Origin of the sequence: Streptomyces sp. 147326, assembly GCF_045000215.1 — a bacterium.
Classification (GTDB): Bacteria; Actinomycetota; Actinomycetes; order Streptomycetales; family Streptomycetaceae; genus Streptomyces.
Genome location: NZ_CP134201.1, coordinates 8681210 through 8738880, shown reverse-complemented (window position 1 = coordinate 8738880; position 57671 = coordinate 8681210). Strand labels below are relative to the sequence as shown.

Below are 57671 nucleotides of genomic sequence, written 5' to 3'. Positions count from 1 at the left end.
ACGCCTTAGGGAGCAGACATGCCTGGACCGTCCAGGGGCAGTTCGGCGCTTGCGCCCGTCGCCATCACCGGCATGGGTGTGGTCACCCCCGGCGGGTGCACCCCGGACGAGCTGTGGGACACGCTGTGGGCCGGCCGGTCCACCGCCGCCGAGCTCACCCACTTCGACCTCAGCCGCCACCGGGTACGGATCGGCTGCCGTGTCCGCGGTCTGGAGGGCCTGGCCGGGCTCGTCCCGGCCAAGGAGGCCCGCCGGATGGACCCCTTCGCGCACTACGGGACGGCCGCGGCGCTCGCCGCGCACCGCGATGCGGGATCTCCCACCGCCGAGGCCGGGCGCACCGCGATCGTCGTGGGCAACGCGGTGGGCGGCCGGGCCACCAGCGACCTGGAGTCCGCCCACTACACCGAGGGCGGCCCGGTCCGGGTCAATCCGCTGATGCCGCTGATGACCATGCCCAATGCGGCCGCCGCGCACATCGCCATCCGGCTCGGCTGGAGCGGGCCCGCCCTCACCGTCGCCAACACCTGTGCCAGCGGCGCCGACGCGATCGGGCACGCCCTGATGCTGCTGCAGACCGGCCGCGCCGATCTCGTCATCGCCGGCGGTGCGGAGCACACCCTCACCCCGGTCACCCTGGCCGGGTTCGGCAACCTCAACGCGGTCTCGTTGCGCAACGAGGACCCGGAACACGCCTCGCGCCCCTTCGACAAGGACCGCGACGGGTTCGTGATGGGTGAGGGCGCGGGGTTCGTCGTCCTGGAACGGCTGCAGGACGCGCGGGCGCGCGGGGCCAGGACGTACGGCCTGGTCGCCGGGTACGCCGCCACCGCCGACGCCCACCACCTCGCGATGCCGCTGCCCGACGGCGCGGGGGCGGCGGCCGCGATGGCCGGCGCCATCGCCGACGCCGGCCTCGACCCGTGCGACATCGTCCACGTCAACGCCCACGGCACCTCGACCCCGCACAACGACCGGTCCGAGGCCGCCGCCCTCACCAAGGTGTTCGGCACCGCCCAGCCGCCCGTCACCGCACCCAAGTCGGTCATCGGGCACCTGATCGGCGCCGCCGGAGCCGTGGAACTCATCGCGACCGTGCAGGCCATGCGGCACTGCGAGGTACCGCCCACCGCCAACCACGAACAGCTGGAGCCAGGAATGGACATCGACGTCGTGCACGGCACACCCCGTGCCGTGCGGCCGGGACCCGCCATCACGAACTCCTTCGGGTTCGGCGGCCACAACTCCTCCGTGGTGGTGACGCCGGTATGACGCTGCTGTCCCTGCCCTCCCCCGTCCGTACGCTCACCGTCACCGAAGGCGAGATCACCGACTACCGCGGCGCCGCCCGGCGGGGGCTGCCCACCGCCCGGCCCGGCCAGGCCTCGCCCGTGCACACCTTCGTCCTGGCCCACGCGGTGGCCGAGCAGACCGTCGCCGCGCTGACCGCCGCCGAGCCCGGCCCGGTCTCGGTGGTCCACCTCGGCCAGGACATCCGCACCGTGCGGCCGGTGCGGCCGGGCGAGCAGGTGACCGTACGCCTTCAGGTGGCCGGCATCCGCAAGGAGCCGCGCGGCGCCCGCATCGCGCTGCGGGTCCACCTCGCCGGCGAGGACGGCCCCGAGCCGTTCGCGGAACTGACGATCTCCGCCCTGCTGGTGGGTGCGACGCTGCTGGAGCCCTTCGGTGACATCGGCGGCGGTCCGGCCGCCCCCGCCCCGGCCGGGGCGGGAGAGCCGCAGAGCGTCGTGCACGCGCTGACCACCGACTGGATCACCGCCTACGCCCATGCGTCCGGCGACCTCAACCCCATCCACCTCGACGCGGACGCGGCCCGCGGGGCCGGTTTCGACACCGTCATCGCGCACGGCATGAGCGTGGTCGCCCTCGCCGTGGAGGAGGCCGTGGACCGCTTCGCGGACGGCGACGCCGCCCGGGTGCGCGGCCTGGGCTGCCGCTTCTCGGCCCCGGTGCCCCCCGGTATCGGGCTGGAGATCCTCCTGCAGCCCGATGCCGAGGCGCGCGTCGTCCGCTTCACCTGCAAGACGCCCCGGGGCGCGGCCGTGAAGTCGGGCTGGATCGAGCTCGCCCGGCCGGCGCCGCAGGAAGGAGAGGAGCAGCGATGACGACCCCCGCCCCGCCGGCCACCGCGACCGCTGCGGCTGTCGAACTCGGGCTCCTGGGAGGGTTCCTGACCCAGGTCCGTGACCGCCCCCGCGCCACCGCCCTCGTCTTCAATGGCGAGGAGACCAGCTACCGCGAGCTGTACGAGCTCGCCGGCCGTGAACGCGACCGCCTCGCGCTCCTGGAGCTGGCCCCCGGCGTTCCGGTCGGTGTCCTCGCCGACAAGTCCCCCGCCGCCGTGGCCCTCGTCCTGGGCTGTCTGCTGGCCCGCCGGCCGCTGCTGCTGCCGTCCCCGGCCCTCGCCGACACCCTCCTGGCCGATCTGTTCGCCCAGGCCGGCTGTGCCCGTGTGCTGGCCCCCGGCGGCCTGCCGGCCAGGGTGGCGCCCAACCCGGACGTGGCGGCCCAGCCGCTGCCGGCCGGGGAGGCCGCGGAGGTGGCCCTCATGCTCACCACCTCCGGCTCCACCAGCCTGCCCAAGATCGTCCCGCTGGGCCTGGACGCCGTGGACCGCTTCACCCGCTGGGCCGGCAACGCCTTCCGGATCGGGCCCGGCCGCACCGTCCTCAACTACGCCCCCCTCAACTTCGACCTCTGCCTCCTCGACGTGTGGACGACCCTCGCCCGCGGCGGGCGCGTGATCCTGGTCGACCCGGCGCTGGCCGCCCACGGACGCCACCTGCGCGACCTGGTCCTGCGCCACGACGTCCACGTCGTGCAGGCCGTCCCGATGGCCTTCGGACTCCTCCAGGACGCGGCCGACAAGACCGGCGACACCTTCCCCGGCGTCGAGCACGTCATGTTCACCGGCGACGCCATCCCCGACCGCACCTTCGCCGCCCTGCCCGCCCTCTTCCCCAAGGCCCGCATCCACAACATCTACGGCTGCACGGAGACCAACGACAGCTTCGTCCACGAGGTCGACACCTCTGCCGCCGCCTTCCCGCCCGTCCCCATCGGCCGCCCGCTGCCGGGCGTGGCGGCCCTGATCCTGGACCCCGGCACCCGGGCGCTCGTCGAAGGGCCCGGCAGCGGAGAGCTGTTCGTCTCCACGCCCTTCCAGACCCGCGGCTACCTCGACCGGACCCGGCACGCCGACAAGTTCACCGCCCATCCGCTGGGCCTGGACGAGAGGCGCTGGTTCCGCACCGGCGACCTCGTACGGCGCGACGCGGCCGGCCTTCTGCACCTGACCGGACGCACCGACTTCCAGGTCAAGGTCCGCGGAGTCGCCGTCAACACGGCCGAGATCGAACGGGTCCTGCAGGAACACCCCGCCGTGCTGGAGGCGGGCGTCGCGGCCCTGCCCGATCCGATCGCCGGCAAGAGGCTCGTCGCCGCCGTCCACCGCGCCCCCGGCGCCACCCTGACCGGCCTGCAACTGCGCACGCACTGCGCCCGGCACCTGCCCAGGGCCGCGGTCCCCCACCAGCTCACCGTGACCGACACCCCGCTGCCCAAGACCGCCACCGGAAAGGTCGACCGCAAGGCACTCGACCGGCTCGACCGGCCCCACTCCCCCACAGCCACAGCCACACCCGCACCTGCCACGACACCCGTCGCCACACCTCTCGCCGAAGGAATCCCGTCATGAGCAACATCGACACCATCAAGAACTTCGTCATCACCGAGTTCCTCCCGGGCACCGCGGCCGCCGAACTCGCCGCCGACCACGACCTGCTCAACGACGGGGTCATCGACAGCCTGGGCGTCCTCAAGCTGATCGCCTGGGTCGAGGACCGCTTCGAGCTCGCCATCGGCGACGCCGACCTGGACCCCAACAACTTCCGCAGCGTCGAGGCGATCGACACCTTCATCGCGGAGGCCCGCCGCACGGCGGCCGCCTAGAACCACCCACCACCACCCCGACGACAGACGAGACGGAGAGCGACCGTGCACGACGCACTCACCGGCCTGCTGGAGCAGCGGGCCCCGGTCGGCCGGGAGACCTGGCGGTCCTGGTGGGACCAGCTCGGCGAGGGCCGGCTGGACAAGCCCGAGGTCGTCGCCCTGCTGGCCTCCCTGACCAGCCGGCTCCCGGACCACCAGACCCTGCGCCACCTGCTGGACTCGCTCGCCGAGCGCCGGCCGGCCGCGGCGGCGGGCACCTCCTGGGAGGGCACCGTCAACGTCGTCGGCACCGGCGGCGGGCCCAGGACCTTCAACATCTCCACCGCCTCCGCCTTCGTCGCCGCGGCCGCGGGGGTCAAGGTCGTCAAGACCGGGTCCAGGGCCTACACCAGCTCGCTGGGCTCCGTCGACCTGCTGGAACGGCTCGGTGTCCGTCTCACCTCCTCCTACGCCCAGACCGAGGACACCCTCGCCGCCCACGGGATCGCCTTCGCCGGACCCTTCGTCTACCCGGCGCAGCTGACCCGGCTGGCGCGGACGGTGGCCCCGTACCCGATGAAGCCCTTCGGGCGGTTCCTGAACGCGCTGGGCCCCTTCCTCGCCGACCTGCCCGTGACCGCCCAGGTCACCGGGGTTTCGGCGGCCGCCCCCCTGGACACCCTGCGCCGGCTCGCCGCGACCACGACGGCCCGCCGGATCTGGCTGACCGCGAACGACACCGGCGCGGACGAGCTGCTGCCCTTCGCCACCAACACCGTCCACGGGGAACACTCGCCGGCCCGGGTCATCCGGCCGGGCGAACTCACCCCGGGCGACGGCTCCTTCGCGGACCTGCGGCCGGCTCCCGACGCCGGCGCGGCCGCAGGTCACTTCCTGTCCGTCCTGGCCGGCACGGCCGGCCGGGTGGCCACCCACACGGTCTGCCTGGGCGCGGCCGCCCTGGTGGTGGCCTCCGGCGTCCGCCGGGACTGGCCCTCCGCGGTCGCCCTCGCCGAGGGCGCGGTCCGCTCCGGCGAGGCCCACGGCCTCGCACGGCGCCTCGCGGCGCCGGCCCTGCGCACACCGGCGGTGGCCCGTGCCTAGGCCTGCGGCGCTGACCGGGCACACCCCGGCCACGGCCGAAACCAAGGGCCCGGCACCGGCGGCGCCGGCCGCGGAGCGGGCGGGGACCGGAGCGGCCCCGACCCCGGCGGTCCGTTGTGCCCAGGCGTCGCCGGCCGGCGGCCCCGCACCGTTCTTTGCGACCCGGCGGCCCGGCGGTACCCCCGGGCTGGCCCTGTTCCTCAACGCGGGCGACCCGCCGCTGCCCCTGCTGCGGGACCTGGTCCTGATGCTCGACGAGGAGGGCGTGGACTGTCTGGAACTGGCCGTCCCGTTCCCCGACTCGGTCACCGACGGCCCCCTGGTGCGGCGCTCCGCGCGCAGGGCGCTGGAGGGCGGCGGCGCCGGCCTGGACGACGTACTCGCCTTCATCGCCGGCGTACGGCCGCACCTGGCGCACCTGCGGATCGCCCTGCTCGCCGACTGGAGCCACTCCCTCAAGCACCGTGACCTCGCGGCCGTCACCCGCGAGATCGCCTCGGCGGGCGCGGACGGACTCCTCGTCCACGCGCTGCCCCCGCGGCTGCGCGAGGCGCACCTGGAATCGGCGCGGGCGGCCGGGCTGCCGGTCGTCACCACCTGCTACGCCAGCAGCCCGGCCGGCACCCGGGCGCAGGCCGCCGCCTGTGCCTCCGCCTACCTGTATCTCGTCGCCCACTACGGACGCAGCGGGACCGCACCGGCCGCCGGCCATGCCGCGCTGGCGCAGACCGTCACCGGCCTGCGGGCGCACACGACGTCCCCGATAGCCGTCGGCTTCGGGGTCAGCACACGGCAGGACGTGGAAGCCGTCGGGGCCGCCGGTGCCGACGCCGCGATCATCGGCTCGGCCGCGGTGGCCGCCGTGGAGCGGGCGCAGGAGGGCGGCCGGGATGTGACCGGCGCCTTCCGCGAGTTCGTCCGCTCGGTCCTGCCCGAAGTGCCGCACTGACCTTCCCTACCAGCGGAAGCGGGCTCCACCCCTCACCAGCACCATCCGTGCACCACCTCACACCAGGAGACTGCCATGATCGTTCGCGACATCGAGTCCGTGAAGACCGTCGAGTGGGGCAACGGCCTCAGCCGCCGCTTCCTCCTCGCCGAGGACGGCCTGGGCTACTCGCTCACCGACACCACCGTCCTCGCCGGCACCAAGTCCCGCCTGGAGTACGTCAACCACCTGGAAGCCTGCTACTGCATCGAGGGCTCCGGCGAGGTCATCGAGCTCGACGGCACCTCGCACGAGATCGTCCCGGGCCGGATGTACGCCCTGGACCAGCACGACGCCCACTTCCTCGTCGCCAGCCCGCACGAGGACCTGCGTCTGGTCTGCGTGTTCTCGCCGGCCCTGCGCGGCGACGAGGCCCACAGCCTCGACGCCCACAGCTCCTCCGCCTACTGAGGCGCGCAGCGCGCGCACCGCTCCTCCGAACCGTCAGCCGAATCAAAAAGGGGTCCCTCGTGATCCGTTGGAACGCCGACCAGGCAGATCTGCGCGAAGGCCTGGAGCGGTGGGGAGACGCACTCAGCGCAGACCACATCGAACTCGACGAGCAGTCCGCCTTCTCGCAGGACAAGTGGAAGCTCGTGCAGAAGACCGGGATTCTGTCACTGCCCTTCGACGAGGACCACGGAGGTCTCGGGCAGTCGCTACTGACCACCATGTACGTGCTGGAAGGCCTCGGCGAGTTCAACCGTGACTCGGGCCTGAGCTTCTCGGTCACCACGTCCATCTGCTCCACCGGGATCCCGATCCAGCAGTTCGGCACCGTGGAGCAGAAGGAGCGCTACCTGCCCCGGATCTGCTCCGGGGAGGCGATCGGCGCCCACGCCATCACCGAGGCCGAGGGCGGCTCGGACGCCATGGCGATGACCACCCGGGCCGTGCGTGACGGGGACGACTTCGTCATCAACGGCAGCAAGGCCTTCGTCAGCAACGGGCCGGTCGCGGACGTGATCGTGGTCTACGCCCGCACCCATCCGGACGGCGGCCCGCTGGGGACCACCGCGTTCCTGGTGGACCGCGACACCCCGGGGGTGAGCGCCGGCAAGCCCGTCAAGAAGATGGGGTTGCGGACCTCTCCGCTGAGCGAGCTGTTCTTCGACGATGTACGGGTGCCCAGGAGCGCGGTGCTGGGCAGGGTCGGAGGCGGGTTCCTCGTCCTGGACCACGTGATGAAACGGGAGATCCTCTTCTCCTTCATCGTCAACGTGGGCGAGATGCAGCACCGGCTGGAGCGGTGTGTCGACTACGCGAAGACGCGCAAGTCCTTCGGGAAGGCGATCGGTTCGTACCAGACGATCGCCAACAAGATCGTCGACACGAAGATCCAGCTGGAGACCGCCCGCAAGTGGCTCTACGACACCGGGGAGAAGCTGGAGGCGGGCGAGAACGTCACCGTGGACCTGGCCATCGCCAAACTCGTCACCAGCGAGAGCAACCTGGCCACCAGCATCACCGCCGTGCAGATCTTCGGCGGCCACGGCTACATGTCGGAGTTCGGCTTGGAGCAGGACGTGCGCAACGCGCTGGGCGGCACGATCTACTCGGGGACGAACGAGATCCAGTACAACCGCATCGCCTCGATGCTGGGACTGGGCAAGTGAGCACCATGCGCCCGCTGTCCCGGACGCTGCTGAAGGTCTGCGGGGCCACCGGGCCCCGCGACATCGAGGCGGCGGCGGCCGCCGGGGCGGACTGCGTCGGGCTCTGGCACGGCGTACCCGGCGGCCCGTCGGAACTCGGCCTGGACGGGCTCGCCGCCCTTGTGGCGGCGGCCCGGCCGGCCGGGCTCCTGCCGGTCCTGGTGACGTTCCTGGCCGACCCGGGCGAGCTGGCCCAGATCGTGCGGCGCACCCATGTCGCCTGGGTCCAGCTCCACGCCTACCAGCCGCCGGCCGTCGTGAGGGCGCTGCGCGAGGCACTGCCCGCGGAGGTCGGCCTCGTCAAGGTGCTCCACGTGGACGAGGCGGGCGGCTGTGTGGAACGCCCGCTGATCGGTGCGTACGAACGGGCCGGCACCGACCTGTTCCTCCTGGACACGGCCACCGGGGACGGCCGGATCGGCAGTACCGGCGCCGCCCTCGACCCGGGGTGCCTCACCGCTCTGCTGCCCCGGCTCACCCGTCCCTTCCTCCTGGCCGGCGGTCTGACCGCGGCAGGCCGCCCCGCCTACGAGGACGTGGTGCGCCATAGCGGATTCCGCGGCATCGACGTGGACACGGCGGCGCGCGAGAGGGCGACGGGCCGCTTCGGCGTCCCGGAGATCGCCGCCCTGGCCCGCGCCTGGCGCACCCCCGCCCCCCACACCGCCCTCCCCACCGGCACCGCCGGCACCGGCGTCCCCGCCGTCGCCGGCGTCGCCGGCCATCCCCGACTGGAGCTTTCGCGATGACGAAGCAGAACCGGAACGGCTTCCCTTTTCTCGAGGCCCTCCTGGCCTCTCCCACCCCCGTGGTGATGGAGGTGAAACGGCGCGACGCCCACGGCTACGACATGCTCGGCGGCCGGACCCCCGCCGCGATCGTGGGGGCGTACGAAACGGCGGGCGCCCCGTGCATCTCGGTGGTGACGGGCCGCTGGTTCGGCGGCTCGCCCGCGCTGCTGCGGGACGTGGCCGCCCTGACCGGCCTTCCGCTCCTGCAGAAGGACTTCATCACCAGGAAGGACCAGATCCGCACGGCGAAGGAGTTCGGCGCCTCGGCGGTGCTGCTGACGGCGGCGCTCCTCCCGGCGTCGGGCATGCGGACCCTGGTGACGGAGTGCCTGCTGGCCGGGCTCACCCCGTTCGTGGAAATCACCACGGAAGCCGAACTCGAAACGGTCCACCATCCCCAGGAGTGTGTGATCGCGGTCAACAACAAGGACATCAAGACCCGCGAGCGGGGCGCCGGCGACCTGGGCCGCTCCCTCGGCCTGCTCCCGGCGCTGCGCGCGGCAGGCGTGGCCTGCCCGGTGAGCGCGAGCGGCATCGACGGGCCGGCGAGCGCCGCCCGTCTCCTGGACGCCGGCTTCGGCGGGCTGCTGGTGGGCACCTCGCTGCTGCGCACGGGATCCCCCGTCGAGTGGGTGGACGCGATGGCGGGTGCCCGGAAGGGACTGGCCCTGCGATGAACTTGCTGACGGGCGGCGCACGCCCCTGCACGCTGAACGCCGCGGGCATCCCCCTGTCGGGGCTCCTGGCACTGCCCGCGGGCCGCCAGGTCCGCTCCACGATCCTGGCCATCCACGGCCGGGGCATGCGGGCGGCGTACTGGAACTCCCTCATCCCCCTCGCCACCGGCCTGGGCCACGCGGTCCTGGCCCTGGACCGGCCGGGCTACGGCGACTCGGCGGACCTGCTGGCCGAAGGCCAGAGCCTGGCCGGCCAGGCCGAAACCCTCCACGCGGCCCTCAAGGAACACGCGGCCGCGCACACCATCGGCGCCGGCGTCTTCCTCCTGGGCCACTCCGACGGCGGCAAGGTGGCCCTCCACACGGCGGCCACCGACGGCGCCGTCCCCCTCCTGGGCCTGGACGCCTCCGGCGTCGGCTACCGCTACGACCCGCAGGCCCTGCACTTCCCCTCCACCCTCGGCGGCGGCGCCTCCAAACTCAACTGGGGCCCCCTGAACCTCTACCCGCGCGGCACCTTCCAGGCCAGCCGCACGCTGCTGGCCCCCACCCCGGCGCGCGAGTGCGCCGAGACCGTCCGCTGGCCGGGCCAGTACGAGGAGCTGGCCCCCCGCGTCCGTGTCCCCGTCCGCCTCACCTTCGCGGAGCACGAGGCCTGGTGGGACCTGGACCATTCCACCCTCGCCTCGATGTCATCCCTCCTGACCGCCGCCCCCCGGGTGAGCGTGGAACACCTGTCCGCGGCGGGCCACAACATCAGCCTCGGCCACGCGGCCACCGCCTACCACCTGCGCGTCCTGGCCTTCCTGGAGGACTGCCTGCGGACCTGACCCCCGCCGCCCCGCCGCCCCCACCGCCGCCACCGCCGCCACCGCCCCCGCCGCCCCGCCGCCCCGCGGCCCGTGCGGCCCCCGCGGCCTCGTGCATGGTCCCGTACGCCGTCCGGCCGCGCCCCCTTTTCGCAGGGGCGCGGCCGGACGGTCATCACGTGGGCCAGGCGGTCAGGCGGCCACCACCCGGCTCACCAGCTGGTCGCGGATCCGGGCCGGGAGCGCCGGCGCGAACCGCTGCAGGTAGTGGTCCAGGTGGGAGTCGTCGCTCACCAGGAAGGGGAGGTCGAAGACCAGGAGCTTGCGGACCGCCAGCAGCGGCAGCGGGGCGCGCAGCGGGCGGAAGGCCTCGTTGTAGAGGCCCGGTTCCTCGCAGACCGGGTGGAACTGCCCGATCATCAGCCCCTCCGCGACGAACTCGTCCTTCGCCTTGCGCTGGAGTTCGTCCAGCTCCACCGAGTCCGTCGCATCGAAGCCGGGCAGGACCAGCAGGATGGTGAGGAGTTCGCGGTCTTCAGGCGACAAGGGCTCGGAGAGGGCCGCGTGGCGGGTGCGCAGCGAGTCGACGGCCATGGCCAGGTCCTCGCATCCGGCGGACGGCAGGGCCAGGTGGAACAGGTCCTTGCGCAGCGAGGGCTGGGTGTAGGGGCAGACCGGTCCGGTGCGGCCCAGCTCGGGGTGGCTGGAGACGAGGAAGTCCCGGCTCCACGTGAGGACTTGGAGCAGCGGTCCGATGGATTGGGGCGGTACCTCGCCGCGGGCGACCTGGCCGGTGGTCCAGGACTGGATCAGGTCGTCTCCCCTCATCGGGGGTTCCTCCACATCGGTCGCAGTACGGGGCCGCCGCCGGGCAGGGCGATGTCGGTGCCCAGGCGGCCGAAGCCGGCGCGGCGGGTTGCGGCTTCGCCGCCCGGTGAGCTGGCCTCGGTGTAGGCGCCGACGCCGTCGGCGTCGGCGCGGGCGGTGATCTGGGCGAGGAGGCGGGACATCAGGCCGGCCTGCTGGCGGCCGGGGCGGACGGCGCCGAAGGAGGCGTAGTAGTGCGGGGTGTGCGGGTGGCGTTCGGCCTGGAGGCGGGCGATGGTGCGCAGCGCGTGGGTGTGCTCGCCCAGCGCCTGGGCGAAGGCGGCGTCCAGCGCCGCCTCGTCCGCCTCGGCACCGGGCGGCAGGAACAGCAGCACCGCGTCGCCGTCGGGCGTGGTGAGGATCCCGTCGTGGGCGGCGGAGAGTTCGACGAAGACCTGGAAGAAGCCGGGGAGCAGCTCGGTGCGCAGCTGCTCGTCGGGGATCATCCAGCGGGTCAGCGCGTCGTCGTGGAAGGCGGCGGCGAGCAGGGCGGACAGGTGGGTTGCGGACGGCGGGTTGGGCCGGGGCAAGGCGGTCGGGCCGGGCGCGTTCGGGGACAAGGCGAGGACCTCCGGTGGGAAGGACGAGAAAAGGGGGACGAGGGCCGGGACGGACGGGACGGGAGAGGGAGGCGGAAGGGGGTTGGGGGGTGGGGCTGTTGGCGGTCAGGGGGCCGTGCGGGTGTGTGCGGCCAGTTCCTCCACGCGGGCGTGCAGGGTCGGCAGGTAGTGCTCGGACTCCGGTTTGATCAGGACGCTGCGGATCACCCGGGACGCGTCCGCGTCCCGCTGCACGTGGGGGTGGCGGCGCAGGAAGGCGTCGGCGTCCGCGCGCAGCACGCTCAGGAACACGGGGTCCGCCTCCGCCGTCATGCCCTCGCGCAGCAGCCGGTCGCAGGCCGCGTCGATGGTGGACAGGGACGGGCGGGCGCAGGCGGGGAAGTAGGTGACGATGTCGAGGTCCGGGCGCTGGTAGAGCTCCAGTTCCCCGGAGGCGGTCAGCAGGTCGGCCCAGCGCAGTGCGGCCCGGCGGTTCGCGGTGAGGATGCGTCCGAAGCCGTCCGGTGTGAGCGGCAGCAGTTGCAGGGTCAGCCACAGGGCGGCGGCGGCCGCGCCCGCCCGTGAGCATTCCAGGCTGATCTCGCCCAGGTGGAGGTCCGCGTCGGTGAAGTAGGTGTACGGCGAGTCGTGGGCGAAGTGCCGGCCGGCCCGCGGGTCGGGGAAGAGGACGGCGCCGCAGCCGTAGGGCTGCAGGCCCTGCTTGTGCGGGTCCACGACCACGGAGTCGCATGCGGCGATCGCCTGCCAGGGCGCCGGGTCGATGTCGCCGGTGCCGGCCCGGCCCAGGATGGCGTAGAAGCCGCCGTAGGCCGCGTCGACGTGCACGCGTGCCCCGTAGCGGCGGGCCAGCGGGAGGACTTCGTGGACCGGGTCGACCGCTCCGAGGCCGGTGGTTCCGGTGGTGACGACGACGGTGCCGATGTGCCCGGTGCGCAGGGCGGCCTCCAGGGCCTGCAGGTCGATGCGGCCGTGTGCGTCGGTGGGGATGCGGTGGCCCTGCATGCCCAGGACGTGGCACATCCGCTCGTGGGTGTAGTGGCATTCGCCGCTGTAGGCGATGCCGCGGCCGGGGTGGAGCTGGCGGGCGACGTAGAGGGCCTCCAGGTTGGCCATGGTGCCGCTGGTGGTGAGGTGTCCTGTGTGTGCGTCGAGCCCGAACATGGCGGCGAGGCCGGCGACCGCCTCCCGTTCCATCTCGGTGGTGGCGGGTCCGCCCTCGGCGGCATGGTTGTTGGGGTTGAAGAGCATGGCGGTGAGGTAGCCGGTGACGGCCGCGGGGTGCGGCGGTTTGACCATCTGTCCGGCGTAACGCGGGTGGAAGAACGGATAGTTGTGGTCCATCCGCTTGGCGAGGCGGTCGAAGGCCTCGGTGAAGGCGTCGGGGTGGACGCGGTGCGCGTCGTGACTCTCGTAGGGGCCGAACTGCCCTCCCCACCGCTCCGCCACCGTGAGCGCGCGCGGCAGCCAGTCGCGTAAGTCGTGCAGGTCGTGCAGGTCCACGGGTGCCTCCCCCAGCGGCCGCCCGGTCCGGCGGCACGAGTCGGGCGTACGCGGTCGTACGTACGCAAGAGGAGGGTTACGAAGGCCCCGCAAGGGCTGCGCAACGCCTGACGCCCGCACACCATCTGGGCTCCAGTGATGCGCAAGCCGTATCTGGTGCACTCGCGGCGCGACAGCCACGCGGGGTACTGCCCCGCCGGCTGCCCGCAGGCACCGGCAGCCCGGCCGTCCCCGGCGCGCCCGGTGCCGCTCGCACCCGACCGTCCCCGGCGCGCCCCGGTGCCGTTCTCAGGCGTCCGCCCGCACGCACCCTTCCCAGGAGGAAAACCCCATGGTCACCAGACGCAGCTTGCTCGGCGGTGCCGTCGCCGCGACCGGCGCCGGCCTGCTCACCACCGGTGGCCTGACGCCGCTGCTCAGTGCGCGCACCGCCGAGGCCTCCGGCGCCGGCGCGGGCAGGCCGGTCACCGTCCCGCCGCCGTTCACCGTGCGGATGCCGGTGCTGCCGGTGCTGCAGCCGATATCGACGCTGGGCGGCCAGGACAGCTATGCCGTCACCGTCAAGGAAGTGGCGCGGGAGATCATCCCCGGTGTGCAGACGAAGGTGCTGACCTACGACGGCCAGTTCCCGGGGCCGGTGCTGCGGGCCCGCAGCGGGCGGAAGGTGGTGATCCGGCACCGCAACGCCCTCACCATGCCGGTCTCGGTCCACCTGCACGGCGGCAGCGTCTCACCGGAGAACGACGGCGGCCCGATGGACACCTTCGCGCCGAACACCTCGCGCACCTACACCTATCCGAACCAGCAGCCGGGCGCCGGCCTGTGGTTCCACGACCACGCGCACCACATGGAGTCCGAGCACGTCTTCCGCGGCCTGTCGGCGACGTATCTGCTCTCGGACGACACCGAGCGGTCGCTGCCGCTGCCGTCGGGTCAGTACGAGGTGCCGATCGCGCTGCGCGACGCCCGTTTCGACGAGGCCGGGCAGCTGGTCTACCAGATGGACGACGTCTTCGGGAGGACCACCATCCTCGCCAACGGCCGCCCGAGCCCGTACTTCGAGGTGGCGGCCCGCAAGTACCGTTTCCGGCTGCTGAACTCCTCCAACATGCGTTTCTTCCAGCTGCGTCTGTCGGACGGCGGCCAGATGATCCAGATCGGTACGGACGGCGGCCTGCTGGAGCGCCCCTTCCCGACGGACACCATCGGGCTGTCCCCGGCGGAGCGGGCGGATGTGGTCATCGACTTCTCGCGCTACCGGGTCGGCACGAAGATCGTCCTGGAGAACACCCTGGGGCCCGGGAGCCCCGACCAGGTGGGCAAGGTGCTGCGCTTCGACGTCGCACGGACGGCGTCCGACGCGAGCCGTGTGCCCGGCACGCTGCGCACCCTGCCGGCCATGGCGAAGGCCACGGTCGAGCGCAACATCGTCCTCAGCATGGACGAGGACGGCCGTCAGGAGCCGCAGGGGTTCATGGACGGGCAGGTGTGGGACTACCAGCGCATCGACCAGACCATCGCCCACGGCAGTTCGGAGATCTGGACGGTCACCAACGCCAACAAGATCGTCCCGCACAACTTTCACATGCACCTGGTCCAGTTCCGGGTGCTGGAGCGCAACGGGGCGCCGGTGGCGCCGGGCGAGGCGGGGCTGAAGGACACGGTCCGGCTGTTCCCCGGCGAGACGGTCAAGCTGCACGCCACCTTCGACACGTTCAAGGGGACGTACGTCTACCACTGCCACCTGCTGGACCACTCGGCGATGGGCATGATGGCCAATTTCCGTATCCGGTAGCGGCGCCCGCCGGGGGGGCGCCGCATCGAGCGGAGGTGGGGGAACCGGCCAACTCCGCTCGACGCGCCCTCAAGGACGGGCCGAGGAGCGGGCGGCAGGATCCTCGGCAACAGAACCGTGTCCGGCCGTGTCCCCCACGCCTGACCCCTGCCCGATCCGACCACCCGTCCCCACACCACCTGGAGTGAGATGTCCCGCCGTCTGTTCACCTCGGAGTCCGTGACCGAGGGACACCCCGACAAGATCGCCGACCAGATCAGCGACACGATCCTCGACGCGCTCCTCGCCGAGGACCCCGCCTCCCGGGTGGCGGTGGAGACCCTCATCACCACCGGCCTGGTGCACATAGCCGGCGAGGTCACCACGCAGGCCTACGCCCCCATCGCGCAGCTGGTGCGGGCCAAGATCCTGGAGATCGGCTACGACTCCTCGCAGAAGGGCTTCGACGGCGCCTCCTGCGGTGTGTCGGTGTCCATCGGCGCCCAGTCCCCGGACATCGCGCAGGGTGTCGACACCGCCTACGAGAGCCGGGTGGAGGGTGATGAGGACGAGCTGGACCGGCAGGGCGCCGGCGACCAGGGCCTGATGTTCGGCTACGCCTGCGACGAGACCCCCGAGCTCATGCCGCTCCCGATCCACCTCGCGCACCGGCTCTCGCGCCGGCTGTCCGAGGTCCGCAAGAACGGGACGATCCCCTACCTGCGGCCCGACGGCAAGACGCAGGTCACCATCGAGTACGACGGTGACAGGGCCGTGCGCCTGGACACCGTCGTCGTCTCGACCCAGCACGCCTGCGACATCGACCTGGAGGCCCTGCTGGCCCCGGACATCCGCGAATCGGTCGTCGAGCACACGCTGCGCCGGCTCGCCGAGGACGGCATCAAGCTGGAGACCGAGGGCTACCGGCTGCTGGTCAACCCGACCGGCCGTTTCGAGATCGGCGGCCCGATGGGCGACGCCGGCCTGACCGGCCGCAAGATCATCATCGACACGTACGGGGGGATGGCCCGCCACGGCGGCGGCGCGTTCTCCGGCAAGGACCCCTCCAAGGTCGACCGCTCCGCCGCGTACGCGATGCGCTGGGTCGCCAAGAACGTCGTCGCCGCCGGTCTCGCCTCGCGCTGCGAGGTCCAGGTCGCGTACGCGATCGGCAAGGCCGAGCCGGTGGGTCTGTTCGTGGAGACCTTCGGTACCCACACGGTGCCCACCGGCCGTATCGAGCGGGCCATCGGGGAGGTCTTCGACCTGCGTCCGGCCGCGATCATCCGCGACCTCGATCTGCTGCGGCCGATCTACGCGCAGACCGCTGCCTACGGCCACTTCGGCCGTGAACTGCCGGACTTCACCTGGGAGCGCACCGACCGCGCCGAGCTGCTGAAGGCCGCCGCCGCCTGAGCACCCCGGCCCCCGCCCGGCCCGTCCCCCACCGGCACACACACACCGCCCCGCCCCCGCCCCCGCCCCGTCAGGCCCCCCACCCCGTCTCGCCCCGTCTCGCCCCGCCCCGTCTCGCCCCGTCTCGCCCCGCCGGCATCAGACCAGTTCACAGGAGTCCACGTGCGTATCGCGGTGACCGGATCCATCGCCACAGATCACCTCATGGCCTTCCCGGGCCGGTTCGTCGACCAGCTGCTCCCCGACCAGCTGGAACACCTCTCGCTGTCGTTCCTCGTCGACACCCTCCAGGTGCGGCGGGGCGGAGTGGCGGCCAACATCGCCTTCGGCCTCGGCGGCCTCCTCCTGGACCCCCTCCTGGTGGGCGCCGTGGGCCCGGACTTCGCCGAGTACGAGGTCTGGCTCAAGGAACACGGCGTCGACACCGGCTCGGTGTACGTCTCCTGCGAGCACCAGACCGCCCGCTTCATGTGCATGACCGACCAGGACACCAACCAGATCGCCGCCTTCTACGCGGGCGCCATGGCCGAGGCCGGCCGTATCGACCTGCGCGCCGTCCACGACCGCGCGCCCCTGGATCTGGTGCTCGTCTCGCCCAACGATCCCGGTGCGATGGTCCGCCACACCGAGCAGGCCCGGGAGCTGGGCGTCGACTTCGCCGCCGACCCCTCGCAGCAGCTCGCCCGCCTCACCGGCGCCGAGGTGCGCACTCTGGTGACCGGGGCCCGCTGGCTGTTCACCAACGAGTACGAGTCCGCGCTGCTGCGGGAGCGGGCCGGGTGGAGCCGCCAGGAGGTCCTGGACCGCGTCGGGGCGTGGGTGACCACCCTGGGCGCGCAGGGCGTCCGTATCGACCGCAAGGGCGAGCCGGTCATCACCGTGGGCGCGGTGCCCGGCGTCCGCGCCGAGGACCCGACCGGTGTCGGCGACGCCTTCCGCTCCGGATTCCTGGCCGCCGTCAGCTGGGGCCTGCCGCTGGAGAGCGCCGCGCAGCTCGGCTGCGCGATGTCGGCGCTGGTCCTGGCGACGGTCGGATCCCAGGCGTACGAGATCCGGCCGGAGGCTCTGCTCGCCACCGTCCGCACGGTGTACGGGGAGCGGGCGGGCGGGCTGCTGGAGGCGAAGCTGGGGCGGCCGGCATGACGGCGGACGTGCAGGACGCGCAGATGCGGGCGGATGCGCTGCGGGAGGCGCTCGCGACGCGTGTGGTGGTCGCCGACGGGGCGATGGGAACGATGCTGCAGGCGCAGGATCCCTCGATGGAGGACTTCCAGCAGCTGGAGGGCTGCAACGAGGTTCTGAATGTCACCCGTCCGGACATCGTGCGAACGGTGCATGAGGCGTATTTCGCGGTGGGTGTGGACTGCGTCGAGACGAACACCTTCGGTACGAACTACGCGGCGCTGGCGGAGTACGACATCGCGGAGCGCAACTTCGAGCTGTCGGAGGCGGGTGCGCGGATCGCCCGCGAGGTCGCCGACGAGTTCACCGCGTCGACGGGGCAGCAGCGCTGGGTGCTGGGCTCCATGGGGCCGGGTACGAAGCTGCCGACGCTGGGGCACATCACCTACGGGCAGATCCGTGACGCCTACCAGATCAACGCCGAGGGCCTGATCACCGGCGGCGCGGATGCGCTGCTGGTGGAGACGACGCAGGACCTGCTGCAGACGAAGTCCTCGATCATCGGTGCCCGGCGGGCGATGGAGGCGCTGGGCGTCACCGTCCCGCTGATCTGCTCCGTCACCGTCGAGACCACCGGCACCATGCTGCTGGGCTCGGAGATCGGCGCGGCCCTGACGGCGCTGGAGCCGCTGGGGATCGACATGATCGGTCTGAACTGTGCGACGGGTCCTGCGGAGATGAGCGAGCACCTGCGGTATCTGGCGCGCAATGCCCGTATCCCGCTGTCCTGCATGCCCAACGCGGGTCTTCCGGTGTTGACGAAGGAGGGTGCGCACTATCCGCTGAGCGCCGCCGAGCTGGCGGACGCCCAGGAGACCTTCGTCCGCGAGTACGGGCTGTCCCTGGTGGGCGGCTGCTGCGGTACCACGCCGGAGCATCTGCGGCAGGTGGTGGAGCGGGTCCGCGGTGCGGCGGTCACCGAGCGCGCCCCGCAGCCCGAGCCGGGTGCGGCCTCGCTCTACCAGACGGTTCCCTTCCGTCAGGACACCTCGTACATGGCGATCGGTGAGCGCACCAACGCGAACGGGTCGAAGAAGTTCCGTGAGGCGATGCTGGAGGCCCGCTGGGACGACTGTGTGGAGATGGCCCGCGATCAGATCCGTGAGGGCGCGCACATGCTCGACCTGTGCGTGGACTACGTGGGCCGTGACGGTGTCGCCGACATGGAGGAGCTGGCGGGCCGTTTCGCGACCGCGTCCACGCTGCCGATCGTGCTGGACTCGACCGAGGTTCCCGTCATCCGGGCGGGTCTGGAGAAGCTCGGCGGGCGTGCGGTCATCAACTCGGTCAACTACGAGGACGGTGACGGCCCCGAGTCCCGTTTCGCGCTGGTGACCCGGTTGGCGCAGGAGCACGGTGCGGCTTTGATCGCGCTGACCATCGACGAGGAGGGGCAGGCCCGCACCGTCGGGCACAAGGTCGCCATCGCCGAACGCCTCATCGGTGATCTGACGGGGAACTGGGGGATCCGGGAGTCGGACATCCTCATCGACACCCTCACCTTCACGATCTGCACCGGGCAGGAGGAGTCCCGCAAGGACGGCATCGCCACGATCGAGGCGATCCGTGAGCTCAAGCGCCGCCACCCGGACGTCCAGACCACCCTGGGCCTGTCGAACATCTCCTTCGGCCTCAACCCGGCCGCGCGTGTCCTGCTGAACTCCGTCTTCCTCGACGAGTGTGTGAAGGCCGGCCTGGACTCGGCGATCGTCCACGCCTCGAAGATCCTGCCGATCGCCCGGTTCGACGAGGAGCAGGTCACCACCGCCCTGGATCTGATCTACGACCGGCGGGCGGGTGACTACGATCCGCTGCAGAAGCTGATGGCCCTCTTCGAGGGCGTCAACACCAAGTCGCTGAAGGCCGGCCGCGCCGAGGAGCTCCTCGCGCTGCCGCTGGACGAGCGGCTGCAGCGGCGGATCATCGACGGGGAGAAGAACGGCCTGGAAGCGGACCTCGAGGAGGCCCTGCAGACCCGCCCCGCCCTCGGCATCGTCAACGACACGCTGCTGGAGGGCATGAAGGTCGTCGGTGAGCTGTTCGGCTCCGGGCAGATGCAGCTCCCCTTCGTCCTGCAGTCCGCGGAGGTCATGAAGACGGCGGTGGCGTTCCTGGAGCCGCACATGGAGAAGACCGACGACGAGGGCAAGGGCACCATCGTGCTGGCCACCGTCCGCGGTGACGTCCACGACATCGGCAAGAACCTCGTCGACATCATCCTCACCAACAACGGCTACAACGTCGTCAACATCGGTATCAAGCAGCCGGTCTCGGCGATCCTGGAGGCCGCGCAGGAACACAAGGCCGACGTGATCGGCATGTCGGGTCTGCTGGTGAAGTCGACCGTGATCATGAAGGAGAACCTTCAGGAGCTCAACCAGCGCAAGCTGGCCACCGACTACCCCGTCATCCTCGGCGGCGCCGCCCTCACCCGCGCCTACGTCGAACAAGACCTCCACGAAATCTACGAAGGCGAAGTCCGCTACGCCCGCGACGCCTTCGAAGGCCTGCGCCTCATGGACGCCCTGATGGGAGTCAAGCGCGGTGTTCCCGGCGCCGTACTGCCGCCTTTGAAGCAGCGCCGCGTCCCCAAGCGCGACACCCCGCTCCCGGCGGCGCAGCCACAGCCCGGCGGCCGCTCCGACACCGCCGCCGACAACCCGGTGCCCGCCCCGCCGTTCTGGGGCACCCGCGTCGTCAAGGGCATCCCCCTCAAGGAGTACGCCTCCTGGCTGGACGAGAGCGCTCTGTTCAAGGGCCAGTGGGGTCTGAAGGACGCCCAGTCCATCGAGACGGACGGACGCCCGAGGCTGCGCGGCTGGCTGGAGCGCCTGCACACCGGCCAACTCCTCGAAGCAGCCGTGGTGCACGGCTACTTCCGGTGCGTCTCCAAGGGCGAGGACCTGATCGTCCTGGACGAGAACGGATCCGAGCGGACCCGTTTCACCTTCCCCCGCCAGGGCCGCGGCCGCCGGCTGTGCCTGGCGGACTTCTTCCGCTCCGAGGACAGCGGGGCAACCGACGTCGTCGGCTTCCAGATCGTCACCGTCGGCAGCCGCATCGGTGAGGAGACGGCCAGGCTGTTCGCCGCCGACGCCTACCGCGAATACATGGAGCTGCACGGCCTGTCCGTGCAGCTCGCCGAGGCCATGGCCGAGTACTGGCACGCCCGCGTCCGCAGCGAACTGGGCATCGCCGGCTCCGACCCGGGCTCCATGGACGGCATGTTCCGCACCGAGTACCAGGGCTGCCGCTACTCGCTGGGCTATCCCGCCTGCCCCGACCTGGAGGACCGGGCGAAGATCGCCGCTCTCCTGCAGCCGGAGCGGATCGGCGTCCACCTGTCGCAGGAGTTCCAGCTCCACCCGGAGCAGTCCACCGACGCGATCGTGATCCACCACCCCGAAGCGACGTACTTCAACGCACGCTGAGACCGGATGAGTTGGAAGGAGTCCGACATGCCGGCTGCCCTGGCCGCCACCACCGACCGCCCCCGCACCTCTGCCCCCGCCGCCCCTGGTGTCCGCGAGCTGCTGTCGAAGGGCCGGCGGACCTTCTCCTTCGAGTTCTTCCCGCCCAAGACCGACGCCGGGGAGCGCACCCTGTGGGCGGCGATCCGCCGCATCGAGCCGTTCGCGCCGTCCTTCGTCTCCGTCACCTACGGGGCCGGCGGCTCCTCCCGCGACCGGACCGTGGAGGTCACCAAGCGCATCGCGGCGCAGACCACCCTGCGCCCGGTCGCGCACCTGACGGCGGTGGGGCACTCGGTCGCCGAGCTGCGCCACATCATCGGCCAGTACGCCGACGCGGGCATCCGTGACGTGCTCGCCCTGCGCGGTGACCCGCCCGGCGATCCGAAGGGGCAGTGGACTCCGCATCCGCACGGGCTGACCCACGCCCACGAACTGGTCACTCTGATACGGCAGCTGGGTGACTTCACGGTAGGGGTCGCGGCGTTCCCCGAGCGGCATCCCCGCTCGCCCGGCTGGAGCCAGGACATCCGGCACTTCGCCGCCAAGTGCCGGGCCGGCGCCGACTACGCCATCACCCAGATGTTCTTCCACGCCGAGGACTACCTGCGCCTGCGCGACCGGCTCGGCGCCGTCGGCTGTCTGACACCGGTCATCCCCGAGATCATGCCGGCCACCGATTTCCGCCAGATCCGGCGCTTCGCCGAGCTCAGCGACGCCCGTTTCCCGGCCGCACTGGCCCAGCGGCTGGAGGCGGCGAAAGACGATCCGACGGCCGGCCACCGCATCGGTGTCGAGTACGCGACCGTCATGGCCGAGCGTCTGCTCGCCGAGGGTGCGCCGGGCCTGCACTACATCACCCTCAACAAGTCCACCGCGACTCTAGAGATCCATCAGAACCTGAACGTCAGCCACAGCCCAGCCACCACCACCACGGAGTAGAACCCATGGACTTCAAGGTCGCCGACCTCTCCCTCGCGGAATTCGGCCGCAAGGAGATCACCCTGGCCGAGCACGAGATGCCCGGTCTGATGTCGATCCGCCGCGAGTACGCCCCCTCACAGCCGCTGGCCGGGGCCCGCATCACCGGCTCCCTGCACATGACCGTGCAGACGGCCGTCCTGATCGAGACGCTGGTGGCGCTCGGCGCCCAGGTGCGCTGGGTGTCCTGCAACATCTACTCCACCCAGGACCACGCGGCCGCCGCCATAGCCGCCGCCGGGATCCCCGTCTTCGCCTGGAAGGGCGAAACACTCCAGGAGTACTGGTGGTGCACCGAGCAGGCCCTGACCTGGCCCGGCCACACGGGCCCCAACATGATCCTCGACGACGGCGGTGACGCCACCCTCCTGGTCCACAAGGGCGTCGAGCACCAGAAGGCGGGCACCGTCCCGGACCCGTCCACCGCGGACAACGAGGAAATGGCCCTGGTCCTTAACCTGCTGCAGAACACCTCCATCGACTGGACGGCGCTCGCATCCGGCATCCGCGGCGTGACGGAGGAGACCACCACCGGCGTCCACCGCCTCTACGAGATGCACCAGGCCGGCGCTCTGCTGTTCCCGGCGATCAACGTGAACGACGCGGTGACGAAGTCGAAGTTCGACAACAAGTACGGCTGCCGCCACTCCCTGATCGACGGCATCAACCGTGCCACCGACGTCCTCATCGGCGGCAAGACCGCCGTGGTCTTCGGCTACGGCGACGTCGGCAAGGGCTGCGCCGAATCCCTGCGCGGCCAGGGCGCCCGCGTCATCGTCACCGAGATCGACCCCATCTGCGCACTGCAGGCCGCGATGGACGGCTACCAGGTCGCCACCCTCGACGACGTCGTCGAGAGCGCGGACATCTTCATCACCACGACCGGCAACAAGGACATCATCATGGCCGCCGACATGGCCAAGATGAAGCACCAGGCCATCGTCGGCAACATCGGCCACTTCGACAACGAGATCGACATGGCCGGCCTCGCGAAGACCGACGGCATCGTCAAGGACGAGGTCAAACCGCAGGTCCACACCTGGAAGTTCCCCGACGGCAAAGTCCTCATCGTGCTGTCCGAGGGCCGTCTGCTGAACCTGGGCAACGCCACCGGCCACCCGTCCTTCGTCATGTCGAACTCCTTCGCGGACCAGACCCTGGCCCAGATCGAGCTCTTCACCAAGCCCGAGGAGTACCCGACCGACGTGTACGTGCTCCCCAAGCACCTCGACGAGAAGGTCGCCCGCCTCCACCTCGACGCCCTCGGCGTCCGCCTCACCACCCTGCGCCCCGAACAGGCCGCCTACATCGGCGTGAACGTCGACGGCCCCTACAAGCCGGACCACTACCGCTACTGACCAGCCCCTGACCATCCCCTGACCGGCCGCTGACCAGCCGCTGACCGGCCGCTGACCAGCCGCTGACCGGCGGCCGAAAAGATCGGGCCACCGGCTCTCGAGGTTCGCTCGAGAGCCGGTGGAAAGCCCATGGCCGGGTGTCCCCGGGAGTGTCACGATCGGATGTCCGTGCCGAAAGAGCAGTGCTCCCACCACCCCAGACGAGGATGTCCCATGAACCCCAACCCGGCCGGCAGCCCCCAGCATTACTCCGCCGGAGGCCCGAGCCCGTACCAGACCCAGCCCGGCCCCTACACCCCACCCCAGCCCCAGCCCCATTCCCCCGCGCCGGTGCCCGCCGGGCGCGGAAAGGCGGCCACCGCGCTCCTGCTGGTCTCCACGATCCTCATGGGATTGATGGCCGGCCTCTTCTTCGCCTTCGACGTCTCGGTCATGCCCGGTCTGGCAGCGGGCGACGAGCGCACCTACGTCACCGCGATGCAGAACTTCAACGCGGCGATCGACGGCAACGGACTCTTCGGCATGGCCTTCGTCCTGGCCCTGCTCGCCTCCGCCGCCTCCGCGATCGTCGAGTTCCGCAAGGGACGGCGCACCGTGGCGATCTGGGTCGCGGCGGCCACCGTGGCCTACTTCCTCGTCCTGATGATCACCTTCTCCGTGAACATCCCGCTCAACAATCAACTCGCCGACGCCGGTGACGCGGCGAAGCTCACCGACTTCTCGATCGTCGACAAGTTCAAGAGCACCTGGGTGACCACCAACATCATCCGCACCCTGCTGTGCACGGTGGCCCTGACGGCCCTCTCCCGTGCCCTGGTCCTCTACGGCCGCGCCACCCGCTGAACCGCGGCCCGAACCCTCCCCCCCACACACAGCACCGCGAAGTCCCCCGGCCACCGGGCCGGGGGACTTCGCGCATCCCGCCCCCGGCCGGCCGGGGGGACGGCCGGCCGGAGGACAACCAGAGGAACAACCAGACGGGACAGTCAGACGGGACAGCCAGGGGGGTGGGGTCAGCCAGGAGGGGTCAGGGGGGTCAGCCGGTCTGGCCGTGCAGGTACAGCGCCCAGGACAGGAAGCCCACAGACGCCGTGCACAGCAGGGTCCGCCACACGTTCGCACGGGACCAGGGGCCCTCGAAAGCACGCCGGACGGCTGCGGGGTCGGGGATCCGGTCGGCCGGACCGGCCTTCTCCAGCATGTTGTTGAGCGGAATGTTCACCTTGTTGGTGACACCCATCGAAACGATGTAACAGACCAGGGCCGCGATCAAAGGCACCAGCACGTCACGGCCGTCGGAGGGAATGTGCAGGGCCAGAGCCAGCGCCGTGAACAGGAACGCCCCGATGTAGCCGAGGACGAACCAGCCGTTCAGGATGGCCACGTTGATGCGCTGCATGACCTCGATGACCGTACGGTCGTCGGTGCGCTTCAGACCCGGCATCACGGAAACGGAGAAACCGTAGAAGAGGCCACTGACCAGTCCGGTGGTGAGCGTGGCGGCGATGAGCGAGGCCAGGCGTGCGGTCTCCATCGTGCGTCCCCCTGTTCGTCCGTCCGCCAAGTCTGTCGGTCATCGATTCTTCGGGAACGGGTCATCGAATCGTCAAGTCATGGGGATCATACGGGCGCGAGGGCCGGCGGCGGTGGATCGCTCCAGCCGCCTTCGAGCGGTTCTCGAGCGGCCGGCCCCCCTCACCGGGCGGGCGGCGTCCAGCCCGCGGGCAGCCCGGACTGCGACAGGAGCACGGCCAGGCCGTAGCGATCCCGGCCGAAGACGATCCGCCAGTGACCGCGGCCGAGGCCGAGGACGGTGGTCATCGCCACCGCGAAGGGCTGGGGCACACCCCTGAGACCGCCGGAGCAGACGGCCCGGACCGTGACCCGGTCCCCCCGGACGCGGGTAGCACGGACGGCGACGTGAACGCCGTCGATGAGGCTGCCGGCCCGGGCCCTCCACCCGACAACCTCCCCCCGCCCGCGGAAAGTGACGGCCACGGCCCCGTCAGTGCAGATACCGCCAGCGGTGAACAGGGCCCCCAACGCCCGGGGATCGATGCCGTTCCAGGCACACGCCCACGCCGCAACGATCCCCGCCACGTGCCGGCCGGCGCCCGAAGCACCGTGGGCAGGGCAAGAACCGGAGACCACGACGGCAGCGGCGACGGCAGCGGTAGCGGTAGCGGTGGCGGTAGCGGTGGCGGTAGCGCACAGGGCTGCGGCCGCGGTCAGCACCGTCACCCTACGGATCGGACGGAATACCATGACTTGCTGCCCCTTCAGGAGCGGGCACGCGGATGTATGACACACAGCCTCCGCCCAGGCCCTGTCCACTCACCACGCCCCACAGAACGGGCCCCTGCCCACCACTGTCCACGCCTGCCCAACAAACCCGTACCGGCCGCGCACCCTCCGCCACCGCCAAACCCGTCCCAGCCGCACAGCACAACCCCCACAACCCCGGCTTCCCCGGCTTCCCCGGCTTCCCCTGCTTCTGCGTGAACGGGTCCAGGACCACGGAGGCGGGCAGCGCCGCAGCCATGTCGCAGGCGCAGACCCCGGGCCGCACCCAGACGAACCAGTTCCCAGCGGCAACGACGGTGTACCGGCAGGCCCGACGCCCTGCCTCAACCCACGTCACCGGCATCCTCCCGGCTGCACCGGGCCGTGCTCAGCACACAGATCTGGCTGCACACAGTCGTTCCGCGGAGCCACACCCCGCACGTCGCGTCCGAGCCGAACTCGTTCCCCACGCGCACACCATCAGCCAGAGCGGCGATCACCTCCTCACCCGCGGCATACTCGGCACCGGCCCGGACCTGGCCCCGCACCAGCCTCAACGCCCCGGCCCCCCGGCCCCCGGCCCCCGGCCCCCGGCCGCCGGCCGCCGGCGACGAAACCCCCGCCCTCAACACCAGGACCCCAGCCAGCAGCAGCGGGACGAACTTCCGGGAGCGCATGAGCCGGTCGGGGAGCCGCGGCCTCCTTGACCGCCTCCAGGCCGCAGACGGCGGCCAGGCCCTCGCCCGTACGCAGGACACACGCCGTGTCCACACCGGCCTGCAGGAGGGGCCCGTGAGCGAGCCCGGCCTCAACAACCCCGCCCGCAGCGCCCGCAGCGGGCGAGGGCGAGCGAGGGCGCCGGAGCGGGGGATGACGGCCGGTGGTCAGGCCGGGGTCATCGGCAGCGGTTCGCCACCTACATCGGGGGGACACTGTTCGCGGTGGCCTTCGCCTTCCGCGGGCAGCCCGCGTGGAGGCCCGGCGTCCGGTCGGGCGTGAATGCGCACCCTGGCCGCCGCGCGCGCTGGTCGTCGGCCTGTGCGTGGCGATCGCGCTGGCCCCCATGACGCAGCGCTGGGACTGGCTGTTCCCGATCCCGGGCACCCGCAGCGGATGCGAGGGGCTCAGCAGGTACGAGGCCATCCGCACACAGGCAGCCGTCGCGGCCCCGGCCGTTACGCGACAGCGCCGCCCGGGCGTACAGCCAGGAGGCGCAAAGCCGCCGCCGAGTGCCACGACGACGCTGCGGCTGCCTCTGTACGGAGCCGGGGCGGCCCTGCGGGTGGGCGCAGGCGCCTGGTCCCCCGGCCGCAGCCGGTCAAGGAAAGACTCCGGGCAGGACTCCTCCTGGCCGAGGCCGGCAGGCACCTGGTCCCCCGCCGCAGCCAGTCAAAGAAAGAATCCGGGCGGGGCTTTTGCCTGGCCGGGGCCGGCGGGCGCAGGACGCCGGCAACCGGCCGGACGCAGACTGGCGGCCCCGGCGCAGGCTGCCGGCCGGACGCAGACTGGCGGCCCCGGCGCAGGCTGCCGGCCGGACGCTGGGCTGGCGGCCCCGGCTGGCGGCCGGCGGCCGGCTGGCGGCGGCTGGCGGCTGGCTGGCGGCGGCTGGCCGCTCTCTTCCCCGGCCCGGCCCGGCGGCGCGTCTGCGTCACCTGCCGTCTCCCACCCCCTCCCCTGCCGTCTCCTTTTGCCGGGCGGGGTCGGCGCCGGGCGGTACGGGCTGACCGCCCCGGGGGCTGCCGGCCGGCGCCGCGTCACCCGCGTCCGGGCGTGTGCCGGGGGTAGGGCGCGGCCCGTGTCCGGGGATCAGCGTGACCTCGTCGGTTACGGCGCCGAGCCGCCGCATGCCGCCTGGCGGCGGTGCCCGTGTCGCGGTCAGTCTTGTCCTGGACTACGAGGAAGGCGCAGAGCAAAGCGTTCTTGAAGGCGACCGCGGCTCGCAGGGATTCCTTCACGAGGCCGTCGGTGCGCCGCCCGTGGTGGGCGGCCGTGACCTGAACGCCGAGTCGATGTTCGCCTGGTGCGCGCGCCGGTTTCTGGCGCATCCACCGCACGCCCACCGCGCACCGCGCGCCGTGTACGCGGTAGGGCGGGCCCTTGAGCGCAACCGGCGCGGCGCGGGCGACGGGCGCCGCGGGCTGGGAGGTGGCGGGCCACGGCTGGCGCTGGATCGACTACCGCCACGTGCCCCAGGACGTCGAGCGCGCCGGCATCGCGCGTACGGTCGCCACGATCGAGCACCTCGTGGGACGCCGGCCCGTCGGCTGGTACACCGGCCGGACCAGCCCCGCCACCCGGCGCCTGGTCACCGAGGAGGGCGGTTTCCTCTACGACAGCGACGACTGCTCGGACGACCTGCCGTTCTATCTGGAGACGGGCGGCCGCCCGCACCTCGTGGTGCCGTACAGCCTGGATGCGAACGGCTTCAAGTTCCTGATCGTCCACGGCTTCACGACGGCGGACGCAATGCTCGCCTACCTCATCGACACGTTCGACACCCTCCACGCCGAGGGCGCCGGCCGGCCACGGAGGATGAGCATCAGCCTGCACTCCCGGATCATCGGCCGGCCCGGCCGTATCCGCGCCCTCGACGGCTTCCTCACCCACCTCACGCAGCGGGGCGGGGCACCGGTCACCACCCGCGAACAGATCGCACGCCACTGACTCACCACCCACCCCCACGCTGAACCCATCCGAAACCCCGAAAACCCCCCGGCAACCCAGCAGACCCGGCGACGGCCCGGCAGCCCGGCAGCTGTGCGGCCCGGGGAGCTCCGGAGGCCCAGGGGGCCGGGGAGCTCGGGGCTCCGGAGCCGGAGACCCGGCAGCTCGAGGGCCCGGCGGCCCGGCAGGTCGACAGCCCGGCCCAGCGGCCCAGCGGCCGAGCGGCCCGGCAGCTCGACAGCTCGACAGCTCGACAGCTCGACAGCCCAGGCTCGGGGACTCGCCCCGCAGCCCGGAGGGCTCGACAGCCCTGGGACCCGGAGGCTTGGGGGGCCCGGAGGGCCGGAGGGACGACGGCCCAGCGACTCGACGGCCCAGCGGCCCGGCAGCTCGACGGCCCTGCCCAGCGGTCCAGCGGCCCGGCGGCCCAGCGGCCCAGGGGCCCGGCGGCTCGACAGCCCAGGGGCCTGGGGGCTCGCCCCGAAGGCCCGGAGGGCTCGGCGGCGCCCCGGCAGCCCTGGGGGCCCGGCGGCCCTGGGGACTCGGCGGCCCGGGGGACTCGGCGGCCCGAGGGGCTCGCGGCTCGGGGGCTCGGCGGCGTGCGGGCCCGGCAGCCCGGCCGCCTTGCGGCCTGGGAGCCGGGGCTCCGGAAGTCCGAGGGGCTCGGAGGCCCGGAGGCTCCGAGACTCGGGAGGCTCGGGTCGCTTGGGAGGCTCGGAGCCCCGACGGCCCAGGGAGGCCCGGCGGCCCGGGGAGCCCCGGCGGCCCGGGGAGGCCCGGAGGCCCGGGGAGGCCCGGGGGGCTTGGGGGCCCGGGGCGGCTGTGGACGCGAGGACGCCCGGCCGGGAAAATCCCGGCCGGGCGTCTTCGTATACCGGCTGTGTGCCCGGCGGTTTAGTACCAGTGGTTGGCGGACCAGAAGTTCCAGGCGCCGACGGGGCTGCCGTAGCGCTCGTTCATGTAGTCCAGACCCCACTTGATCTGGGTGGCCGGGTTGGTCTTCCAGTCCGCGCCCGCGGAGGCCATCTTCGACGCCGGCAGGGCCTGAGCCAGGCCGTAAGCACCGGAGGAAGCGTTCGTCGCGGTGTAGTCCCAGCCACTCTCATGCGAGATGATCTTGTCGAAGGCAGCGAACTGGGCCGGGTCCTTGATCATCTGCTGGGCGATCGCCTTGGCGCTCATCGGGGCAGCCTGCGCGGGAACCGCAGCAAGCATGGAACCGGCGACGCCCAGGGCGAGGACGGAACCCGCGAGGGCCTTCTTAGAAGCGGCAATGCGGCGGATGACAGCGTTGGACACAGATAGACCTTCCGAAGGGAACAAAGACCGTCGCGGCATGCCGAAGACATACGTGAACCACTCACAGATACAGAGGGGATCCGCAGGCAGCGGGTGAAACACCCGTGCCGCCCGGCGACACATCCAGTTCTACCCACGACCCGACCCCCTGGCAACGACCCCGCCTACTAGCCCACCTCGCAGCCAGCCACCCACCCCCCACCACAACAGAAGCAACCCACACCGGCAGAAAAGCGATCCATACAGGCAGAAACCGGCACAAGGAGACTGTCGCAGGCCCTCCACCGCCTACTACCCCAGCTCGTATGTGACGTGCGCCCTATGGGACGGCTCACCCCCACACCACCCCAACCTCACCCAACGTCACCCCACACACCCCCCAACACCCCAGCCGAAACATCGGAACCACACCAGAATCAAAGGGTGCAGACCAGCCGAAACCACCCCTCCGCACCCACCACACCGCAGACGCCGCATCGCCGTACCTGCCGCACCCACCACACCGCACACACCCGCCGCACCCGCGCACCCGCCGCACCCGCCGCACCCGCCGTACCCGCCGCAGCGCACCCGGGCCTGACCCACACACCACCACACGGCCCCACCAGCCCCCGCCACCACCCACCCGCCACCCCGGCCACACAGCCCCGGGCAGACCCCCGCCGCCCAGCCACCACCCCCACCCGGGAACAGCAACACCACCCCCGCTGCCGCCACCGCCACCGCCCGGGAACAGCAACCCCCGCACGCGCGAGAGTCACACAGCAGACGAGGAGCCGGCGGGCATCAAACAGAACCCAGCGGCCCGCCCAACACCCCCGGCACAGCCGAACAGCATGAACACGCCACAACCACCACCACACCGGACCAGACCGCCGCCCGCACACCGGCCCGCACACCCACCCCACACGGACACCCACACGGCACCGGCACACCCCAACCAGAGCCCCACCCACCCAACACAGGAACACCCGACACCAAAACAGCCGGGACAGCAGACGCCGGAACGGCGAGCGCGGAAACGCCCGGCACGCGGACAGCACACGCGGGAACGCCGGGAAACGGAAGGCAAGCACAGGGACAGGCGGGCGCGGCGGGCACGGGAATACCCGGCGCGGGGACGGAGCCAGAGAGGAAACGGGCAGGAGAGGCGGTGAAGCGAGCAGCGGGCAGCGGGCAGCGGGCAGCGGGCAGCGGGCAGCGGGCAGCGGGCAGCGGGCACTGTGAATGAGACCCACGACCCACACCAAAACACGCCCCGGTGAGCTCGCGACGAACCCACACCGGCCTCCCAGCACGACCGCGCATCCGAACGACACGGCCCCGGCATGACCACGACCGATGGACCACGCCCTGTCGCCGAGAGGCGGACGGCCCACCGCATTCACTGCAACGTGGGCAGGTCACCCGCGAAGAGCAAGCAGTCCCGGCGTGCAGGTGGACTCGTTCTGTCGCTGATCCTGTGACGGTTAGCCGTCGAAGCGCTTCCAGTCGATCGGGAGGTCGGCCAGCGGGGCCAGGGCGCTTCGGTGGGTGGCGCCGCCCCAGGCATCGAACTCCTCGCCGTCCTGGGTGCTGACACGCATGACCAGGCCGCGAGCCACATAGAAACGGGTGGGAGCCCAGGGCCAGAAGGGTCGCAGGGGCACAAGGTGCAGCGCTTGGGTTAGATGGTCGACCTGTGGTGCCGTGAGCCTGCGGGACAGGGCCAGGTATTCGGCGCCCATGGAAGCCTCGAAGAGAGAGAACTGGATCAAGAAGCCGCTCAGCGGTCCTGTTCTGCAATCGGCTCCTCGTCGAACACACGGAACCAGACAGTCGGATCGGCCTCAGGACCGTCATGCGTCCCCAGGAGCGACCAGAAGAAGCCGCCTTGGTTCTCGACTCCGAAGACGAGCATCTCCCCGAGAGAGTCGGTGTGCAGGTCCGGCTCGGGCAGGATCCGGTTCTGAACTCCGAGGATCCCTGGCCGCTTCTCCGCGAGCCGGTAGAGCTGTCTCAGTCCACCAGGCAGAGGGAACACGGTCCGGGTGGACGGCGATTCAGTGTCGGCGACGGCGGGGTACCAGCCGGTGACGAATTCCTCCAGCGCTGCCGCACGGTCGCCATTCACATGCCCGAGCCACTCCAGGCCAGGAAGATCCACGGAGGAACGGGGCGGACGCAACCGGTCCAGGAGGTCCCTGGCCAACGGTGAATCGAAAAGCAGTTCGCAGTCGGTGAGAACACCGTCGGACGTGCCGGCCTGGCTCACCTGGGCGGTGCCCAGGTACAGGACCTCTTCCTCCACGCGGACCGCGATGTGGATCGGCAACGAGCCTTCGTCTGTGCCCCACGGCGACCCCATGAGCCGCTCGGTCACCGGTGCCGGGGCTGGCCCGAACAGACGGACCTCCTCCGCGTTCCACACACCGCTCCTGGCTGGGTCGTCGCCCGCTTCCGCGATGATCAGCATCCCTGAAGGACCCATGACCACGCTGGCACCACCCACCGTGAAGCGCCCGGCCATCGCCAGGTCGCCAACCAGGCCGGGTATGCGCTCCACATCGAACACCAGCGCCGGAATCACGGCGGACACCTGATCAGTCACCCCCGCATCATCCTCGACGGGCACCGGGCACCCAAATGCCAGTGCTGGCTGGCGGCCACCACGAGATCGGTGCTGGCGCTCCGCCATCCGTACATCGATACACACCTTCGCCAGCACGCCGACACGTGGAGCCAAAACAACTTCCTACGCCCCGTGGAGCCACTTCACCCTCCCGTGGCGGAGCCCAAAGAAGTGCCCACAGACTGTGAGATGAGGCGAATTGACCATTCCAGGTGCGTGGGGCACCGCGGGCAGCACATGCGACATCACGTCAGCACCCCGGACCGTGGCTGGGTGGGCGCAGATGCCTGCGACACAGCCGGCGCAAGACGGCACAGCGCAGAACTCACTCCATGACGCACGTCAACAACACCACGTTGATGGCAGGTTGCTGTCGCTGACCTGCTTCATAGGCGTCTCGTCCCTCTGCAGAGCTACCTGCTGATGTGGCTCTCCAGCGGGATGCAAACCAAGGATGTGCTCCGTAGCGTCGATTGCGGACGAACATGTGGATGGAAGGCGTCATGAACGAGTGAAACCAAGCCGCACAGCTGAGTCGGGGGGCAGGCCGCCTTCGTCACCACGCCACTCCGTATCGGCACGTTCGCCGAAGGCCTCGCTTCCGGACGACCCACCCCACCGGAGTGCTTGCGATGGCCGATAATGACCACGTGCCCGAGACGACCGCTGCGATGGCAGACCGCCCCAGCCTTCGCATTCTGCGGGCTGACCTCATCACCACACGACGCTGCCCTATGCCGCCGCTGGCCTGGCCCCGCTGGCTACGCTGGCTGCCCCACAGCCTCGTGTGCCTCGCAGCCGTTCTGACGGCCGCCGCGGCGGGGGCGACCGACCCGATCGTGGCCGTCGGGCAGGCGGCCATGCTGGTGGTGGCACTGCGATGGCCGGCGTCCGCCTGGTGGCTGTCGACGGCCTTCGTCACCGGCATCACGTTGGAGTATCCGCCCGCCCACGACATTCAGATATATGTGTGGATGGTGCACGCCGGAGTTCTCTTCCTTCTCGCGCTGCGGGTGCGCTTGTTCTCGGCCATTACTGCGGCCGTGCTCAGCAGTGTGCTGGCTGTTCTGCTGAAGCTGTCCGGCGGCACCGTCGGCTCATGGAAGATGATCACCGGGGCCCTCGCCCTGTTCGCTCTGGCCGTGCTCATCGGAGCCGTGGTACGCGGCCGCCGCGAGGACCATGCACGCCTCACCGAGCAGATCGCCGCCACGGCCCGGGAACGGGCGTTGCGCACGGTCCTGGAGGAACGCACCCGGATCGCCCGCGAGCTGCATGACGTCGTGGCCCATCACCTGTCACTCATCTCCATCCAAGCCGATGCCGCGCCCTACCGGGTCCAGACTCCCCCACCGGAACTGGTCACTGAGCTGGCGTCGATCCGCGCGAACGCACTGGAAGGGCTGGCCGAACTGCGCCGCATGCTCGGCCTTCTGCGGTCGAACGGCCCCGGCGGCAGCACAACCGGCACCAGCCCGCAGCCCTCGCTGGCGCAGCTCGATGGGCTGCTCGGCAACGTGCGAGCTGCCGGCCTGCACACCTCCACCCGGATCGAGGGCACTGCCCGCCATCTGCCTCCGGGCGTGGAACTGTCGGCCTACCGCATCATCCAGGAAGCCCTCAGCAACGTTCTGCGCCATGCCCCCGGTGCCGAGGCGAGCATCGAACTCACCTACGCTCGCGATGCATTGTGTCTGAGGGTCGTCAACGGGCCTGCCACCCTCTCCGCTGCCCCCATACCCGGTTCCGGGCACGGTGTCATCGGCATGCGGGAGCGCACCGCCATGCTCGGCGGCGACTTCGCCAGTGGCCCCACCCCCGACGGCGGCTACGAGGTCAGCGCGGCCCTGCCCGCCTCTCCTTCGCGCGCTGCCGGCAAGGAGACCTACGCATGACCATCCGTGTGCTCATCGCCGACGACCAGGCCATGGTCCGGGAAGCCTTCTCCGTACTGCTCGGCGCCCAGCCCGACATCGAGGTCGTTGCCACCGCCGAGGACGGCACTCAGGCCGTCGCCAGGTCCGAGGAACTGGCACCCGACGTGATCGTGATGGACATCCGGATGCCCGGTCTCGACGGCATCGAGGCCACCCGTCAGATCACGTCCGCCCCCGGAACGGCAACGAAGATCCTCATCCTGACCACCTTCGACCTCGACGAGTACGTCTACGAGGCCTTGCGCGCCGGGGCCTCCGGTTTCCTACTCAAGGACGCCTCTGGCATCCAGCTCGCGGAGGCCGTAAGGGTGGTGGCTCGGGGTGAGGCTCTGCTCGCACCCGACATCACCATGCGACTCGTCGCAGAATTCTCCCGCGTGAGTCCCGGCGCCAGGCCGCCGACCGGGGTGCGCATCGACGCCCTCACCGACCGCGAGACCGAAGTTCTCGCACAGGTGGCACAGGGCCTCTCCAATGCGGAGATCGCCCAAGTGCTGGTCGTCGCCGAGGAGACGGTCAAGACCCACGTGGGCCGCATCCTGCGAAAGCTGCAGCTGCGCGACCGCACCCAGGCCGCCGTCTTCGCCTACGAAACCGGACTGGTCGCCCCCGGGAACGCTGCCCGCTGGACACCCTCGCTGCGAACCGCCCCGTAAGCCGGCGACCCATGCCGCTCCCAGCCTCTGGACAGCCCCGGCCAGCAGGGGCATCCCGCAGTGCCTGCCGCCAGTTGGCACGTCGCGTCCCGCAGCAGGGTTTGGGATCACTCGTCCGGTCGCTCCCCGTATCGCGGCGTAGCCCTGGAGAGCTACGCCGCAGGTTGGCCCCTCCGGGGGACGCGGATCACGGGCCCTGAAAGCGAACCTTGTGGCGTCCCGTTCGGGAGCACATCCGTCTCCCGCACCCCGCACTCCCAAGGAACGCAGCCATGTCCGTAGCCCAACGCCCGGCACCCGCCTCGCAGGCCACTTCTCGCGGCAAGACCATGAAGTTCCTACGTGTCGGTGTCGCCTTGATCGCCTCCGTCTTGGCCTTCCTGACAGCCGTGATCATGCTGGGCGCATACTTTCCGGCCATACCCAAGGCCGGCGTGATCGGGCCGGTCATCGGCGGACAGTACCCGTTCCACCTGGCGATACTCGCCCTGGCCGGTGTCGCTCCGGGGGCCCTGGCTTGGCGTAGCGGCCTGGTGCGCTGGGGGCGCATCCTCACCGCGGTGACCACTCTGTCGACCATCGCGGCGCTGGTCATCAGCGGCATTCAGTTCGCCGCCGCGAGCGACGCCGGTACGAAGGTCTCCTTCAGCCAGGTGTTCACCCAGCTCGCCTCCCCCAGCGGCGCCACCCCGGATGCGACCCAGATCTATGCCACCCGTGACGGCGAGTCACTCGAGGCGGACATATACCTGGCCAGGAAGAGCCAGGGCAGCAAGGCACCGGCCCTTGTGCTCGCTCATGCCGGGGGCTTCCACACCTTCGACAAGAGCGACCTGCGTGGCACCGGCCGTTGGCTGGCGGAGCACGGTGTGGCCGTGATAGCCGTCGACTACAGCCTGGCCTCCCCCGACCGCCCCACGTGGAACAAGGCCCCGCAAGACCTCATGACCGCCCTGGGCTGGGTGCAGGACCACGCCGACCAGTACGGCATCGACAGCTCGCGCATCTCGCTGGGTGGCATGTCGGCCGGTGGCACGCTCGCCATGAACACCGCCTACCGCCTCCAGAACGGCACCCTGCAGGCCACCGGCGGCACCACTCCCAAGCCCCCGTACTCCGTCGTCGGCTTCTACCCCGGCACCAACGTCAGCACCATGTGGGAGGACGACATCGCCGGCACCCGTGAGGCCGCAGAACTCTTCACCGGCGGCACACCTGCCCAGTACCCCGAGCGCTACCGCGAGGTTTCCCCGACCACTGACATCCAGAAGGGACTGCAGCGCACACTGCTCGTCGTGGGAGACCGCGACCGCAGCGCCCCCGCCGAAACCATCCAGGACTTCGGTGCCTCGCTGCGAGCCCATGGCGTCGACACCACGGTGAAGGAACTGCCCTTCGCCGAGCACGCCTTCGACGACGTCTACGGCAGCCTCACCTCCCAGACCAGCCGCCGGATCCTCCTCGACTTCCTTGGCAATGACACGTAACGCTGCCATCCGGGACCGTACTTGCCTCACCGTTCAGCCGCAGCCGCCGGCCCCGGTTCAGCAGGTGTGGTGTGGAGCCGGCATGGCCGCTGACAGCCATCGCCGCAGGACCACCGCCGGGGGGTCACAGGCGCCAGTACGTCCCCGCACGGGAATCCACGTGCACCACGTGTCGGCCGACGCACACCACGTGGTGGTCCGGGCCGGACCAGGAGCCGGTGGCGCCGGCTGCGCCGGAGAGCGGGGTCCAGATCTCCAGGAAGGTGCTGCCGTCCGGGTTGCTGCCCCGCTCAACGAGGTTCGCACCCTCCCACCGGAAGGTGCCGGTGTCTTCGCCGGGCTCGCCCGTGAGGTGGTGAAAGTGCACCTGGGAGCCGTCGAAGGACGTCGTACCGGCGAAGCCCCGGCTGTCGGCGTAGTACGACCCGGCCTGCAGCCACACCACTTCACGGTCCTCGAGAAGGGGTCCGCCGTTGCGGCTGATGCCGCGCCGCAGCCACGCGCCGTGATCGGGTACCGGGATGCCGGCCGCCGACACCGGCTCAGGCACGGTCATCGGTGGCGGGGTCGTCTACGGCCAGGAAGGTCAGCGGTACGTTGCCGCGTACTGCCTGCGAGTACGGGCAGACCGCGTCTGCCCGGTGCAGCAGGGGCTGGAGGTCCACCGCCCGCCACCCCGGCAGGCTGACGGTGAGGGCCACCGCGAGGCCGTAGCCCGCGGGCGTGTCCGTGGTGCCGAGCTGCACTTCGCAGGCCACGTGCGCGGCGGAGGCATCCGCCCCGAACTCGGCGGCGACCTCCGCGAGCGCGGAGGTGAAGCAGGCGGCGAAGCCGGCCGCGAACAGCTGCTCGGGGTTGGTGGTGCCGGGCACCTTCTTGCGCGGCGGAGCGAGGCGGACGTCCAGGCGCCCGTCGTCCGTGCGGACGGATCCGGTACGGCCCCCGGCGGCATGTGCGGTCGTCCGGTACAGGCTGCGGGTGAGTGGCACGGTCATGGGTTCGGCCCATCTTGCTCGACGAGGGCACTGCCCGGGTGCGGACAGCGGACGGCGCTGCTCATGCAGTACCGCGCGCGTCGTCGTGCGTAACCGGGTACGGCGCATCTCGTCCGGGGCCTTCGATCCGGCCGCCGGACAATCTAGCAACGGTGGCGGCCGGCCGGGGCCTCGCCCGCGGTGAAGTTCCTCACCCGCTGGACTTGGGCCGGTACCGGATGCGGTAGGCCCCGGGCGGCATGCCCTCCCACCGGGTGAAGGCACGGACCAGGGCCGTCGCGCCACTCAGGCCGACGAGGGGGGCGACCCGGTCCAGCGGCAGGACCGTGGTCTCCAGCAGCCGCCTGGCCCGGCCGTGGCGGGCGGCGTCGAGGAGCGCGCGCCATGACGTGCCCTCCGCGTGGAGGGCCCTGCGCAGGGTTCGGACGCTGAGGTTGAGCTCCTTGGCCGGACCTTCGGGGCCCGCGTCCTCGAGCCCGGCCTGCTCCAGCCACTGCCGTACGCGCTCGGCCACGGTCGCCGCAGCGGCCACGGACAACTGGTGCAGGAGCCGGTCGGCGTAGGCCCGGTGCAGGGCGTTGAGCGCCGGATCGTAGAGGGGGCGGCGCCTGTCGAGGTCCTCGTCGGCGACGGTGATCGCGTTCTCCGGAGCGTCGAAGGTGACGGGGCAGCCGAGAACGCGGGCATAGGGCTCGGCCGAGCCCGCGCGGGGGTGGGCGAACGATACGGCCAGGGGCGCCCAGTCGTCGCCCGCGAGCCAGCGGGCCGCCCGCACCATGCTGCTGACGACCGCCTCCACCTGCTGGGGGCGCATGGCGGCCGGGCCGACGGTCGGCCGGTAGCGGATCCGGCCGACGCCGCCGCGACGGTGCAGGGTCACCGTGCCCGCCTGGCTCACCAGGGAGTGGTAGCGCTCGGCCGCCTGCGCTGCGTCCGCGAGGCTGGCGCAGGTGAGGACGAGGTGGCCCAGGATGTGCAGGCCTTCGGGCCGGATCCGGTCGCCCACGAGGAGCCCGGTGTGCGGCCCGGCATCCCGGGCGTCCAGCACCTCGTCCCACAGGGCGCGCATCTCGCCGTACTCCAGCCGGTCCGTGGGCAGGGCCCAGGAAGCGGACGGCCCGCCGTCGCCCTCTGCCGTCGCGCTCAGGACGGCGAGGGCGTACGACGCGGTGACGGAGGGCGGCTCGGTGGTGGACACGGCCGCCAGTCAATGCGGGCACACCACCCCCGTCAATACCGTCCGCCGCCGCGGGACGACCGCCGGGGGGTTCGAGGAGTCAACGCATTGGCCGCCCGAGTGAATGACGGGGCCGCGGGCCGCTCCTAAGGTCGGCCTTCGGACACCGAGGGGATCAGGGTCCCTCGGAGCGCCGGGATGCCGGGGATCCGGAACGTCCAGGCAGGCCGGGGAAGCCGGAGAAGCGCGCTGCCCTGATCACCACCGCTCAGAGGAGTACTCCGTGATTCTCTTCCTGCTCCCCGCAGGCGACTACGACCCGACCGAGGCGGCGGTGCCCTGGGCAGCATTGCGGGACGCCGGCTTCGAGGTCCGGTTCGCAACGCCCGGCGGGAAGGTCGCGCTCGCCGACCCCCGGCTCACGGACCTCGGCTTCTCCTGGCTGTCGCCCTGGCTGATGACCCGCCGCGCCGAACTGGCCGCCTACCGGCGCCTCACCGAGGACCCCCATTTCCTCGCCCCCTCCCCGTACGCGGATGTCGACCCGGCCGAGATCACGGGCCTCTTCGTGCCCGGCGGCCACGCCGCGAGCATGCGGACGCTGCTCGAGGACGCCACCGCCCAGCGGCTGTTCGCCCGGATCTTCGTTCAGGGGCTGCCGGTGGGGGCCGTCTGCCACGGCGTACTGCTCGCCGCCCGGGCCAAGGATCCCGTCACCGGGCGCTCGGTCCTCCACGGCCGGCGGACAACGGCTCTGACGTCCCTGCTGGAGTTGACGGGGTGGAACCTCACCCGGTTCTGGCTGGGCCGCTACTACCGCACGTACCGCACCACCGTGCAGCAGGAGGTCACCGCGGCGCTCGCCGACCCGCGCCACTTCCTCGCCGGCCCGTCGCTGCCCGTCCGCGACACCGCCGCCCGGCCCGGACGCGGCTTCGCCGTCAAGGACGGCAACTACGTCTCCGCGCGGTGGCCCGGGGACTGCCACCGCCTGGCGGCGGAGTACCTGGCCCTGGTCCGCGCCCATGCGGCGGGAACGGTGCAGCACCACTCGGGTTGAGCCCGGCCCCCCGCATCGCGCGCGGGCCGGCGGCCGGTGGCCCGCCGAAGACCATCTCCGCAGTGTCATGAACGCTTTCGTGAAAGGGATGGGAGGGATGGGGATGAATCGACGAAGAGCTTTCGGACGACGCCGCTACCTGTTAATCGGCCTGGTCCTCGCGATGGTCACCCTGGTACTCGGCCCCTCGGCCGCCGGCGCGTCTGCGGGCCCGCAGTGGTGGGAGCCCGTGGCGCGCCCGGCCCCGGACTCGCAGGTCAACGTCACCGGGGAGCCGTTCACCGGGACCGACGCCCAGGGCCGGGTCCGCGGATACGTCGACGCGCACGTCCACCTGATGTCCAACGAGGGCTTCGGCGGACGGCTGGTCTGCGGAAAGGTCTTCTCCACGGCGGGGGTGACGGATGCTCTCAAGGACTGCCCCGAGCACTACCCGAACGGCGTCCTCGCCCTCTTCGACATGATCACCAAGGGCGGTGACGGCCGGCACGACCCGAACGGCTGGCCGGCGTTCCGCGACTGGCCGGCCCATGACTCCGCCACCCACCAGCAGACGTACTACGCCTGGGTGGAGCGGGCCTGGCGGGGCGGCCAGCGGATCCTGGTGAACGACATGGTCACCAACGGGGTCATCTGCTCGCTCTACTTCCTCAAGGACCGCGGCTGCGACGAGATGACCGCGATCAGGCTCCAGATCCAGAAGACGTACGAACTCCAGGCCTACGTCGACGCCATGTACGGCGGTGCGGGCAAGGGCTGGTTCCGGGTCGTCACCGAGCCCGACCAGGCCCGCAAGGTCATCCAGGAGGGCAAGCTCGCCGTCGTCCTCGGGGTGGAGACCTCCGAACCGTTCGGCTGCAAGCAGGTGCTGGACAGCTCCCGCTGCACCATGGCCGACATCGACCGCGGCCTGGACGAACTGCACCGGCTGGGCGTGCGCAGCATGTTCCTGTGCCACAAGTTCGACAACGCCCTGTGCGGAGTCCGGTTCGACTCGGGCACCCAGGGCATGGCCATCAACGCCGGCCAGTTCCTGTCGACGGGAACCTTCTGGAGCACGGAGCCCTGCCCCGGCCCCGAGCACGACAACCCGATCGGCTTCGGGCTCACCGCCGGGCCGGCGGCCGAGGGCCACGAGCACGCAGGCGCCACCGGGACGACCGAGAACACCAGCGGTACCGGCGACACCGGCGACACCAGCGATACCGGCGACACCGGAGCGTCGCAGGCGGAGGCGGAGGCCCGGATTCGGGGCGCCCTGCCGGAAGGGGTCGAACTCCCGCAGTACGGCAACACCTCGTTGCAGGCTGCGCAGTGCAACCGCCGGGGCCTGACCGCGCTGGGCGAATACGCGGTGCTGGGCATGATGAAGCGCAGCATGATGCTGGAGATCGACCACATGAGCGTCAAGGCGGCGAACCAGGCGCTGCGCGTGCTGGAAGCCGAGCGCTATTCCGGTGTCCTGTCCACGCACGGCTGGATGGACGAGAACTGGACCGAGCGCGTCTACCGCCTGGGCGGCTTCATCACCGGCCACATGTACGAGGCTCCCGCGTTCACCGCCGAGGCGCGCAAACACGCCGCCCTGCGCACCAAGTACGGCGCCGGGTACGGCATCGGCACCGACATGAACGGCTTCGCCTGGCTCCCCGGCCCCCGGGCTGCGGCCGGAAACCCCGTCCGGTACCCCTTCCGCAGCCCCGACGGCGGGTCGGTCCTCGACCGGCAGGTCACCGGCTCGCGCGTCTGGGACGTCAACACGGACGGCGGCGGCACGCACTACGGCCTCGTACCGGACTGGATCGAGGACATCCGGGTGACCGGCGGCCAGGACGTGGTGGACGAGCTCATGCAGGGCGCCGAGGGCTACCTGCACACGCGGGAGGGCGCCCGTGGCCACACCACCCCCTACACACCCTTGGTCCGCGGCTACCGCCCCCACGCCGGGCACCTGGCCTCCTCGCGCCCCCTGCCGGCCGGGTTCACCCATGAGGCCGTCTGGAAGGTGCTTCGGGACCCCGCACCCGGCACGGTCCGGCTCTACGAGTGCAAGGCGGCGGACCACTCGTTGCTGACCCCCGATCCGGGGTGCGAGGGCCAATAGCCCCTCGGCGCGGTGGGATACGTGTACACCAAGGCGGTGCCCGGCTCGGTGCCCCTCTACCGGTGCTACATACCGTCCGTCTTCGACCACTTCGTCTCCAACAGAGCCGACTGCGAAGGGCCGTACTCGAAGGAGGGGCTGCTCGGCTACGCCATGCCAGTGACCACGCCGTAACGGCAAGCGTCAGGGTGCCCCCGACACGTGCGGCCCGGGGGCACCCCCGCGTTGGTCCGGGGCAGGGCAACGCCTGGCTGCAGCGCGGAACGCCCGTCTCCGACGGCCCGGGGGCGCTCAGTCCAGCACGATCATCAGGGCCTCGAAACCGGTGCTCGTGCTGCTGGAGTGCCCGGTTCCCGTCGTGTCCTCGACAAGCAGCAGATCACCGGGGCGGGCGATCACCGTCTCACCGGACGCCGTCACCTCGCACTCTCCCGAGATCATGACCACCAGGCGCCGCCCGGCCTCGGGCTGCTCCGGGTGGCCGCCTCCGGCCGGTGCCCGAACCACCGTGCACGCCGACGCCTTCAGCGGCGCAGAGGCACTCAATTCGCCCGGGCCAGGCACCGCCGGCACCAGCCCCGGCTCCCAGGACTCGAATCGGGCGGCTCCGTCAGGCCCCGCGTACAGCCGTCGCAGCGTCATATCCCCACAGTAGGTGACTGCCCGTCACCCTCCACGGATCTCCGCTCCCGACCGATGCCGTCCCAGTCGTCCTACGGGGTCCCTGCCTCGTGCTCCCTGATCGCAGCCTCCACCAGGGCACGTGCGGCCCAGGTGATGGCCTCCTCTTCGGCCTGCGGGTCGAGGCCGCGCACGTCACGCAGGGCGATCTGCGCCTCCCAGCCGACCACGATCGTCAGCGCCGAGATCAGGCGTCGGAACGCCTCCTCGCTCAGGGTGTCGCGGAGCGGTGCGCAGGCCTGCTCCAGCCACTCGACCCGGCGGGGGCCTCGGCGGGGGCCGGCCGGCTCCTGAGTGCCGTTCGTCGGGGGATCGACCGTCAGCCGGATCAGGCGGCGGCCCAGGGGCAGCGATTGCGGTGAGTACTTCAAGAGCGTCCTTATCAGCGCGTCCACCCGGGCCGCGGGGTCGTCGGCGAGCGCGGGATCGGCCAGGGCCTCCTCGACCGGGGGCTCGTTGAGCGCGCCGGCGGTCGCATCGATCAGGAGGTGGTCGAGGCTCGGGAAGTACACGTAGACCGTGCGCCGCGAGACGTCGGCGGCGGCCGCGATCTCGTCGATGGACGGAGTCGCTCCCCCGGCGCTCAGCCGGACCGCCGCGTCGACGATCGCCTTGCGCGTGCGGCGGCGCTGCGCTTCACGCCCACCTCGGCGGGCCGGGTCGTCGCTGGTCATCGTGAGCCGTCGCTCTCGTGTCGAGTGAGCGGGCGAATGTCTTGCCGGTTGGTCACCCCATGAGTATATCCTCATGCAGTCGCTGCACAGCAGTGCAGTGAATGCACTGCTGTGAGACACATGTACGCCACAAGCCCACTAGGAACGAAGGACTCTCCATGACTGAGAACAACACCCATGTGGTCGTGATCGGCGGCGGTTACGCGGGCGTGATGGCGGCCAACCGCCTGACGCAGCGCGGCGACGTGACGGTGACGCTGATCAACCCGCGGGCGACCTTCGTCCACCGGATCCGCCTGCACCAGCTGGTGGGCGGGTCGGACAGCGCGGTCGTCGACTACCGGGAGGTCCTGGCCGACGGCGTGCGGCTGGTGGTGGACACCGTGGACCGGATCGACGCGGCCGGGCGCCGCGTGGCGCTGGCGTCGGGCGGCAGCATCGCCTACGACTACCTGGTGTACGCGGTGGGCAGCGGCAGCGCCGACCCGCGCGTGCCCGGGGCCGCGGAGTTCGCCTACCCGATCGGCACGTTCGAGGAGGCGGAGCGGCTGCGGCCGGTCCTCGGCACCGCTGCCGCGTCGGCCGCGGTGACGGTGGTCGGAGCCGGTCCGACCGGCATCGAGACCGCCGCGGAACTGGCCGAGCAGGGCCGCGCCGTGACCCTGGTCTGCGGCGGCGTGCTCGGCCCCTACCTGCACCCGCGCGGCCGGCGCTCGGTAGCCCGGCGCCTGGCCGGGCTCGGGGTGACCGTGCTCGACGGCCCCGGCACGAAGGTGACGGCCGTGACCCGCGACGCCGTACAGCTCAGCGATGGCCGCGAGGTGCCGAGCGCCGTGACGATATGGACGGCGGGCTTCGGAGTGCCGGACCTGGCCGTGCGCAGCGGGCTGGCCACCGACGCGCTGGGCCGTCTGCTCACGGACGAGACGCTGACCAGCGTGGACGACGTACGCATCATCGCGGCCGGGGACTCGGCGGCGCCGTCGGACCTGCCGCTGCGGATGAGCTGCCAGGCCGCGATGCCCATGGGCGCGCGGGCCGCCGACACGGTGCTCAGCCGGATCGCGGGCGAGCAGCCCGAGACCCTCAACCAGGCGTTCGGCGCCCAGTGCATCAGCCTGGGCCGGGCGGACGGCATCTTCCAGTTCGCCAACCGCGCCGACGTCGCCGTGTGGTTCAACATCGACGGCCGGCTCGGCGCGAAGCTCAAGGAGACCGTGTGCACGGGCGTCGTCAAGCACCTCGGCGACGAGGCCGGCAAGCCCGGCGCCTACCGCCTGCACCTGATGTCACGCGGCGGCACCCGCCAGCAGCTCGTCCAGGCCGAGCGCGGCGGGACACCGGTCAGCGTTCAGCCGGTTGGGTAGCCGGTGAGCGCAGCGCCGGTCGGGACGGCCCCCTGGGGGCCGCGGCCTCGGTCGTGCCGAGCGCAGCCCCCTGCGGCCGGTCAGGCGCCTTCGTCCAGGACGGTGCGGATCAGCGCCCGCTGGGCGTCGGTCAGGTAGGTGTCCTGGAGATCGAGCACCTCGTCGTCAACGGTGATCCGGTAGTGATAGCCGTCGGCCACCGGCGCGACGGCCCGTTGCGCCAGGTCTTCCAGCTCCGCCGCGTCCGCGCGGTCCAACGTATTGAGGGCGCGGAGCTTCTCGTAGCCGGCGAAGCCTCCCGAGCGGGTGACAGTGATCAGCATGGCTGTTCCTCCCTGTTCCCAGTGGTGTCACTCGGCCTGCATGTCGCAGCCACTCCCGCGGATGCCCCGAACACCGGCCCTCTGTCACGGACCGGGGAACGGACGCTGCGAACGTCCGGAAAGCGCCGCTGCGTGGCCGGCTTGTCGGCAGCGGGCCGGATGCGGTGAGGCCGGAGGTGCGGGTGGGACGCGCCCGCTCCGAACTGCGGGGCCACTCACTCGATGAAGAGGCTCCGGCCGTGCGCGCTGGCGACCTGTCCGGTGAAGATCGCGTGCACGACCTCGCCGCCGCAGTTCGGGCCGGTCCATACCCCGGCCGTCCCGTTCGTGTAGTTGGAGACCTCCGACGGGGCGAAGTCTCCCAGCGGGAAGCAGCCGTTGGGGTCCCGGTTCGGCGCGTCGGTGACGAAAGGCGGCGACAGCCGAGGTCGGGCCGCGGTCGCAGTGGTGCTCGCGTCGCGGTACCGCCGCGCGTCTCACACGAACGGGTGCGGTACCGGCAGGGCGCGATGCTGCCCCGCTCGGGGACCGTGCCCGATGCGCCCGCCGGGCGGTGCTCTAGCTTGAGTTCGTGATCTTGCCCTCAGGGTGAGGGAGAGCCGTCGGGAGCGCGTGTGCACTCAGTGTGGGAGGCCGGGTTGAGCAGTGTGTCGTTCGAGCAGCTCGAATGTTCTGACGAGGTCATAAGGCAGTTGGATGCGGTAGTGCCTGTCTACCGGGAGGTCTATGCGGAGCCGCCGTACCACGAAGGCCCCCAGGACTCCGTCGACTTCCTCGCGCGTGCCCGTCGGCAAGCGGCACGGGACGGATTCCGCCTCGTCCTGGCGCGGGCCTCCGGCGAGGTCGCCGGGTTTGCGTACGGCTTCTGGCTTCCTGCGGATACCGGCTGGTGGAGCGCCATGCGGGAGCCCCTCGCGGATGCCTTCGTGAAAGAGACCGGCCGGAGGAGCTTCAACCTCGCCGAGCTCGCGGTGCGGAGGAAGTGGCGCAGGCAAGGCATCGCTGCGGAATTGCACCGGCGTCTCACTTCGGGTCTGGGGGCCGAGAGGGCCGTGCTCACGGTGCGGCCGGAGCCTGAGGCGGCGCCTGCACAGACGGCGTACGGCGCTTGGGGCTACCAGAACGTCGGCCGGGCTCAGCACGGGGACGCGTCCCCCGCGTACGACGTCATGGTGCTGCCCCTGCGCTGAGGAGCGGCCGCAGCGCGACCCCTTCGCCGAGGTCACGGCACGCCTGGGTGGCGGCCTTCACCCGGTCGGGCCAAGCGGTGGCGGCCGGCTGCCGCAAATGGCCCAGGATCCGGACACCAGACAGGCCGCGAATCGGATGAGATGTCTCACGTCACCGGCAGAACATCGGTTACTGGAGGCGGAGGTGTCATGTCCCATCGAGGCCGCTGGCTGGCGGGCGCCTGCACAAGTACGGTCGCGGCCGCCCCTGCTCGTCACCGGGAGCGCCCTCGCCCCACCGTCACGAGACGTTTCCCGTAGTGCTGGCGGGAGCGAGGTCGCCGTGGGCGCGTACCTCCACTACGGCTCGCCCGGCGTCGAGCGGATGCGGGGACTCTCGGGCTGGCTCGGGGGTACCGACCTGCGCGCCGGGCACACCTACCTGCCCGGCGACACCTGGTCGAACATCGAAGGGGCACCCGACTCCCTGCCCAGCTGGGCACGGTGGCGCAACGCGAGAGCCGATCGGCTGTTCGTCCTGAACGTGCCCATGCAGGAGCACAACGAGGGCGGCGTCCCCGACCGCCGGATCGCCGAGCTGATCCGCTCCGGCGCGCAGGGTGAGTACGACCACCACTTCCGGCGGCTGGCCGAGCGTCTGGTCGACCTCGGGGTGCCGGACACGGTGATCGTGCTCGGGTGGGAGATGAACGGCTTCAACTACACCCACCGATGCCGGCCCGACCCCGAGAACTGGAAGAGGTACTGGCGGCGCATCGTGGCTGCCATGCGCTCGGTGGAGGGGCAGCGCTTCCGTTTCGATTTCGCCCCCAACCGCGGCGGTGACGCGATCGCCTGGACCAGGTGCTACCCCGGTGACGACGTGGTCGACATCATCGGCATGGACTCCTACGACCAGCCGCCCGGCCACACCTTCGACGAGCAGGTCGACCAGCCCTACGGACTCCAGCAGCAGGTCGACTTCGCGAAGGCGCACGGCAAGCGGATTTCGTACCCCGAGTGGGGGCTGTTCCGGAACGGCGACAACCCCGAGTACATGCGGCGCATGCTGGCGTGGATCGCCGACCACGAGCCGCTCTACCACAGCATCACCGACTACTGCCCGCACGGCGTGTGGCAGTGCGGGCAGAACCCGCGCTCCGCACGGGTCTTCCGGGAGTGAGTTCCTGTCCACCGGGCAGGGCCGCGGTGGGCCTTCCGGCTTCGGCCGTGAGGACTACCGGGGTCGGCCGGAGCCGTGACGCGGAGTCCCCGGCCGGCGCCGGCTGCAGAGAGCGAGTGGGGTGGGAACCGGGAACCGGGAGCCCGGAGCGGCGAGCTCGTCACGACCCCGTTCGTGACAGGCGCGTCGCGGGTGGCACAGCCGCCCCGCGATGCTTGATGTTGACGACCGAAGCCTTGGCCACGGCCATGGGGTTCAGGAAGCGCAGCGGACTGATCAGGCGGGACGCGAACAGATGCATGTGACGCGCCGCCGATTCATCGCGCGCTGCCGCCGAGAACATCAGCCGCTCCAGGGGATTGAACGGACGGGCCGTGGCGAAGTCGGCGGCCAGGTACTGGTAGCCGCGCAGCCGGCGCCGGTGTCTGCGTTCGTACACCGTGAGCGACCGGTCGAGGTCTCCCCGGCCGGTCGCGGCCGGGGCGACCGCCTCCGCCAGCCATTGCGCGGACTGCAGGGCCCACCCGCATCCCACTCCCCACAGGGGGTCGCCGGTCAGGGCGGCGTCACCGATGAGCGCGACGCCCGGTGCGGTCGGCTTGCGGCTGTGCAGCGGGTAGTTGACGGCTCCGATGATCTTCGTGACGCGTTCGGCGGAGTCGATGGGCGGCGCCTCGGGCAGGGCACGGATGAAGGAGAGGAAGCTGCCCTCCAGGTCTTCCCGGAACGCAGGCAGCCGCTTCTTGTCCGGGAGCACGGCCATGACCGTCACCCCGTCGTCGTTGGGGAACGCGTACGCCATGTCGGGTTCGAGGAACCAGGTCTGGCCGATCCCGCCGTGCAGCGGGAGGTTGCGGAAGTGCGCGAGATAGCCGAACCGCGCGTTCTCGTACTGCTGAACCGGAACCTCGGCGAACTTCGCCACGGCCGAGTCCTTGCCGTCGGCGCCGACCACCAGGCGGGCCCGGATCTCACGCTCGCCCTGTGGGGTCGACGCGCGCACGCCCATGGTTCGTCCGCCTTCCCGGACCAGACCGGTCACCTGATGGCCGAGAGCAGATCGACGCCGGGGGTCTGCGCCGCACGGGACCTGATCAACGGGTCGAGGACGCTGCGCCGGATGTTGTACGCGTACGGCAGCTCGGGGCCCGCCTGGGCGGCCCTCGGCTCGATCCATCCCCAGCGGGTGTACCAGCGGGCCTCGTTGCGGACGGCTCCCGCCTTCTCGATGGCGGGGACGAGGCCGAGTTCGTCCAGCACCGGGTAGGCGTTGGCCGTGATGGAGTGGGTGCACAGCACTTTGTACGCGTCGGGGTCCGAGCGGCGTTCCAGCAGTGCGACGCGGACACCGCGTCGAGCGAGCAGGATCGCCACGGCGCTGCCGGCGAGGCTGGCTCCGCTGATGACGACGTCGTAGTCGTATCCCGCGCTCTCGGGCTTGATCATGTGCCGATCGCTCCCTTCGGGTGTGGTGCCGTTCATGGGAGTGGCACAGGGCCACAGCTGTCAGGCACATGACCAATCATAAGGAGATGCGGATCGGGTGATGTGTGAGGTGTGAGGTGTGATCAGGCTCGGCGGTTTCCTCCGTGCGTACGACCAGGGCGCCGTTCTCGAACCTCGCGCGGGAGGACCTAGCCGGCGACAGCCGGTCCGACGGCCTGTTCCAGGGCTTCCAGGACGGTGTCCCTGAACAGCGCGGCCTTGTAGCCGGTCTGCGGCAGGGGCCGACAGCGGGCGAGTACCGTCGCGGCGGCCGCGGCGAGGGCCGCGGGAGTGGCTTCACGGCCGATCAGGGCGGCTTCCACCTCCGTCAGCCGTAGCGGGACGCGCGCCACGCCGCCCGCCGCGACGGCGGCGTGCGTGATGGTGGAGCCGTCGAGTGCGACCCGGGCGGTCGCCTCGACCAGGGGCCATTCGGCATGCGCCCGGCTGATGGCCCGGTGGCAGGCGGCGCGTTCGCCGGGCAGGGGCGCCGGCAGGAGGACCGCGGTGAGGATGCGCTCCGGCGGCAGCAGGTGGTCCGCGTGGAAGAGCCGGTCCCCGTCCCCGTACAGGTCGGCGACGCCGCGCGGGGACTCGCCGTGGACCTCGGCCTCGGCATCGTAGGTGAGCAGGGCCATCGCAAGGGTCGACGGGTGCGGGGCGACACACGGGCCGGCGCCGCTGACCACGCCGAAGAGGTGGTCGCCCTCGCGCGCGGGGCAGCCGGTGCCGCCCTTCTGGAGGCAGCTGACGTGCGGATTGCGGTAGTACCAACAGCGGTTGCGCTGCAGCAGGTTGCCACCCAGGGTGCCGGCGGCGCGGATCTGCGGAGTGGCCGCGGTCCCAGCCGAACCCGCGAGGGCCGGCCAGCCGGCGCGCACCTGCGGATCGGCGGCCAGCGCGGCGAGGGTGGTCAGCGCGCCGATCCGCAGCCCGCCGCCGGGGAGCGGCGTGCAGCCGCGCAGGTGGCCGGCGCCGTCGAGGTCGGTGAACGGCCCCGGGGAGATGCCGCTGCGCTGCCGGGCGGTGGTGTCGGTGCCCCCGGCGCGCAGCTCCCCGCCATGGGCCAGGACGGCGGCCGAGAGGTCGGCGAGGGTGGGTTCGGTGCTCACGTACCCAGTCCTTCCAGGAGCCGGTCGGGGCGGATGGGCATGTCGTACGGGCGCCATCCGGTCGCGTCGTGGACGGCGTTGGCCAGGCACGCGGCGGTGGGCAGGGTCGAGATCTCGCCGAGACCGACGCCGCCGCCGGGGACGTGCTCGAAGCCCTCCTGATGGAAGTACACGGTGATCTCGGGGGTGTCGCCGATCCCGGGGATGCGGTAGTCCTCCAGGTTCTCGGTCAGCACCCGGCCGGTGGCCGGGTCGGTGCGCCGTTCCTCGTACAGCGCGTAGCCGATGCCCTGGACGACGGCGCCCTCGCACTGGCTGCGGGCCAGCCGGTCCTCGTGGATGCGGCCCGCGGCGATGCCGCTCCACACGCGCAGCGGGCGGATCCGGCCGAGGCGTGTGTCCACCTCGACCTCGGCGACCTGCACCGATCCGGTGAAGCCGCGGCCGATGGCGATACCGCCCAGGGTGAAGGGGGTGACGAAGCCCCGGCGGTCGCGGGGGCGCCGGCCGGTCGCCCGTACACCGTGCGCCGAGTCGAGGCGGGCTGCGACGTCACCGCCGCCGAGCGCCTCGCGCAGCCGGGCGGCGGCATCCGCGGCGGCGGGCGCGATGGAGGGCGTGGTGCGGCTGCCGCCGGAGGTGGGACCGTGCACGGCGTCGCTCTGGCCGACCTCGGCGCGCACCCTGTCCTCCGGTACGCCGAGGCCCTCGGCGACGGCCCGGCGCAGCACGGTCCGCGAACCCGTGCCCATGTCCTGCACGGCGCAGCGGGCGACGACGACTCCGCCCTCGACGGTGAGTTCGACCTCGGTGGCGGGATCGAGGAAGTACAGCCAGTTGGCCGCCGCGACGCCGACGCCGCGGCGGAACCGCCCGGTGCCGCCGCGGGGGCCCGCCCAGACCGGAAGGGTGGCGGCCCGGTCGTACAGGGCGTGCCGTTTGGGGTTGCCGTCCCAGCGGCGGCGCAGGGCGATCGGGTCCTGGCCGAGCCGGTGGGCCATCTCGTCGACGGCCTGCTCAAGGGCCCAGCACATCGTGGGTCCGCCCGGGCCGCGGAACGGGGCGCCCGGGGGCCGGTGGGTGACGGTGTCGAAGTCGCGGAGCCGGCGCGGGGCCTTGCCGTACATGAACCGGGCCAGTGACGCCACTGAGCCGCCCACCGAGACCCCGCCGTCGCTGTCGGCGTCCATGGCCAGCGCGCTCAGATCGCCGGCCGCGTCCGCGACCATCGCCAGCCGGATCCGGGCGCCGGGCCGGTATCCGCCGTCGGTGAGCTCCTCGTCCCTGTCCAGCGCCACCCGCACCGGGGCGCCGTGCAGCCGGGCCAGTTCCACCGCGGCGACGACGTCGGAGGTCAGGCCCATCTTGCAGCCGAAGCCGCCGCCCACGTGGACGGCCCTCGCGATCACCCGTTCGGCGGGTACACCGAAGCGCTCGGCGGCGAGCTCGGCCACGCGCTTCACCGACTGCGTGGACACGTCCAGGTAGAGGGTGCCGTCGATCCACTGGGCCAGGCAGGCGTGCGGTTCGAGCGGCGTATGGCTCTGCGCGGCCGTGGTGAACACGCCCTCCACCACCCGCTCGGGGTTCCGGCTGCGGGCCTCGGTGATACGGCGTACGGCCGTGGCCGGGCGCTTGCTCATGGCGGACGGGCCCCGCAGGTTGCCGCGCCAGCGGGCGGGCACCAGCTGGGGGGTCTCGCCGGACCCGGGCGCCCGCTTGCGCGCCGCCTTGTCCTCGTAGACCAGCGGGCCCTCGCCGGTCCGGGCCTGGCGTGCGTCGAGGGCCGCCGGCAGCACCTCGTAGTCCACCCTGACCTGCGCGGCGGCCGCCCGTGCGGAGGCCCGGTCCGGCGCCGCGACCGCCGCCACGGGCTGCCCGACGTACCGCACCACGCCGTCGGGGGGCAGCAGCGGCACCAGCGGGCGGTCTCCGGCCTCCAGGGAGCGTACGTGCGCGTGCGCGTGCGGCGAGCGGATGATCACCCCCTCCAGCAGCCCCTCGGGGCGCAGGTCCGTGGTGTACCGGGCCGATCCACCGGCCTTCTCCGGGGCCTCGGCGCGCGGAACCGCCGGCGCCTCGCCGCCGGTCGGCTCCGTGTCGTAGTCGCCGGCACAGGCCGCGGCCACCGCCCTGAAGATCCCCTCGTAGGCGCCGCAGCGGCACAGGTGGCCCGCCAGCGCGTCCGCGATCTGCTCCCGCCCCGGGCGGGTTCGGCCGTGCTCCGCCCGCCACCGCTCGAAGAACGCCGCCGCCTCGACCACGAACCCCGGGGTGCAGTAGCCGCACTGGAGGGCGTCCTCGCCGGCGAAGGCACGCGCCATCGGGTGGCCGGACAGGCCCTCGACCGTCGTCACCCGCCGGCCGGCCAGCACGACCGCCGGCGTCAGGCAGGCCACGCGGGGCTCACCGTCGACCTGGATCGTGCAGGCCCCGCACACCCCGCCCGCGCAGACCAGCTTGGTGCCGGTCAGACCCAGCCGGTCCCGCACCACCTCCACGGCGGCCGGGTCGTCGTCCACGTCCACCGCGCGCCGGGCGCCATTGACCTCGAACTCCACGAGACGTACTCCTCAGCCGTGGGGGCGGCGACCGTCGGGCCTCGCGCTCACCTTCACGCTCCTTGATATACCGCTCCCGTGGTGGGCGCAGGTCGGCGCGCGCCCGGCTGGGCCGTCTCTCTTCGGATCCTGACGGTCGAGCCCGCCGCGGGGAGCCGGCGGTGGCGTCCCGGATCACCGGCAGATGCGCGGCGTGGCCCGCGACCGGCCGGACGTCACTGCTCTCGCCGCAGCGCGGTGCAGCGGATGATCACCGGGCTGAGTTCGGGGGCCGTCAGGTGCGACCTGAGGCGGCGCAATGCCGTGGCGTGCTGACGGAGCCACTTGACGGCCGACCGTCGGTTCGCGGCCTGGCCGGGCCCGCATCCGGCGCCGACGCAGAGCCCGTCCAGCGCAGCCCACCGCTGGCCGCGCCCGGGCGCTCAGAGCCGGCCCAGTTCCTCCCTCAAGTCGTCCAGCCCCAGGGAGCCGAGCGACAGTGCGGCCATGTGCCACCGCTTGAGGTCGAAGTCCGCGCCCTGCTTCGCCCGGGCCGTCTCCCGGCCCTGCAACCAGGCCCGTTCGCCCAGCTTGTACGTGATCGACTGCGCCGGCCGGCCCAGGTAGCGGACGATCTCGCTGTCCAGGTACGCGGGCGGGCGGCCGGAGTAGCGGCCGAGGAACTCGCGGGCCAGGGCCGGGGTCCAGCGCTCGCCGGCGGCGAACGGCGAGTGCGCCGGGATGTCGAGCCGCAGGTGCATGCCGAGGTCGACGACGACCCGTAGTGCCCGCATCATCTGGGCGTCGAGGTGACCGAGCCGGTCCTGCGGCTCGCTGTAGAAGCCGAGTTCGTCCATGAGGCGCTCCGCGTACAGCGCCCAGCCCTCGGTGGTGGCGCTGATCTTGCCGACCTTCGTCTGGTAGTGGGAGAGGGATCCGGCGACGGCCGTCCAGTGCGCCAGCTGGAGGTGGTGGCCCGGCACCCCCTCGTGGTACCAGGTGGACACCAGATGGTGGGTCGGGAAGCGGGTCCGGCCGAGCGTCGGCAGCCAGGTGCGGCCCGGGCGGGAGAAGTCCAGCGAGGGCTGCGTGTAGTACGGGGCGGCCGCGCCGCCCGGCGGCGCGATACGGGACTCCACCCGCCGGACCGGCTCGGCCAGGTCGAAGTACGTCCCGTCCAGCGCCCCGACGGCCTCGTCCATGAACCCCTGCAGCCACAGCCGTGTCTCCTCCACGCCCTCGACGGCGCGGCCGTGCTGGTCGAGCCAGGCCAGGACCTCCCACGGGTCGTCCGCCCCGGGCCGGATCCGCCCGGCCTCGGCACGCATCTCGGCGAGCAGCCGGTGGAACTCCGACCAGCCGTACCCGTACGCCTCGCCCGGATCCACCTCGGCGCCGGTGTACGTGCGGGCGAAGCGGGCGTAGCGTTCGCTGCCCACCGCGTCCGGCTGGCCGTCGACCCGCCCGGCGTACACCTGGGCGAACCAGTCGCGCAGCTCGGCCACCGCCCCGGTGGCCATCCGCGCCGCCGTCTCGGCCTCCGTGCGCGGACGGCCCTCGGGGGCGTCGGCGGCCAGCCAGCCGAAGCCGCCCGCGCCCAGCCACTCGTTCAGCTGGGCGATGTTCTCGGCCACTTGACGCGGCGCAGCCAGCAGGCCTTGGCGTACGCCCGCGCCGAGTGACGCCCGGTAGCCGGCCAGGGCGGCGGGCACCGCGTGCAGGCGCCGCGCGACGGCCCGCCAGTCCTCTTCCGTGGCCACCGGCATCAGCGAGAAGACCTTGCGTACTTGGTGCAGCGGCGAGGAGAGGTTGTCGACCGCGCGCAGATGCTCACCGGCCTCGAACTGTGCCAGCTCCGCCCCGAGCCTCTCCTTCAGCAGGGTCGCGCACCGCCGTTCGACCGCGCTGTCCGCGCCCGGCGCCGACGCGGCGGCCGTGAGCTGCGCCAGGGTCGAGCGCGCGAGCTCGGCCAGGGCTTGCCGGCCGTCCGGCGAGAAGTCGGGGAGCGCGCCCGAAACGCCGGGCACCCCCAGGGCGGTGCCGACGATCGGATCGAGCTCGACCAGGGCATCGACGTAGGCGTCGGAGATCTGACGGGGCAGGGCGTCCGGTTGCTTCAGCACCCGGAGTGCCTGCCCGCCCCGAGCAGCGCCCAGTCCCGCCGCCCGCAGGATGACCGGTATCGGATCGTCCCTGGCCCGGATGTCCGGTGCAGCCGGATGGCGCGGGCGGCGCGCCTGACCAGCGGGGCCTCCCTGTTTCTGGGCTCCCCGGCCTCTGGTCGAAGCCGCCGATCAGGAGGCAGCTCATCGGAGCCTGGTGGGCGCGCCGCCGGCCGAGCCCGCCGGCCTTCGACGATCATGTGACCCGGCAGCCCCAGCGAGCAGCCGAACGGGAGCCCGGTCCGTGACCACAGTCGAACTTTCCCCGCGCCCGGCCACACCCCGCTGTCCGCAGGCCGCGCCCGCCCGCGAGCCCTGGCACCGGCGTCATCGTGTGCCGCTGATCGCCACGGGATCCGTGCTCCCGCTCTACGCCCTGTGGGCCACGGCCCTCGCGACCGGTGGCGGGGATCTCGCGGCGCAGGAGGCATGGGCGGGGTTCGTCGCCCGCCACCCCGGTGCCGTGTACAACCTCTCCTGGCACGGCGGACTGCACACCGGCTCCTACAGTCTCATCTCGCCTTATGTGATGGCGGCCTTCGGGGTGGTCCCCCTGACACTGGCGGGCGGCCTCGTGTCCAGCTGGCTGGCGGGGCGCATCTGTGCCCGCTGCGGCGTGGACCGGGCTCAGTGGCCCGCCCTGCTGGCGGCCTTCATGCGCGAGGCCTCCCGGCACCGCTTGGAAGCCTGACGGGTGAAGCACTCGCACGCGGCCCCGGGGCCGCGCAGTGCGGCGGAGGATCGGCTTCCGGGGTGAGGGCCGCATTGCGAGACTGAGCGAGGGCGATCCCCCAAGGCAGGCGGAGGTGCGCGATGGCGGAATCGGAGGATGCCCTCACCATGCGCCGTGTCGCGGAGCGCCTGATGAAGGCCCACCCCGAGCTGGACGCCGACCTGGTGGAGAGTTCCGTACGGACGGCGTACGCAGAGCTCCGGTACGCCCGTGTGCGGACCTACCTGCCGATCCTGTGGAGCGCAGGGCCAGGGACCTGCCGCCCGCTGACGAGCAGGAGGGTCGCCCTACTTGACGCTCGGCGGGCGAGCGCCCCCGGCCCCAACGGGCTCCGTGACTGGTGGCTGGTTCGGCCAGTTCGGGCAGGCGATCTCGCTCGGGAAGCGGCCGGAGGGTCGGCCTCTTGGCTGTCAGCGCCACGGCGGTACCTCTTCCAGTGGAGGTGGGGGGACGGACGCGCGCTCAACTCCGCGTCCCCGGTTCGCCCTCACCCGCGTACCCGCGGCCGTGCCTCCGTCGCGCCCCTCGCCGGTCCTTGGCGCGGCGCGTTCGCGGGTTCATCCCGTAGGTTCATCGTCATGATCATGCGGATACGTGGTGTCGCCCTGCCCGAGCGCGTCGAGCGGACGTTCTGGGTCGATGGGGATCGGTTGAGGACCGAGCCGCCTGCCGGGGCGGCGTCGAAGCGGGTCGAGACGGTGGTGGATGGCGGCTGGCTCTTGCCGGGGCTGGTCGACGTCCATACGCATCCGGGGGCTGAGAGCCCTGATGACCGGTTCGACGAGGCCTTGCTGCGGAAGCATTTGACGGCGCACCGTGACGCCGGGGTGCTTCTGGTCCGGACGCCGGGAACCGCAGACCGGATGCCCGGCTGGGTGGACACGGAGGCCGGTCTGCCCCGCGTCCGATCGGCGGGCCGGTGGCTCGCGACTCCCGGCCGGTTCTTCCCCGGGGCGGGACGGGACGTCCGCGAGGACGAACTGGCCGGGGCCGCGGTCGAGGAAGCCACAGCTTCGTCCGGCTGGTGCAAGGTGATCGGCGACTGGCGATGGGACGAGCCTGCCGTACCCCTGGACGTGCTGAAGGAGACCGTTGACGCCGTGCATGCCGTCGGTGGGCGGGTCGCAGTGCACTGCCAGACCAGCGAGGGCTCGCGCAACGCCGTCCTGGCCGGAGCCGACAGCCTCGAGCACGGCATGCACTTGGACCCGGAGCTCCTGGACCAGATGGCCGCCCAGGGGACCGCGTACGTACCGACGCTCACGGCCTTCGCCGGAAGTGCCGAGGACTGGCGAGGGCGCGAGCCCAGCGCGCGGCGCTCCCACTGGCTCGACGGCTGGCAGGGAATGATCGACAACGTTCGCACGGCGCACGAAGCCGGGGTCATCGTCCTCGCCGGTACGGACAGTTTCCCCTGCGGCACGGTGGCCACGGAGTCCCAGTGGCTCCTGCGGGCGGGAATGCCGGCCGAAGACGCTCTGGGGGCCGCCTCATGGACCGCCCGGAGCTGGCTCGGGCTGCCCGGTCTGGTCGACGGAGCGCCCGCCGATCTCATCGCCTATGACGAAGACCCCGCGGCCGAACCCGGCATCCTCGGGCAACCGAAGCGGGTGATCCTGCGGGGGCGGGTACTGCGCTGACATGCCGCCCGGCTGCCTGCGGCATGCGCCCGAGCGCCGGATCGAGTGGGCAAGCGCTCGCGTGACCGCGCATTGTCAGAGCGCATCGATACGGTGAGCGCATGAGAGCTACTGGAACGTTCAGCGTCAAAGCGTTCGTACCGACCGAGCTGAGGCCGGACCCCGCCGTGTCCACCGGTCTCCCCGTCGGGGTCGCGACGATGGAGAAGTCGTTCGAGGGCGAGGTGGCCGGTCGCTCGGCGACCTTGTTCACCTCCGCGTTCGACCAGGCGACCGGCGTCGGCACCTACGTGGCCATGGAGTCCTTCGAGGGCTCACTGCACGGCCGGGACGGGGCCTTCAACTTCGTGCACTCGGCGACCACGTCCGGCAGCGACCGCACCGCGGAGTTCTTCACCATCGTGCCCTCGAGCGGCACCGCTGAGCTGGTGGGAATCTCGGGTGCCGGGGGCATGGCGGTCGATGCCGACGGCACACATCGGATCTGGTTCGACTACCAGCTCAGCTGAGTGCGTCCCTGACTGTCCGCGCCCGAACGGCACTTGTGCTGCAACAGCCGGACACGTGGGAGGCGCCGATGAGGTTGCCGTATTGGTTTGCCGTGGGCGAGCCCGGTCGGGTAGGAAGCCTGCATGCTTAGAGGCAGCAAGGTCGGGCTCAGGGCCCGGCACGAGGACGACATCCCGATCCTGCGGGCCGAGCTCTACGACGACGTGGTCAACGCCTCGCGGGCCGAAAGCCGGCCGTGGCGGCCGATCACGCCCGGCTCGAAGGACTCGCGGCTCGTCGTGGACGCCAAGGTGGAAGGGCACGTCCCGTTCTCCGTAGTGGAGCTGGACGGCGGCACGCTGGTCGGCACGGCGAACCTGTGGGGCATCGACAACCACAACCGGTCCGCGCACATCGGCCTCGGACTGCTGCCGCCCTCCCGCGGCAAGGGCTACGGCACCGATGTGGTCGCGGTGCTGTGCCACTACGGCTTCGTCGTGCGCGGCTTGCAGCGACTGCAGATCGAGACGCTGTCCGACAACGCGGCGATGCTGCGCTCCGCCGAGCGCAACGGCTTCGTCCGCGAGGGCGTGCTGCGCTCCTCGGCGTGGGTGATGGGCGAGTTTCTTGACGAGGTGCTGCTCGGGCTCCTCGCCCAGGACTGGAAGCCGGACTCGAAGGTCTGAGGTCCGAGGTCCGAGGTTCGAGGTCCGAGGTCCGAGGTCTGCCTGGAGGATCACGGTCGGTGCCATGA

General features: G+C 71.8%; 49 protein-coding genes, 2 pseudogenes and 1 riboswitch. Of the genes and pseudogenes, 33 read left to right on the top strand and 18 right to left on the bottom strand.

The features are described from left to right. Positions 1–18 precede the first annotated feature (18 nt). The 11 genes from RIU97_RS40610 to RIU97_RS40560 all read left to right on the top strand — a co-directional run bounded on the left by RIU97_RS40610 (position 19) and on the right by RIU97_RS40560 (position 9999). Entirely contained in the window at positions 19–1272 is a 1254-nt protein-coding gene (locus RIU97_RS40610) for a beta-ketoacyl-[acyl-carrier-protein] synthase family protein (protein WP_404962521.1), read from the top strand. Next, positions 1269–2126 carry a MaoC/PaaZ C-terminal domain-containing protein gene (locus RIU97_RS40605; protein WP_404962520.1) on the top strand — a complete coding sequence of 286 codons (858 nt, stop codon included), beginning with the start codon at positions 1269–1271 and terminating at the stop codon, positions 2124–2126. Before RIU97_RS40610 ends, RIU97_RS40605 begins: the two co-directional genes overlap by 4 nt. After that, entirely contained in the window at positions 2123–3718 is a 1596-nt protein-coding gene (locus tag RIU97_RS40600; protein WP_404962519.1) for an AMP-binding protein, read from the top strand. Before RIU97_RS40605 ends, RIU97_RS40600 begins: the two co-directional genes overlap by 4 nt. Continuing rightward, complete coding sequence (locus RIU97_RS40595; RefSeq protein WP_404962518.1) at positions 3715–3972, top strand: phosphopantetheine-binding protein; 258 nt, start codon at positions 3715–3717, stop codon at positions 3970–3972. The genes RIU97_RS40600 and RIU97_RS40595 overlap by 4 nt, the downstream gene beginning before the upstream one ends. A 45-nt stretch (positions 3973–4017) precedes the next feature. Continuing rightward, complete coding sequence (locus tag RIU97_RS40590; RefSeq protein WP_404962517.1) at positions 4018–5058, top strand: hypothetical protein; 1041 nt, start codon at positions 4018–4020, stop codon at positions 5056–5058. Next, the gene (gene trpA / locus RIU97_RS40585; RefSeq protein WP_404962516.1) at positions 5051–6007 is read left to right on the top strand and encodes a tryptophan synthase subunit alpha; all 957 of its coding nucleotides are present in this window, start codon (positions 5051–5053) and stop codon (positions 6005–6007) included. Before RIU97_RS40590 ends, trpA begins: the two co-directional genes overlap by 8 nt. Positions 6008–6082: 75 nt before the next feature. Further along, complete coding sequence (locus tag RIU97_RS40580; protein ID WP_404962515.1) at positions 6083–6457, top strand: ectoine synthase; 375 nt, start codon at positions 6083–6085, stop codon at positions 6455–6457. Between the two features lie 59 nt (positions 6458–6516). Continuing rightward, positions 6517–7662, top strand: a complete 1146-nt coding sequence (locus tag RIU97_RS40575; protein ID WP_404962514.1) for an acyl-CoA dehydrogenase family protein — start codon at positions 6517–6519, stop codon at positions 7660–7662. Positions 7663–7667: 5 nt separating this feature from the next. Further along, on the top strand, positions 7668–8450 hold the full coding sequence (locus tag RIU97_RS40570) for an N-(5'-phosphoribosyl)anthranilate isomerase (RefSeq protein WP_404963108.1): 783 nt from the start codon (positions 7668–7670) through the stop codon (positions 8448–8450). Next, entirely contained in the window at positions 8447–9169 is a 723-nt protein-coding gene (locus RIU97_RS40565; protein WP_404962513.1) for an indole-3-glycerol-phosphate synthase, read from the top strand. The genes RIU97_RS40570 and RIU97_RS40565 overlap by 4 nt, the downstream gene beginning before the upstream one ends. Further along, a complete protein-coding gene (locus RIU97_RS40560) occupies positions 9166–9999 on the top strand; it encodes an alpha/beta hydrolase (RefSeq protein ID WP_404962512.1) in 834 nt (277 codons plus the stop codon). The genes RIU97_RS40565 and RIU97_RS40560 overlap by 4 nt, the downstream gene beginning before the upstream one ends. 171 nt (positions 10000–10170) lie before the next feature. Here RIU97_RS40560 and RIU97_RS40555 read toward each other — a convergent pair whose 3' ends face one another. The 3 genes from RIU97_RS40555 to RIU97_RS40545 all read right to left on the bottom strand — a co-directional run bounded on the left by RIU97_RS40555 (position 10171) and on the right by RIU97_RS40545 (position 12905). Beyond that, a complete protein-coding gene (locus RIU97_RS40555) occupies positions 10171–10806 on the bottom strand; it encodes a DUF6875 domain-containing protein (protein ID WP_404962511.1) in 636 nt (211 codons plus the stop codon). Beyond that, the gene (locus RIU97_RS40550; RefSeq protein WP_404962510.1) at positions 10803–11405 is read right to left on the bottom strand and encodes a hypothetical protein; all 603 of its coding nucleotides are present in this window, start codon (positions 11403–11405) and stop codon (positions 10803–10805) included. The genes RIU97_RS40555 and RIU97_RS40550 overlap by 4 nt, the downstream gene beginning before the upstream one ends. A gap of 105 nt (positions 11406–11510) precedes the next feature. After that, a complete protein-coding gene (locus tag RIU97_RS40545) occupies positions 11511–12905 on the bottom strand; it encodes a pyridoxal phosphate-dependent decarboxylase family protein (RefSeq protein ID WP_404962509.1) in 1395 nt (464 codons plus the stop codon). A gap of 331 nt (positions 12906–13236) precedes the next feature. On the opposite strand from RIU97_RS40545, the gene RIU97_RS40540 reads away from it, so the two are divergent. From RIU97_RS40540 to RIU97_RS40510, 7 genes are all read left to right on the top strand, one after another. Beyond that, positions 13237–14700: a multicopper oxidase family protein gene (locus RIU97_RS40540; RefSeq protein WP_404962508.1), complete on the top strand. Its 1464-nt coding sequence runs from the start codon at positions 13237–13239 to the stop codon at positions 14698–14700. Positions 14701–14889: 189 nt separating this feature from the next. Beyond that, positions 14890–16095, top strand: coding sequence for a methionine adenosyltransferase (gene metK, locus RIU97_RS40535; protein WP_404962507.1), 1206 nt, complete (start codon positions 14890–14892; stop codon positions 16093–16095). 162 nt (positions 16096–16257) lie between these two features. Further along, positions 16258–17238, top strand: coding sequence for a carbohydrate kinase family protein (locus tag RIU97_RS40530; RefSeq protein WP_404962506.1), 981 nt, complete (start codon positions 16258–16260; stop codon positions 17236–17238). Beyond that, positions 17235–20708, top strand: coding sequence for a methionine synthase (metH, locus tag RIU97_RS40525; protein WP_404962505.1), 3474 nt, complete (start codon positions 17235–17237; stop codon positions 20706–20708). Before RIU97_RS40530 ends, metH begins: the two co-directional genes overlap by 4 nt. A gap of 27 nt (positions 20709–20735) precedes the next feature. After that, positions 20736–21689, top strand: coding sequence for a methylenetetrahydrofolate reductase [NAD(P)H] (metF, locus tag RIU97_RS40520; RefSeq protein ID WP_404962504.1), 954 nt, complete (start codon positions 20736–20738; stop codon positions 21687–21689). Positions 21690–21694: 5 nt separating this feature from the next. Next, complete coding sequence (ahcY, locus tag RIU97_RS40515) at positions 21695–23086, top strand: adenosylhomocysteinase (RefSeq protein WP_404962503.1); 1392 nt, start codon at positions 21695–21697, stop codon at positions 23084–23086. A 213-nt stretch (positions 23087–23299) separates the two neighbouring features. After that, positions 23300–23929 (top strand): DUF1772 domain-containing protein, encoded by a 630-nt coding sequence (locus RIU97_RS40510; protein WP_404962502.1) that lies wholly within the window; start codon positions 23300–23302, stop codon positions 23927–23929. A gap of 193 nt (positions 23930–24122) precedes the next feature. Here the strand turns inward: RIU97_RS40510 and RIU97_RS40505 are convergent, their stop codons facing one another. Both RIU97_RS40505 and RIU97_RS40500 read right to left on the bottom strand, forming a co-directional pair. Then, on the bottom strand, positions 24123–24620 hold the full coding sequence (locus tag RIU97_RS40505) for a DUF1772 domain-containing protein (RefSeq protein ID WP_404962501.1): 498 nt from the start codon (positions 24618–24620) through the stop codon (positions 24123–24125). 161 nt (positions 24621–24781) lie between these two features. After that, positions 24782–25351, bottom strand: a complete 570-nt coding sequence (locus RIU97_RS40500) for a nuclear transport factor 2 family protein (RefSeq protein ID WP_404962500.1) — start codon at positions 25349–25351, stop codon at positions 24782–24784. A 2115-nt stretch (positions 25352–27466) separates the two neighbouring features. Here RIU97_RS40500 and RIU97_RS40495 point away from each other — a divergent pair. Beyond that, entirely contained in the window at positions 27467–28033 is a 567-nt protein-coding gene (locus RIU97_RS40495) for a hypothetical protein (protein ID WP_404962499.1), read from the top strand. An 894-nt stretch (positions 28034–28927) separates the two neighbouring features. Here the strand turns inward: RIU97_RS40495 and RIU97_RS40490 are convergent. Beyond that, positions 28928–29371 carry a transglycosylase SLT domain-containing protein gene (locus RIU97_RS40490; protein WP_404962498.1) on the bottom strand — a complete coding sequence of 148 codons (444 nt, stop codon included), beginning with the start codon at positions 29369–29371 and terminating at the stop codon, positions 28928–28930. 1726 nt (positions 29372–31097) lie between these two features. Then, positions 31098–31922 (bottom strand): hypothetical protein, encoded by an 825-nt coding sequence (locus RIU97_RS40485; protein WP_404962497.1) that lies wholly within the window; start codon positions 31920–31922, stop codon positions 31098–31100. 671 nt (positions 31923–32593) lie between these two features. On the opposite strand from RIU97_RS40485, the gene RIU97_RS40480 reads away from it, so the two are divergent. From RIU97_RS40480 to RIU97_RS40470, 3 genes are all read left to right on the top strand, one after another. Continuing rightward, entirely contained in the window at positions 32594–33838 is a 1245-nt protein-coding gene (locus RIU97_RS40480) for a sensor histidine kinase (RefSeq protein ID WP_404962496.1), read from the top strand. Continuing rightward, positions 33835–34536: a response regulator gene (locus RIU97_RS40475; protein ID WP_404962495.1), complete on the top strand. Its 702-nt coding sequence runs from the start codon at positions 33835–33837 to the stop codon at positions 34534–34536. Before RIU97_RS40480 ends, RIU97_RS40475 begins: the two co-directional genes overlap by 4 nt. 272 nt (positions 34537–34808) lie before the next feature. After that, entirely contained in the window at positions 34809–36023 is a 1215-nt protein-coding gene (locus tag RIU97_RS40470) for an alpha/beta hydrolase (protein ID WP_404962494.1), read from the top strand. Positions 36024–36147: 124 nt separating this feature from the next. Here RIU97_RS40470 and RIU97_RS40465 read toward each other — a convergent pair whose 3' ends face one another. The 3 genes from RIU97_RS40465 to RIU97_RS40455 all read right to left on the bottom strand — a co-directional run bounded on the left by RIU97_RS40465 (position 36148) and on the right by RIU97_RS40455 (position 38216). After that, positions 36148–36579: a hypothetical protein gene (locus tag RIU97_RS40465; protein ID WP_404962493.1), complete on the bottom strand. Its 432-nt coding sequence runs from the start codon at positions 36577–36579 to the stop codon at positions 36148–36150. Continuing rightward, positions 36566–37018: an Ohr family peroxiredoxin gene (locus RIU97_RS40460; protein WP_404962492.1), complete on the bottom strand. Its 453-nt coding sequence runs from the start codon at positions 37016–37018 to the stop codon at positions 36566–36568. Before RIU97_RS40460 ends, RIU97_RS40465 begins: the two co-directional genes overlap by 14 nt. Before the next feature lie 74 nt (positions 37019–37092). Next, positions 37093–37154, bottom strand: a riboswitch (guanidine-III (ykkC-III) riboswitch). A 54-nt stretch (positions 37155–37208) separates the two neighbouring features. Continuing rightward, positions 37209–38216: an AraC family transcriptional regulator gene (locus RIU97_RS40455; protein WP_404962491.1), complete on the bottom strand. Its 1008-nt coding sequence runs from the start codon at positions 38214–38216 to the stop codon at positions 37209–37211. 262 nt (positions 38217–38478) lie between these two features. Here RIU97_RS40455 and RIU97_RS40450 point away from each other — a divergent pair, with 262 nt between their 5' ends. From RIU97_RS40450 to RIU97_RS40440, 3 genes are all read left to right on the top strand, one after another. After that, positions 38479–39255: a type 1 glutamine amidotransferase domain-containing protein gene (locus RIU97_RS40450; protein WP_404962490.1), complete on the top strand. Its 777-nt coding sequence runs from the start codon at positions 38479–38481 to the stop codon at positions 39253–39255. Between the two features lie 163 nt (positions 39256–39418). Further along, entirely contained in the window at positions 39419–41359 is a 1941-nt protein-coding gene (locus RIU97_RS40445) for a hypothetical protein (protein WP_404963107.1), read from the top strand. A gap of 12 nt (positions 41360–41371) precedes the next feature. Further along, positions 41372–41533 carry a hypothetical protein gene (locus RIU97_RS40440; protein ID WP_404962489.1) on the top strand — a complete coding sequence of 54 codons (162 nt, stop codon included), beginning with the start codon at positions 41372–41374 and terminating at the stop codon, positions 41531–41533. Positions 41534–41650: 117 nt separating this feature from the next. On the opposite strand, the gene RIU97_RS40435 is transcribed toward RIU97_RS40440, so the two are convergent. Together RIU97_RS40435 and RIU97_RS40430 are read right to left on the bottom strand one after the other, a co-directional pair. Further along, positions 41651–42001, bottom strand: coding sequence for a cupin domain-containing protein (locus tag RIU97_RS40435; RefSeq protein WP_404962488.1), 351 nt, complete (start codon positions 41999–42001; stop codon positions 41651–41653). Between the two features lie 71 nt (positions 42002–42072). Then, on the bottom strand, positions 42073–42714 hold the full coding sequence (locus tag RIU97_RS40430; protein ID WP_404962487.1) for a TetR/AcrR family transcriptional regulator: 642 nt from the start codon (positions 42712–42714) through the stop codon (positions 42073–42075). 158 nt (positions 42715–42872) lie between these two features. Between RIU97_RS40430 and RIU97_RS40425 the strand changes: the two genes are divergently transcribed. Beyond that, on the top strand, positions 42873–44081 hold the full coding sequence (locus RIU97_RS40425; protein WP_404962486.1) for an NAD(P)/FAD-dependent oxidoreductase: 1209 nt from the start codon (positions 42873–42875) through the stop codon (positions 44079–44081). Between the two features lie 80 nt (positions 44082–44161). Here RIU97_RS40425 and RIU97_RS40420 read toward each other — a convergent pair whose 3' ends face one another. Further along, on the bottom strand, positions 44162–44404 hold the full coding sequence (locus RIU97_RS40420) for a protealysin inhibitor emfourin (protein ID WP_404962485.1): 243 nt from the start codon (positions 44402–44404) through the stop codon (positions 44162–44164). A gap of 647 nt (positions 44405–45051) precedes the next feature. Here RIU97_RS40420 and RIU97_RS40415 point away from each other — a divergent pair. Both RIU97_RS40415 and RIU97_RS40410 read left to right on the top strand, forming a co-directional pair. Further along, the gene (locus RIU97_RS40415; RefSeq protein ID WP_404962484.1) at positions 45052–45594 is read left to right on the top strand and encodes a GNAT family N-acetyltransferase; all 543 of its coding nucleotides are present in this window, start codon (positions 45052–45054) and stop codon (positions 45592–45594) included. A 136-nt stretch (positions 45595–45730) separates the two neighbouring features. Then, a pseudogene (locus RIU97_RS40410) lies at positions 45731–46750 on the top strand (glycoside hydrolase family 26 protein); the annotation flags it as partial. A gap of 166 nt (positions 46751–46916) precedes the next feature. On the opposite strand, the gene RIU97_RS40405 reads toward RIU97_RS40410, so the two are convergent. The 5 genes from RIU97_RS40405 to RIU97_RS40385 form a co-directional block, all read right to left on the bottom strand. Continuing rightward, positions 46917–47765, bottom strand: coding sequence for a hypothetical protein (locus tag RIU97_RS40405; protein ID WP_404962483.1), 849 nt, complete (start codon positions 47763–47765; stop codon positions 46917–46919). 29 nt (positions 47766–47794) lie between these two features. Further along, positions 47795–48202 (bottom strand): FAD-dependent oxidoreductase, encoded by a 408-nt coding sequence (locus tag RIU97_RS40400; RefSeq protein ID WP_404962482.1) that lies wholly within the window; start codon positions 48200–48202, stop codon positions 47795–47797. Positions 48203–48390: 188 nt separating this feature from the next. Next, the gene (locus RIU97_RS40395; protein WP_404962481.1) at positions 48391–49353 is read right to left on the bottom strand and encodes an FAD binding domain-containing protein; all 963 of its coding nucleotides are present in this window, start codon (positions 49351–49353) and stop codon (positions 48391–48393) included. After that, a complete protein-coding gene (locus RIU97_RS40390; protein ID WP_404962480.1) occupies positions 49350–51914 on the bottom strand; it encodes a molybdopterin-dependent oxidoreductase in 2565 nt (854 codons plus the stop codon). The genes RIU97_RS40395 and RIU97_RS40390 overlap by 4 nt, the downstream gene beginning before the upstream one ends. Before the next feature lie 422 nt (positions 51915–52336). Beyond that, positions 52337–54016 (bottom strand): DUF885 domain-containing protein, encoded by a 1680-nt coding sequence (locus RIU97_RS40385; protein WP_404962479.1) that lies wholly within the window; start codon positions 54014–54016, stop codon positions 52337–52339. 283 nt (positions 54017–54299) lie between these two features. Between RIU97_RS40385 and RIU97_RS40380 the strand changes: the two genes are divergently transcribed. From RIU97_RS40380 to RIU97_RS40360, 5 genes and pseudogenes are all read left to right on the top strand, one after another. After that, positions 54300–54746 carry a hypothetical protein gene (locus RIU97_RS40380; RefSeq protein ID WP_404962478.1) on the top strand — a complete coding sequence of 149 codons (447 nt, stop codon included), beginning with the start codon at positions 54300–54302 and terminating at the stop codon, positions 54744–54746. A gap of 122 nt (positions 54747–54868) precedes the next feature. Continuing rightward, positions 54869–55012, top strand: a pseudogene (locus RIU97_RS40375) (three-helix bundle dimerization domain-containing protein); the annotation flags it as partial. A 354-nt stretch (positions 55013–55366) separates the two neighbouring features. Continuing rightward, on the top strand, positions 55367–56428 hold the full coding sequence (locus RIU97_RS40370; RefSeq protein ID WP_404963106.1) for an amidohydrolase family protein: 1062 nt from the start codon (positions 55367–55369) through the stop codon (positions 56426–56428). Between the two features lie 101 nt (positions 56429–56529). Next, complete coding sequence (locus tag RIU97_RS40365) at positions 56530–56937, top strand: DUF3224 domain-containing protein (protein ID WP_404962477.1); 408 nt, start codon at positions 56530–56532, stop codon at positions 56935–56937. Positions 56938–57060: 123 nt separating this feature from the next. Further along, complete coding sequence (locus tag RIU97_RS40360) at positions 57061–57603, top strand: GNAT family N-acetyltransferase (protein WP_404962476.1); 543 nt, start codon at positions 57061–57063, stop codon at positions 57601–57603. Positions 57604–57671 lie beyond the last annotated feature (68 nt).

Coding starts and splice junctions, on each gene's coding strand:
- RIU97_RS40360 (WP_404962476.1), top strand. CDS start 57,061: ATGCTTAGAGGCAGCAAGGTCGGGCTCAGGGCCCGGCACGAGGACGAC.
- ahcY (WP_404962503.1), top strand. CDS start 21,695: ATGGACTTCAAGGTCGCCGACCTCTCCCTCGCGGAATTCGGCCGCAAG.
- RIU97_RS40605 (WP_404962520.1), top strand. CDS start 1,269: ATGACGCTGCTGTCCCTGCCCTCCCCCGTCCGTACGCTCACCGTCACC.
- RIU97_RS40510 (WP_404962502.1), top strand. CDS start 23,300: ATGAACCCCAACCCGGCCGGCAGCCCCCAGCATTACTCCGCCGGAGGC.
- RIU97_RS40470 (WP_404962494.1), top strand. CDS start 34,809: ATGTCCGTAGCCCAACGCCCGGCACCCGCCTCGCAGGCCACTTCTCGC.
- RIU97_RS40445 (WP_404963107.1), top strand. CDS start 39,419: ATGGTCACCCTGGTACTCGGCCCCTCGGCCGCCGGCGCGTCTGCGGGC.
- RIU97_RS40580 (WP_404962515.1), top strand. CDS start 6,083: ATGATCGTTCGCGACATCGAGTCCGTGAAGACCGTCGAGTGGGGCAAC.
- RIU97_RS40560 (WP_404962512.1), top strand. CDS start 9,166: ATGAACTTGCTGACGGGCGGCGCACGCCCCTGCACGCTGAACGCCGCG.
- RIU97_RS40425 (WP_404962486.1), top strand. CDS start 42,873: ATGACTGAGAACAACACCCATGTGGTCGTGATCGGCGGCGGTTACGCG.
- RIU97_RS40490 (WP_404962498.1), bottom strand. CDS start 29,371: ATGCCGCGACGGTCTTTGTTCCCTTCGGAAGGTCTATCTGTGTCCAAC.
- metF (WP_404962504.1), top strand. CDS start 20,736: ATGCCGGCTGCCCTGGCCGCCACCACCGACCGCCCCCGCACCTCTGCC.
- RIU97_RS40430 (WP_404962487.1), bottom strand. CDS start 42,714: ATGACCAGCGACGACCCGGCCCGCCGAGGTGGGCGTGAAGCGCAGCGC.
- RIU97_RS40540 (WP_404962508.1), top strand. CDS start 13,237: ATGGTCACCAGACGCAGCTTGCTCGGCGGTGCCGTCGCCGCGACCGGC.
- RIU97_RS40370 (WP_404963106.1), top strand. CDS start 55,367: ATGATCATGCGGATACGTGGTGTCGCCCTGCCCGAGCGCGTCGAGCGG.
- RIU97_RS40595 (WP_404962518.1), top strand. CDS start 3,715: ATGAGCAACATCGACACCATCAAGAACTTCGTCATCACCGAGTTCCTC.
- metK (WP_404962507.1), top strand. CDS start 14,890: ATGTCCCGCCGTCTGTTCACCTCGGAGTCCGTGACCGAGGGACACCCC.
- metH (WP_404962505.1), top strand. CDS start 17,235: ATGACGGCGGACGTGCAGGACGCGCAGATGCGGGCGGATGCGCTGCGG.
- RIU97_RS40570 (WP_404963108.1), top strand. CDS start 7,668: ATGCGCCCGCTGTCCCGGACGCTGCTGAAGGTCTGCGGGGCCACCGGG.
- RIU97_RS40420 (WP_404962485.1), bottom strand. CDS start 44,404: ATGCTGATCACTGTCACCCGCTCGGGAGGCTTCGCCGGCTACGAGAAG.
- RIU97_RS40460 (WP_404962492.1), bottom strand. CDS start 37,018: ATGACCGTGCCACTCACCCGCAGCCTGTACCGGACGACCGCACATGCC.
- RIU97_RS40600 (WP_404962519.1), top strand. CDS start 2,123: ATGACGACCCCCGCCCCGCCGGCCACCGCGACCGCTGCGGCTGTCGAA.
- RIU97_RS40565 (WP_404962513.1), top strand. CDS start 8,447: ATGACGAAGCAGAACCGGAACGGCTTCCCTTTTCTCGAGGCCCTCCTG.
- RIU97_RS40405 (WP_404962483.1), bottom strand. CDS start 47,765: ATGGGCGTGCGCGCGTCGACCCCACAGGGCGAGCGTGAGATCCGGGCC.
- RIU97_RS40400 (WP_404962482.1), bottom strand. CDS start 48,202: ATGATCAAGCCCGAGAGCGCGGGATACGACTACGACGTCGTCATCAGC.
- RIU97_RS40555 (WP_404962511.1), bottom strand. CDS start 10,806: ATGAGGGGAGACGACCTGATCCAGTCCTGGACCACCGGCCAGGTCGCC.
- RIU97_RS40435 (WP_404962488.1), bottom strand. CDS start 42,001: ATGACGCTGCGACGGCTGTACGCGGGGCCTGACGGAGCCGCCCGATTC.
- RIU97_RS40500 (WP_404962500.1), bottom strand. CDS start 25,351: ATGGTATTCCGTCCGATCCGTAGGGTGACGGTGCTGACCGCGGCCGCA.
- RIU97_RS40365 (WP_404962477.1), top strand. CDS start 56,530: ATGAGAGCTACTGGAACGTTCAGCGTCAAAGCGTTCGTACCGACCGAG.
- RIU97_RS40505 (WP_404962501.1), bottom strand. CDS start 24,620: ATGGAGACCGCACGCCTGGCCTCGCTCATCGCCGCCACGCTCACCACC.
- RIU97_RS40610 (WP_404962521.1), top strand. CDS start 19: ATGCCTGGACCGTCCAGGGGCAGTTCGGCGCTTGCGCCCGTCGCCATC.
- RIU97_RS40465 (WP_404962493.1), bottom strand. CDS start 36,579: ATGACCGTGCCTGAGCCGGTGTCGGCGGCCGGCATCCCGGTACCCGAT.
- RIU97_RS40475 (WP_404962495.1), top strand. CDS start 33,835: ATGACCATCCGTGTGCTCATCGCCGACGACCAGGCCATGGTCCGGGAA.